General features: G+C 58.6%; 61 protein-coding genes and 1 tRNA gene (1 of these 62 cut by a window edge). 35 read left to right on the forward strand and 27 right to left on the reverse strand.

The features are described from left to right. Positions 1-104: 104 nt before the first annotated feature. The 3 genes from AC1DIS_RS13780 to AC1DIS_RS13790 form a co-directional block, all read right to left on the reverse strand. Positions 105-1430 (reverse strand): UDP-glucose dehydrogenase family protein, encoded by a 1326-nt coding sequence (locus AC1DIS_RS13780; RefSeq protein ID WP_064616865.1) that lies wholly within the window; start codon positions 1428-1430, stop codon positions 105-107. Between the two features lie 308 nt (positions 1431-1738). After that, complete coding sequence (locus AC1DIS_RS13785) at positions 1739-3964, reverse strand: polysaccharide biosynthesis tyrosine autokinase (RefSeq protein WP_230138968.1); 2226 nt, start codon at positions 3962-3964, stop codon at positions 1739-1741. 45 nt (positions 3965-4009) lie between these two features. Continuing rightward, positions 4010-4450 carry a low molecular weight protein-tyrosine-phosphatase gene (locus AC1DIS_RS13790; protein WP_172901207.1) on the reverse strand — a complete coding sequence of 147 codons (441 nt, stop codon included), beginning with the start codon at positions 4448-4450 and terminating at the stop codon, positions 4010-4012. A gap of 659 nt (positions 4451-5109) precedes the next feature. Between AC1DIS_RS13790 and galU the strand changes: the two genes are divergently transcribed. From galU to rfaH, 3 genes are read left to right on the forward strand one after another with little or no spacing between them, the layout of a single operon-like run. Further along, positions 5110-5943 carry a UTP--glucose-1-phosphate uridylyltransferase GalU gene (galU, locus tag AC1DIS_RS13795; RefSeq protein WP_018928284.1) on the forward strand — a complete coding sequence of 278 codons (834 nt, stop codon included), beginning with the start codon at positions 5110-5112 and terminating at the stop codon, positions 5941-5943. 49 nt (positions 5944-5992) lie between these two features. Then, a complete protein-coding gene (locus tag AC1DIS_RS13800) occupies positions 5993-6424 on the forward strand; it encodes a hypothetical protein (protein WP_018928285.1) in 432 nt (143 codons plus the stop codon). Next, entirely contained in the window at positions 6421-6927 is a 507-nt protein-coding gene (rfaH, locus tag AC1DIS_RS13805; protein WP_019581966.1) for a transcription/translation regulatory transformer protein RfaH, read from the forward strand. Before AC1DIS_RS13800 ends, rfaH begins: the two co-directional genes overlap by 4 nt. 69 nt (positions 6928-6996) lie before the next feature. Here rfaH and AC1DIS_RS13810 read toward each other — a convergent pair whose 3' ends face one another. Beyond that, the gene (locus AC1DIS_RS13810; RefSeq protein WP_477744334.1) at positions 6997-7833 is read right to left on the reverse strand and encodes an undecaprenyl-diphosphate phosphatase; all 837 of its coding nucleotides are present in this window, start codon (positions 7831-7833) and stop codon (positions 6997-6999) included. A 380-nt stretch (positions 7834-8213) separates the two neighbouring features. Between AC1DIS_RS13810 and AC1DIS_RS13815 the strand changes: the two genes are divergently transcribed. After that, positions 8214-8630: a hypothetical protein gene (locus AC1DIS_RS13815; RefSeq protein ID WP_111453690.1), complete on the forward strand. Its 417-nt coding sequence runs from the start codon at positions 8214-8216 to the stop codon at positions 8628-8630. Here the strand turns inward: AC1DIS_RS13815 and AC1DIS_RS13820 are convergent. The 5 genes from AC1DIS_RS13820 to AC1DIS_RS13840 all read right to left on the reverse strand — a co-directional run bounded on the left by AC1DIS_RS13820 (position 8624) and on the right by AC1DIS_RS13840 (position 13296). Beyond that, entirely contained in the window at positions 8624-9526 is a 903-nt protein-coding gene (locus AC1DIS_RS13820; RefSeq protein ID WP_230138966.1) for a universal stress protein, read from the reverse strand. The genes AC1DIS_RS13815 and AC1DIS_RS13820 overlap by 7 nt on opposite strands. Positions 9527-9715: 189 nt before the next feature. Continuing rightward, on the reverse strand, positions 9716-10315 hold the full coding sequence (locus AC1DIS_RS13825) for a serine protease family protein (RefSeq protein ID WP_305412809.1): 600 nt from the start codon (positions 10313-10315) through the stop codon (positions 9716-9718). 337 nt (positions 10316-10652) lie between these two features. Next, positions 10653-11873 (reverse strand): organoarsenical effux MFS transporter ArsJ, encoded by a 1221-nt coding sequence (gene arsJ, locus AC1DIS_RS13830; RefSeq protein WP_230138965.1) that lies wholly within the window; start codon positions 11871-11873, stop codon positions 10653-10655. 9 nt (positions 11874-11882) lie between these two features. Further along, complete coding sequence (locus tag AC1DIS_RS13835; RefSeq protein WP_018928292.1) at positions 11883-12887, reverse strand: ArsJ-associated glyceraldehyde-3-phosphate dehydrogenase; 1005 nt, start codon at positions 12885-12887, stop codon at positions 11883-11885. 43 nt (positions 12888-12930) lie between these two features. Then, complete coding sequence (locus AC1DIS_RS13840; protein ID WP_086945530.1) at positions 12931-13296, reverse strand: metalloregulator ArsR/SmtB family transcription factor; 366 nt, start codon at positions 13294-13296, stop codon at positions 12931-12933. A 222-nt stretch (positions 13297-13518) separates the two neighbouring features. Between AC1DIS_RS13840 and AC1DIS_RS13845 the strand changes: the two genes are divergently transcribed. The 16 genes from AC1DIS_RS13845 to AC1DIS_RS13920 all read left to right on the forward strand — a co-directional run bounded on the left by AC1DIS_RS13845 (position 13519) and on the right by AC1DIS_RS13920 (position 29868). Continuing rightward, complete coding sequence (locus tag AC1DIS_RS13845; RefSeq protein WP_007935506.1) at positions 13519-14190, forward strand: GntR family transcriptional regulator; 672 nt, start codon at positions 13519-13521, stop codon at positions 14188-14190. A 114-nt stretch (positions 14191-14304) separates the two neighbouring features. Next, positions 14305-15237 carry a 4-hydroxyproline epimerase gene (locus AC1DIS_RS13850; protein WP_138867118.1) on the forward strand — a complete coding sequence of 311 codons (933 nt, stop codon included), beginning with the start codon at positions 14305-14307 and terminating at the stop codon, positions 15235-15237. Then, complete coding sequence (locus tag AC1DIS_RS13855) at positions 15234-16349, forward strand: NAD(P)/FAD-dependent oxidoreductase (RefSeq protein WP_477744335.1); 1116 nt, start codon at positions 15234-15236, stop codon at positions 16347-16349. Before AC1DIS_RS13850 ends, AC1DIS_RS13855 begins: the two co-directional genes overlap by 4 nt. After that, the gene (locus AC1DIS_RS13860) at positions 16342-16578 is read left to right on the forward strand and encodes a (2Fe-2S)-binding protein (RefSeq protein WP_008074690.1); all 237 of its coding nucleotides are present in this window, start codon (positions 16342-16344) and stop codon (positions 16576-16578) included. Before AC1DIS_RS13855 ends, AC1DIS_RS13860 begins: the two co-directional genes overlap by 8 nt. Continuing rightward, positions 16575-17828, forward strand: coding sequence for an NAD(P)/FAD-dependent oxidoreductase (locus AC1DIS_RS13865; RefSeq protein ID WP_192351519.1), 1254 nt, complete (start codon positions 16575-16577; stop codon positions 17826-17828). The genes AC1DIS_RS13860 and AC1DIS_RS13865 overlap by 4 nt, the downstream gene beginning before the upstream one ends. Before the next feature lie 71 nt (positions 17829-17899). After that, positions 17900-18649 carry an AraC family transcriptional regulator gene (locus AC1DIS_RS13870; RefSeq protein ID WP_477780930.1) on the forward strand — a complete coding sequence of 250 codons (750 nt, stop codon included), beginning with the start codon at positions 17900-17902 and terminating at the stop codon, positions 18647-18649. Between the two features lie 450 nt (positions 18650-19099). Next, positions 19100-19459: a DUF6124 family protein gene (locus tag AC1DIS_RS13875; RefSeq protein ID WP_018928299.1), complete on the forward strand. Its 360-nt coding sequence runs from the start codon at positions 19100-19102 to the stop codon at positions 19457-19459. A gap of 426 nt (positions 19460-19885) precedes the next feature. Then, positions 19886-20704 carry an ABC transporter substrate-binding protein gene (locus AC1DIS_RS13880; protein WP_018928300.1) on the forward strand — a complete coding sequence of 273 codons (819 nt, stop codon included), beginning with the start codon at positions 19886-19888 and terminating at the stop codon, positions 20702-20704. Between the two features lie 10 nt (positions 20705-20714). After that, positions 20715-22493 (forward strand): cis-3-hydroxy-L-proline dehydratase, encoded by a 1779-nt coding sequence (gene lhpI, locus AC1DIS_RS13885; RefSeq protein ID WP_477744336.1) that lies wholly within the window; start codon positions 20715-20717, stop codon positions 22491-22493. Continuing rightward, positions 22486-23151: an amino acid ABC transporter permease gene (locus tag AC1DIS_RS13890; RefSeq protein WP_018928302.1), complete on the forward strand. Its 666-nt coding sequence runs from the start codon at positions 22486-22488 to the stop codon at positions 23149-23151. Before lhpI ends, AC1DIS_RS13890 begins: the two co-directional genes overlap by 8 nt. A 10-nt stretch (positions 23152-23161) precedes the next feature. Further along, complete coding sequence (locus tag AC1DIS_RS13895; RefSeq protein ID WP_477780931.1) at positions 23162-23812, forward strand: amino acid ABC transporter permease; 651 nt, start codon at positions 23162-23164, stop codon at positions 23810-23812. Further along, on the forward strand, positions 23805-24527 hold the full coding sequence (locus AC1DIS_RS13900; protein ID WP_477748839.1) for an amino acid ABC transporter ATP-binding protein: 723 nt from the start codon (positions 23805-23807) through the stop codon (positions 24525-24527). The genes AC1DIS_RS13895 and AC1DIS_RS13900 overlap by 8 nt, the downstream gene beginning before the upstream one ends. Before the next feature lie 25 nt (positions 24528-24552). Beyond that, positions 24553-25581, forward strand: a complete 1029-nt coding sequence (locus AC1DIS_RS13905) for a trans-3-hydroxy-L-proline dehydratase (RefSeq protein ID WP_096480776.1) — start codon at positions 24553-24555, stop codon at positions 25579-25581. Between the two features lie 113 nt (positions 25582-25694). Continuing rightward, complete coding sequence (locus AC1DIS_RS13910; protein WP_018928306.1) at positions 25695-26612, forward strand: dihydrodipicolinate synthase family protein; 918 nt, start codon at positions 25695-25697, stop codon at positions 26610-26612. 71 nt (positions 26613-26683) lie between these two features. Continuing rightward, positions 26684-28081, forward strand: a complete 1398-nt coding sequence (abaF, locus tag AC1DIS_RS13915; RefSeq protein ID WP_086945302.1) for a fosfomycin efflux MFS transporter AbaF — start codon at positions 26684-26686, stop codon at positions 28079-28081. Between the two features lie 206 nt (positions 28082-28287). Beyond that, positions 28288-29868 (forward strand): aldehyde dehydrogenase (NADP(+)), encoded by a 1581-nt coding sequence (locus AC1DIS_RS13920; protein ID WP_477744337.1) that lies wholly within the window; start codon positions 28288-28290, stop codon positions 29866-29868. Between the two features lie 53 nt (positions 29869-29921). Here the strand turns inward: AC1DIS_RS13920 and AC1DIS_RS13925 are convergent, their stop codons facing one another. After that, positions 29922-30929, reverse strand: a complete 1008-nt coding sequence (locus AC1DIS_RS13925; RefSeq protein ID WP_477745560.1) for an Ldh family oxidoreductase — start codon at positions 30927-30929, stop codon at positions 29922-29924. Between the two features lie 253 nt (positions 30930-31182). Here AC1DIS_RS13925 and AC1DIS_RS13930 point away from each other — a divergent pair, with 253 nt between their 5' ends. The 10 genes from AC1DIS_RS13930 to AC1DIS_RS13975 all read left to right on the forward strand — a co-directional run bounded on the left by AC1DIS_RS13930 (position 31183) and on the right by AC1DIS_RS13975 (position 38760). Then, positions 31183-31635, forward strand: a complete 453-nt coding sequence (locus AC1DIS_RS13930) for an Ohr family peroxiredoxin (RefSeq protein WP_019649553.1) — start codon at positions 31183-31185, stop codon at positions 31633-31635. A 147-nt stretch (positions 31636-31782) separates the two neighbouring features. Beyond that, the gene (locus tag AC1DIS_RS13935; RefSeq protein ID WP_192351466.1) at positions 31783-32244 is read left to right on the forward strand and encodes a MarR family winged helix-turn-helix transcriptional regulator; all 462 of its coding nucleotides are present in this window, start codon (positions 31783-31785) and stop codon (positions 32242-32244) included. A 264-nt stretch (positions 32245-32508) separates the two neighbouring features. Beyond that, positions 32509-33285 (forward strand): ABC transporter substrate-binding protein, encoded by a 777-nt coding sequence (locus tag AC1DIS_RS13940; RefSeq protein WP_477744339.1) that lies wholly within the window; start codon positions 32509-32511, stop codon positions 33283-33285. A gap of 91 nt (positions 33286-33376) precedes the next feature. Next, on the forward strand, positions 33377-34066 hold the full coding sequence (locus AC1DIS_RS13945; RefSeq protein WP_138867101.1) for an ABC transporter permease: 690 nt from the start codon (positions 33377-33379) through the stop codon (positions 34064-34066). Between the two features lie 14 nt (positions 34067-34080). Beyond that, positions 34081-34779, forward strand: coding sequence for an ABC transporter permease (locus AC1DIS_RS13950; RefSeq protein ID WP_477748840.1), 699 nt, complete (start codon positions 34081-34083; stop codon positions 34777-34779). A 9-nt stretch (positions 34780-34788) separates the two neighbouring features. Continuing rightward, entirely contained in the window at positions 34789-35901 is a 1113-nt protein-coding gene (locus AC1DIS_RS13955) for a succinylglutamate desuccinylase/aspartoacylase family protein (protein WP_192379299.1), read from the forward strand. Positions 35902-35919: 18 nt separating this feature from the next. Next, positions 35920-36684 carry an ABC transporter ATP-binding protein gene (locus AC1DIS_RS13960; protein ID WP_477744340.1) on the forward strand — a complete coding sequence of 255 codons (765 nt, stop codon included), beginning with the start codon at positions 35920-35922 and terminating at the stop codon, positions 36682-36684. A gap of 119 nt (positions 36685-36803) precedes the next feature. Further along, positions 36804-37712, forward strand: coding sequence for a MurR/RpiR family transcriptional regulator (locus AC1DIS_RS13965; protein ID WP_007940239.1), 909 nt, complete (start codon positions 36804-36806; stop codon positions 37710-37712). An 88-nt stretch (positions 37713-37800) separates the two neighbouring features. Beyond that, entirely contained in the window at positions 37801-38007 is a 207-nt protein-coding gene (locus AC1DIS_RS13970; RefSeq protein WP_086945286.1) for a hypothetical protein, read from the forward strand. Positions 38008-38133: 126 nt separating this feature from the next. Next, positions 38134-38760: a LysE family translocator gene (locus tag AC1DIS_RS13975; RefSeq protein WP_026331974.1), complete on the forward strand. Its 627-nt coding sequence runs from the start codon at positions 38134-38136 to the stop codon at positions 38758-38760. 163 nt (positions 38761-38923) lie between these two features. Here the strand turns inward: AC1DIS_RS13975 and AC1DIS_RS13980 are convergent, their stop codons facing one another. Then, positions 38924-39331, reverse strand: a complete 408-nt coding sequence (locus tag AC1DIS_RS13980) for a DUF3224 domain-containing protein (protein WP_477744341.1) — start codon at positions 39329-39331, stop codon at positions 38924-38926. A gap of 521 nt (positions 39332-39852) precedes the next feature. Between AC1DIS_RS13980 and AC1DIS_RS13985 the strand changes: the two genes are divergently transcribed. Further along, positions 39853-40215 (forward strand): DUF6124 family protein, encoded by a 363-nt coding sequence (locus AC1DIS_RS13985; RefSeq protein WP_477744342.1) that lies wholly within the window; start codon positions 39853-39855, stop codon positions 40213-40215. A 174-nt stretch (positions 40216-40389) separates the two neighbouring features. Next, positions 40390-40920: a YecR family lipoprotein gene (gene yecR / locus AC1DIS_RS13990; protein ID WP_477744343.1), complete on the forward strand. Its 531-nt coding sequence runs from the start codon at positions 40390-40392 to the stop codon at positions 40918-40920. 188 nt (positions 40921-41108) lie between these two features. On the opposite strand, the gene AC1DIS_RS13995 is transcribed toward yecR, so the two are convergent. The 9 genes from AC1DIS_RS13995 to thrS form a co-directional block, all read right to left on the reverse strand. Then, positions 41109-41185: transfer RNA gene (locus AC1DIS_RS13995), tRNA-Pro, on the reverse strand. 89 nt (positions 41186-41274) lie between these two features. Then, complete coding sequence (locus AC1DIS_RS14000; RefSeq protein ID WP_003179985.1) at positions 41275-41631, reverse strand: MerR family transcriptional regulator; 357 nt, start codon at positions 41629-41631, stop codon at positions 41275-41277. Then, positions 41612-41914 (reverse strand): integration host factor subunit alpha, encoded by a 303-nt coding sequence (gene ihfA / locus AC1DIS_RS14005; RefSeq protein WP_002553164.1) that lies wholly within the window; start codon positions 41912-41914, stop codon positions 41612-41614. Before ihfA ends, AC1DIS_RS14000 begins: the two co-directional genes overlap by 20 nt. A 3-nt stretch (positions 41915-41917) precedes the next feature. Then, the gene (gene pheT, locus AC1DIS_RS14010; protein ID WP_477748841.1) at positions 41918-44299 is read right to left on the reverse strand and encodes a phenylalanine--tRNA ligase subunit beta; all 2382 of its coding nucleotides are present in this window, start codon (positions 44297-44299) and stop codon (positions 41918-41920) included. Between the two features lie 26 nt (positions 44300-44325). Beyond that, positions 44326-45342 carry a phenylalanine--tRNA ligase subunit alpha gene (gene pheS / locus AC1DIS_RS14015; protein WP_007940232.1) on the reverse strand — a complete coding sequence of 339 codons (1017 nt, stop codon included), beginning with the start codon at positions 45340-45342 and terminating at the stop codon, positions 44326-44328. A 109-nt stretch (positions 45343-45451) separates the two neighbouring features. Then, positions 45452-45808: a 50S ribosomal protein L20 gene (gene rplT / locus AC1DIS_RS14020; protein ID WP_007905879.1), complete on the reverse strand. Its 357-nt coding sequence runs from the start codon at positions 45806-45808 to the stop codon at positions 45452-45454. 28 nt (positions 45809-45836) lie between these two features. Further along, a complete protein-coding gene (gene rpmI / locus AC1DIS_RS14025) occupies positions 45837-46031 on the reverse strand; it encodes a 50S ribosomal protein L35 (protein ID WP_002553160.1) in 195 nt (64 codons plus the stop codon). Between the two features lie 60 nt (positions 46032-46091). After that, entirely contained in the window at positions 46092-46643 is a 552-nt protein-coding gene (gene infC, locus AC1DIS_RS14030; protein ID WP_172435341.1) for a translation initiation factor IF-3, read from the reverse strand. Continuing rightward, the gene (gene thrS, locus AC1DIS_RS14035; RefSeq protein WP_007940231.1) at positions 46643-48565 is read right to left on the reverse strand and encodes a threonine--tRNA ligase; all 1923 of its coding nucleotides are present in this window, start codon (positions 48563-48565) and stop codon (positions 46643-46645) included. Before thrS ends, infC begins: the two co-directional genes overlap by 1 nt. Positions 48566-48938: 373 nt before the next feature. Between thrS and AC1DIS_RS14040 the strand changes: the two genes are divergently transcribed. Continuing rightward, positions 48939-49241: a hypothetical protein gene (locus AC1DIS_RS14040; protein WP_477780932.1), complete on the forward strand. Its 303-nt coding sequence runs from the start codon at positions 48939-48941 to the stop codon at positions 49239-49241. 290 nt (positions 49242-49531) lie between these two features. Then, positions 49532-49744 (forward strand): cold-shock protein, encoded by a 213-nt coding sequence (locus tag AC1DIS_RS14045; RefSeq protein ID WP_003179963.1) that lies wholly within the window; start codon positions 49532-49534, stop codon positions 49742-49744. A 65-nt stretch (positions 49745-49809) separates the two neighbouring features. Here AC1DIS_RS14045 and AC1DIS_RS14050 read toward each other — a convergent pair whose 3' ends face one another. After that, positions 49810-50127, reverse strand: coding sequence for an I78 family peptidase inhibitor (locus AC1DIS_RS14050; protein WP_018930278.1), 318 nt, complete (start codon positions 50125-50127; stop codon positions 49810-49812). Positions 50128-50294: 167 nt separating this feature from the next. Further along, positions 50295-50600: a hypothetical protein gene (locus tag AC1DIS_RS14055; RefSeq protein WP_018930280.1), complete on the reverse strand. Its 306-nt coding sequence runs from the start codon at positions 50598-50600 to the stop codon at positions 50295-50297. A 132-nt stretch (positions 50601-50732) separates the two neighbouring features. On the opposite strand from AC1DIS_RS14055, the gene AC1DIS_RS14060 reads away from it, so the two are divergent. Continuing rightward, positions 50733-50945 (forward strand): hypothetical protein, encoded by a 213-nt coding sequence (locus AC1DIS_RS14060; RefSeq protein WP_018930281.1) that lies wholly within the window; start codon positions 50733-50735, stop codon positions 50943-50945. Positions 50946-50983: 38 nt separating this feature from the next. On the opposite strand, the gene AC1DIS_RS14065 is transcribed toward AC1DIS_RS14060, so the two are convergent. The 5 genes in view from AC1DIS_RS14065 to AC1DIS_RS14085 are tightly spaced (at most 60 nt apart) and all read right to left on the reverse strand, a layout consistent with a single transcriptional unit that may run on beyond the window. Continuing rightward, the gene (locus AC1DIS_RS14065; protein WP_018930282.1) at positions 50984-52012 is read right to left on the reverse strand and encodes a nucleoside hydrolase; all 1029 of its coding nucleotides are present in this window, start codon (positions 52010-52012) and stop codon (positions 50984-50986) included. A 33-nt stretch (positions 52013-52045) separates the two neighbouring features. Then, positions 52046-52450 (reverse strand): D-ribose pyranase, encoded by a 405-nt coding sequence (gene rbsD / locus AC1DIS_RS14070; RefSeq protein WP_477744346.1) that lies wholly within the window; start codon positions 52448-52450, stop codon positions 52046-52048. Further along, on the reverse strand, positions 52447-53364 hold the full coding sequence (rbsK, locus tag AC1DIS_RS14075) for a ribokinase (protein ID WP_477744347.1): 918 nt from the start codon (positions 53362-53364) through the stop codon (positions 52447-52449). Before rbsK ends, rbsD begins: the two co-directional genes overlap by 4 nt. Before the next feature lie 60 nt (positions 53365-53424). After that, on the reverse strand, positions 53425-54444 hold the full coding sequence (locus AC1DIS_RS14080; protein WP_019649606.1) for a LacI family DNA-binding transcriptional regulator: 1020 nt from the start codon (positions 54442-54444) through the stop codon (positions 53425-53427). 3 nt (positions 54445-54447) lie between these two features. Continuing rightward, positions 54448-55405, reverse strand: the 3' portion of a protein-coding gene (locus AC1DIS_RS14085) for an ABC transporter permease (protein ID WP_007940220.1). It continues 20 nt past the right edge of the window; the window shows 958 of its 978 coding nt (coding positions 21-978); its start codon lies off the right edge, out of view; it ends in the stop codon at positions 54448-54450.

A 55405-nucleotide genomic window follows, 5' to 3' on the forward strand; every position in this document is an offset into this window, starting at 1 on the left:
GTCATATAGCAGCATATGGGTCCGGGTAGATGCTGGAACAGGGACATTATTGCGATGGGGTTTGTTTGAAGCGGAGGCCAAAGCCCCCACTTCAACTTGTAATATTACTGGCGGCCTATGGAGTAATATTTAATACCTTTATCTTTAAGCTTTTGAGGATCGAAAAGGTTTCTTCCATCAAATATTATAGGCTCGCTAAGTTGGCTTGCAATTTGATCCAGATCGGGTGCCTTGAAGGCTTGCCATTCAGTTATTATGATTAAGGCATCGCTTTCTTTTAAAGTTTCTTCTTTGGTTCCGCACAAACTCAAGTCATCACGATTATTGTAAATTCGCTGAGTTTCTTCCATCGCCTCCGGATCATACGCTCTCACCTTGGCGCCGTTTTTCCACAGTGCCTCCATCAGTACTCGACTGGGTGCTTCACGCATATCATCAGTATTGGGTTTAAAGCTCAACCCCCAAAGAGCGAATGTTTTTCCTGCGATATCCCCATTGTAGTGATTAATTATTTTCCTGAAAATTACACTCTTTTGCTCATTATTTCTTGCCTCTACGGACTTCAGAATTACTGCATCAAAGTCCAGTTGCTCGGATGTCTTAATGAGGGCTTGTACATCTTTAGGAAAACAAGAGCCACCATACCCGGATCCTGCATAGATGAAGTGGTAACCAATCCTGGGATCTGAACCTATGCCCTTTCGCACCATTTCGATATCAGCACCGAGCATTTCTGACAAGTTAGAAATCTCATTCATGAAGCTGATTTTTGTTGCAAGCATGCAGTTGGCTGCATATTTCGTCAGCTCAGCGCTGCGAACGTCCATGACAATTATTTTTTCGTGATTACGGTTGAAAGGAGCATAGAGGTCACGAATGACTTCTTCTGTACTCGCCTGTTCCGTACCAATAACTATCCGATCCGGACGCATGCAGTCCGATACTGCAGAACCTTCCTTTAAAAACTCTGGATTCGATGCAACGTCAAACGAAAGATCAGTGCGGCCGCGTTGAGCCAGTACGCTCGCAACTCGATCCCTCACTTTATCGGCTGTTCCAACAGGAACGGTAGACTTGTTAATGATAATGCAATTGCTTTCAATATTATTTGCTATCGTTTCGGCAACAGCCAGCACATATTTTAGATCCGCTGATCCGTCCTCATCAGGCGGTGTGCCTACCGCAATGAATTGAACCTTTCCATGCTTCACTGCTGATGCCGCGTCCGTCGTGAACTTCAACCTTCCGGCGGTGTAGTTCTCTTTGACTAAAACTTCCAGTCCAGGCTCATAGATTGGAATAATCCCCTGCTCCAGATTTCTTACTTTTTGCTCATCTACGTCCACACAAATTACATCGTGGCCAATCTCGGCTAGCACCGCCCCTTGAACAAGGCCTACGTAGCCAATTCCGAATACAGTGACTTTCATAATGATTACCTTGGTACAAATGTTGGTTTTTGGCTCACGCCACCCACTTGGAAACCCAAGGAATCCTGGATTCCTTGCTAGCCTTCAAGTCCGGCGGCAAGAATGGCCGGCGAGGAAGGACGTGGCATTAAGCACGCTACCGCCCCAGGATTTTTCGTCATCTTCCTCAGGACGTGGTGCTTTCATGAACTATCGGTTTGATCATGCCTATTGGCTAGTGATCCAGCGCAGCAATAAACGACAAAAACTCAAGAACAACAGCAATACCGTAAAAATCTGAACGGATGACGCGACCTGTTCAATACCCTTTAGTTTTTGTCGGAGGCGTAGGCATAGTGGTAATAACCATAATCACTGTAGCCATACTTGTTGGAAGCCTTTCTCTCCACGCCATTGAAAATCGCACCTTTAATGGCGACGCCGTTCTGGGTGAACCGGCGCACCGTCAACTCGATTTCTTTCGCTGGGTTCAGGCCATAGCGCGTCACGATCAGATTGGTCCCGGACAGACGCCCGACGATCGCCGCATCTGTCACTGCCAATAGTGGCGGTGTATCGAGAATCACCAGATCGTAAAGCTCACTCACCTGCTCCAATAGCGCACTGAAATTGGCATGCATCAGTAACTCGGAAGGATTGGGCGGAATCTGGCCTCGACTGACAAAATCGAAATTGTCGATTGCGGTCTTGTGGATGGCGGTGGCCACATCACAGCGTCGGGCCAGAACATCGGAGAGCCCATTGTCTGAAGAAACACCTAACACTTTGTGCAAATAGCCTTTGCGCATGTCGACATCGATCAATAATACCCGCAGCCCGGTCTGTGCTATCACCACCGCGAGGTTGACCGAGACAAACGTTTTACCCACCTGAGGGCTGGGCCCGGAAATCATCAGGCGGTTGTTGTCGGCCTCATGCATGGCGAAGTGCAGACTGGTACGCAAACTGCGCAATGCCTCGATTGCCAGATCGGTAGGATGAGTGACGGCCAGCAATGAAGTCCCATTGGAGCGCCCTCGTCCGCGGGAGACTTTATCTTCTTCGGCTTTCTGCAGAATGCTGTAGGGAATCGACGCATAGACCGGCAACCCAAGTTGCTCGATGGCTTCCGGACTCTCCAGCCCGCGGTTCAGTGCCTTGCGTACCAGCACCAGGGCCACTGCCAGGAAGCCGCCAAGAAGAGTGGCGATCAATACAATCAGGATTTTTTTCGGCTTGACCGGTTTGAGGAAGTTGACGTCCGCGGTGTCGATCAGGCGTACGTTACCGACAGTGCCCGCGCGCATCACATCCAGTTCCTGAGACTTATTCAGCAGCTGGGTGTAAATGGCCGTACCGACTTCTACATCCCGGGTAAGGCTCAGCAATTCTTGTTGGGTAGAGGGAAGGCTCTCTACTTTGGACGCCAAACTTTTCTGCTTGCTGCTCAACTCACCGATCTGGGTCAACAATGCGCGATAGGCAGGATGTTGACGGGTGAACTTGCGGTCCATCTCGGCTTGCTGCAACTTCAACTCGGAAATATTGGTATCGAGCCCGACTATCTGATCAAGAATGGCTTTGGTTTCGAGCGTGATGTCCACGGACTTGCTGCGCGTCTGGTACTCATTCAACGCATTTCCGGCTTTTTCCAGATCCTTCTTGACCTCAGGAAGTTGCTCTTTGAGAAACGCCAGGCTCTGCGCAGCCTCTGCTGAAGTGCGCTCTACGTTTTGCCGTACATATATAGCGGCGATTTCATTGAGTATTTTAATCGCCTGGTCCGGATCTGTGCTTTCCAGCGCCAGACCGATCATGCCCGACTCTTTTCCGCGCTCAACTACATCCAGGGCCTCTTGATAGTCGAGGATACTGGTCAGGCGGGAGTTACGGATAATGCGGAAGCGGGTACCAGGATTGGCGTGCAGTTCCTCTATTTGAAACGTTACGCCATTTTTTTCGAAAAGCTCTCCGGCCCGGCTGGCCGCCAATAGGTTGTCATCTTCATCCACCAACGTGAAATGACCATTTTCACCCGTGGTCAGGGTCAATTTCTTGCCCAGTTGCGAATCGGGGAGATCCAGTTTGAAGATCTTCAGCGACTCCCCTCCCCAGGCGAAACTGTTCAACCCCAACAAGGGTTCGGCTATTTCACCGGGATTATTATTCTGGAATCGACGCGCCAGGAACTCACCGAAAACCGGGAAATACTTCGGCTGTATGACAATATCAAGTTTCAAGTTATCGACAGTTTTACCAATCACGGAGCGGGACTGGATCAACTCGATTTCGGTGGCCGAAGGAGACTCCTTGCCCAGCATGCTGCCGATATCCGAGAAGCCCAATAAGTCGTTCTTCTTCGCTTCGACCTGCAACAGCGCATTCGCCTGAAATACCGGTGTCGCCAGCACTGCGTACGCGGCCCCTGCGACCATGAAGGCGCCGGTAACCGCGGCAATCAGCCATTTATGGTCGATGAGTGTTCCAAACAGGCCGAGAAGATCAATCTCGTCATTGTCGTCGTCCCGCACGTTGACTACCGGTGCTTGCTGCATAAGTCGGATTCTTTGCCTTGATTACGATTCAAAAAGGAGTGGCCATCAGCGTGCCAGACGCTGTGCCCATGCGTGTACGGCTTCTTCGATCAACGCATAAGCGTGCACAAAAGCAGGTTTGCCTTGACGGTAGGGGTCGCTGATCTCTCGATCGTCCTGCCATTTGCCCAACAACAACACTTTGCCCCGCGCTTCAGGGGCAATGTTGAGCACGCCACTGACATGTCGCCGCTCCATCACCAGAATCAAGTCCGCCTCACTGACGGCTTGAGAAGTGAGCTGAACGGCCTGGTGCTCATGGGGCAGATGACCATGCTCTGTGAGCACGGCGTGTGCTGTCGGCTCGATGGGCTTGCCCGTCAGGGCGGCAAGGCCGGCTGAACTGACCTGAATATCGGAATGGACGAGTGCCCCACGCAGCAAATGCTCCGCGGTGGGACTGCGGCATATATTGCCAACACAGACAATCAAAACCCTTTTAAGCAAGATGACCTTCCCCGTCTTGTCAACATTGGCGGTGACCTAGCACTTGCCGAACATAAGAGCTTTAAATTACGAATGAGCCCGGGCATTTATAACGACCAGGAACTGCGACTGAAACTTTCAAACAATCAATGCGTATTTATTACCATGACGCTTGAACGGCCCTCAACTTTTTATCCAGACAAAAAATAACATCGCACTCTGCAGAGTACAAAAATAACAGTTAGTGAATTTATTCAGACAATTTCTAACGGTTGTCGTTTTCTGGCGACTGTTCAATCTAAATTATACTGAAATAGCGAATGACTAATGTATAGCCGTTCCGCTACTGCATTGCCAGGGTGTCGAACATTTGGTTAGTAGTTGGGTAAGGGACGCCTTGGGCAATAACTCTATTTACAGCGGGTTACGTCACGAGCATGCCGTGGAACAACCGGGCATGCTCGCCGGCCAATCGGCTGCTCGATGTCTCCCCTGCCCGCGCCTGGCGAGAAGCATGGCGTGCAGACCATTCGCAGCCCCTGGCGCGTTGCGAACATTGTTCTTGAGTGACCGGGCCGCTTCGAGCCCGCACTCCCCAGCGTGACCGGTTCGGCCAGCCTGGATCGAATCTTTCCTACTGCCATCAGCTATTCCATCAGTCTACTTTCAAGGACGCTTCCATGATTCGTAAATGCCTGTTCCCCGCCGCCGGTTATGGGACCCGCTTTTTACCCGCCACCAAGGCCATGCCGAAGGAGATGCTGCCGATCGTCAGTAAGCCGCTGATCCAGTATGCCGTCGAGGAAGCGCGTGACGCCGGCCTGCAACACATGGCCATCGTCACCGGTCGCGGCAAGCGCGCGCTGGAGGATCATTTCGATACCAGCTACGAGCTGGAGCACCAGATTCGTGGCACCGATAAGGAAAAGTTCCTGCACGGCACTCGCGAGCTGATCGATACCTGCAGCTTTTCCTACACTCGTCAGGTGGAAATGAAAGGCCTGGGGCACGCCATTCTCAGCGGCCGCTCGTTGATCGGTGATGAGCCATTCGCCGTGGTGCTGGCCGACGACCTGTGCCTGAACCTGGAGGGGGATGGAGTTCTGGCGCAAATGCTCAAGCTTTATGAGCAGTTCCGCTGTTCGATCGTGGCGATCCAGGAAGTACCCCGCGAGCAAACTCAGAAGTACGGCGTGATTGCCGGCGAGTTGATTCGCGAGGGGATTTACCGGGTCAACAGCATGGTCGAAAAGCCCCGTCCGGAAGACGCTCCGTCCAACCTGGCGATCATCGGTCGATACATTCTGACCCCCGACATCTTCGACCTGATCGCTGACACCGAACCTGGCAAGGGCGGTGAAATCCAGATCACCGATGCGCTGATGAAGCAGGCCCAGAACGGCTGCGTGCTGGCTTACAAGTTCGAGGGTCGACGCTTCGACTGTGGCGGTGCCGAAGGTTATATCGAAGCCACCAACTTCTGCTTCGAGCATCTGCATCAAAACGCCCTGTGATGTTGCTGTCCCCCGATATGGTCTTTATCACCTTATGGACGAAGCCTCTATGAATACGTTGAGCGGTTTCAAGGCAGATGACAGTCGCCACCCGTATAGCGCTGACCTTAAGCACAACCTCGCGTACCGCATCGTGCGCGCCTATGCGTCGGAACTGATTTTCCCCCGCGTGCGAAAACCACCGGTACTGCTGGTGGAACGCATCGGCGCGTTCCCCTCATCCGGGGAGATCCGCCGCCAAGTCAAGGATGGTCCGGCGCTGCTGGCGAGCATCAAGCAGCGTTATGCCCGCGATGCCCTTGACCTCAACGAAAGCAGCGGGCTGAACCTGGTCTTTGCCGACTGGCGCTTCAGCTTGCGCCTCTCGGGCGAGGGTTGCGTAGCTTGCCTGACCGTGGAAAGTCGGGGCGACAGCTCGCTCCTGCAGCGCAAAACCGCCGAGCTGCTGGGGCAGATCGATGCAGGGAGGGCATTTGAATGAACGCGATTGCCGAACACGCCACCAAAGCCTGGTACCTGGTCCAGTGCAAGCCCAAACAAGATGAGCGCGCCGAAGAACATTTGCAGCGCCAAGGCTATGCATGCTTTCGCAAGACCTACAGACGTGAGCGCATGTTGCGCGGGCAACGTCGAGTGATCAGCGAGTCGCTGTTTCCGGGCTACCTGTTTATTCAACTGAGCCTTCAGGACAGCTGGGGTCCACTGCGCTCGACCCGCGGCGTTTCGCGGGTCGTCGGGTTTGGCGGTCAGCCATTGCCGATCCGCGATGCGCTGATCGACGAACTCCAGGAACCAGACAGCCAGGCGATCGTGACCACGCTGTTGAAACACGGAGATGCGGTGCGCATCACTGAAGGTCCGTTCTGCGATCTCGAAGCGGTGTTCCTGGCCATGGACGGTGAAGAACGGGTACTGCTGATGATGAATTTGCTGCAGCGTGAACAGCAAATCAGCCTGCCACTGGCGCGGGTCAACAAGCTTTAGACGCTTTTAGCTGCTTACACAAAAACGCCGCTCAACAACAAGCGGCGTTTTTTATCAACACAGGAAAACCTACGCCCCTTCCGAGAGGTGATTCCAGTCCACCCAACCCAAAAACCACGTCGCCAGAATCAGTAAACCGAAGGCGATCCGGTACCAGGCAAACACCGCATAACTATGGTTGGCGATGAACTTGAGCAACCCGCGCACGGCAATCATCGCAAAGACGAAAGCGGCGACAAATCCCAGGGCAAACACCGGCAAATCTGCGGCCTGGAACAGGTCGCGATATTTATAGCCCGAGTACACCGCGGCCCCCACCATTGTCGGCATCGCCAGGAAGAACGAAAACTCGGTGGCCGTCTTGCGTGACAGGCCAAACAGCAACCCGCCGATAATCGTCGATCCCGAACGCGAAGTGCCGGGAATCATCGCCAGGCATTGTGCACATCCGACTTTCAAGGCATCGGTCCAGCGCATCTCGTCCACGTGATCGACCACTACCACGTGCTCGAGCTGTTCAGCCCACAACATGATGATCCCGCCGATCACCAGCGCCACAGCCACGGTGATCGGGTTGAACAGATATTGATGGATTTTGTCGGCGAACATCACCCCCAGCACCACCGCCGGCAAGAAACCGATCAGCAAATTCAGAGTAAAACGTTGCGCATTACGCTGGGTCGGCAAACCCGTGGTGATGTCCAGAATCTTGCGACGGAACTCCCAGACGACCGCCAGAATAGCGCCCAACTGAATAATGATATTGAACGCCATGGCTCGCTCACCGCCAAAGTCGAGCAGGTCCGCGGCAATAATCTGATGGCCTGTACTGGAGATCGGCAAAAACTCTGTGAGTCCTTCAACCAGCCCTAGAATCGATACTTGCGTGGTGGTCCAGAAGTCCATTAATCCCCCGTTAACCCCTTTCGGCTGAAAGGTCTGTTGTTGGTTCCGAGCAGCTGTCGGGTCAACGGAGAATTAAAACGCATTACCTGCCGGCTTGAGGCAAACGTTATAAAACGTCCATGACCAGGGCTATGACCACCTCGACGGCCCTACCCGCCTGCTACGCTTTGCGTTCATGACTGGAGGAATAACCATGCCGGACGATCCTCCCCCCGCCCTGCTCGACGCCGGATGGGCGCCTGAAGAAGAAATTGACCCGGAAGACTGACACTTGTGTATCGCGAATCCATGGCTGCCACTCATCGTCAGCTCGTTGACGTTTTGAGTTTGGACGCGCGCAATGTCTACCCCAAAAATGATCGCCCAAGAGAACATTCCACATGGCAAAGATCATAGTGCTCGCTGGTGACTTCCCGCAGTGCGACGGGGAATATCACTCGGGTACCATCACGCTCAAAACGGCCCTTAAGCCACGATTGGGGAAAAGCTTCCCGGTCTCGGAATTTAAAGATCTAACGATCCAGAACACGGACTCCAACAAGAATATAAAGAGCGCCATCGGCCTGGGCATTGCGGGCGCGATGTTGTTGGGGCCGGTCGGTGCCATCGCTGGCTATCTGCTCGCGGGCAACAACACGGAAGTGACCTTCATGGCCACCCTGAAGGACGGTGGCAAGCTCCTGGCGGCAACCGATAGCGAGACCTTCGAGGACATCTCGGCACGTGCCCACAAAAAAAACCGCCCCGGTCGCCGAGGCGTCCCTCGCGAATCATTTAACAACGACTCCATTCACTGATCCGCTGCCCCCGTGACCGCGAAGATGTTGCAGGGCACTCTATACAGAACATGCTCCGTCGTACTGCCCACCCACTTGCCCAACCCCTTGCGATGCGCATTGCCCATGACGATCACATCGGCCCGGTGATGCGCTGCAAAGTCAGCCAGCGCTTTGCCGGGCGGGCCCGCAACGAAGTGTTGTCGCTCGGTGGGCACGCCAAAGTGGTCGGCCAATGCGATGAATGACTGATGCAGAGACTTGCGCACGTCACTGTTGAAGCCTGGCATCGTCACTGCACCCGCGCCTGCGTCGGCTATATGCGTCAGCGACAGATCATAGGCATGCAGCAAATGCAGTTCTGCGTTGCATTGCATGGCCAGTCCGTTCGCTGCCTGGATGATGCGGTCGTTGATGCCGGTGATCTGCGTATCGGGTTGCGACGGATCGACCGCCGCCACGATCACCCGCGGCAGCGGACACCTGACTTCGCTGACCAGATGCACAGGCACCGGACATTCGCGCAACAGGTGCCAATCCAGAGGTGTAACGAAAACACGCTTGAGTGCAGACTCGTGCTGCACGTCCTTGATCACCAGATCCGGTTGCATTTCTGCCACGTGCCGAAGGATTTCTTGCAACGCGCTGCGGGTTACAAGCACTTCGGTGCTTACCGTGACCCCGCGCCCGCGTATCAGATCTGCTTCATCCTTCAGCCACTTTTCGTTCTCTTGCTGACAGGCCTCACGAAACCGCGCACCGGCGCTCATCAACCCCAAAAGGTGAGAGTCTTCGATAAACACCGTGATGTGCAGCGCTGCGCCAGTGGCTTCGGCGATGGCGACAGCTCGTTCCAACGCCGGGGTGTGACGCATGGCTGGGCCGGCTATCAGAAAGAGTCGTTGATATTGGCTCATGTAACACCTCCAAACGTTCCGGGATATCTAACTCCCCCCAACGCTCTCGCCTGTCAAACCACCGACGATTGGCTATCGCCTCAACTAACGGGATCGACACTATCAATATACGCCTTGATTGAATAAGCGAGTGATAGACGCGCCACGTCACACCGAATCCGATGTTCCGGATTCGGTGATGACCCAACACTACTTCTGCGCGTATTTCGTGCCGTGCGAATCGTTAAGCTGTGCCTGCATCAGCCCCCACTCACGTTGAATGATCGAGTAAGGAATAAAGATACTGATCCGCTCAGCGCCCTTTACCCCAGGGTGAAAACTCACATCGTGAAGTGTGGTGGAGAAGAATCCGACATTAATACCGACAATGCTGCCGTCATTGGCGATAACCGGCCCACCCGACATCCCCTTGATCATCGGGGCATCATGGATCGAATAGCGTTCGCCGCTGCCTTCATCACTGTTGATGAAAGGCGCCGGATACACCTTGCCTTGCCCGCTGACCGTCGTCATATACGGACTCGTTCCCACGGCAGTGATGTGCTCACCCACGCGCGGCGCGCGCCATGACGGATAATGGCCGTCGGCCTTGTGCTTGATGAAGACCAGGTCGCAACCGGTGCTGCAGCTGTATATCACGTTGCGGATAAGGGGTGTGTGGCGGGTGGTGACGGCGTAGTCTTCGTTCCATTGCACGGCCGAGGCCGTGTACAGATAGGGCAAGGGAAACCCTGAGAAGACTGAGAAATATGAATCGTTGGCAGGTCCCGACAAGTCGGGTTTTACCATACCGTTGCATCCTGCAATACCAGCTCCTATTAAAAAGTAGGCCATGATTTTAATCATGATGTTCACCGACTTATAAGGAGATTTTAGTTTTTGTTGTGTCAGGTTTTAGTGATCGGGTTGTTGTAGTTGTTCCTCGCTGCCTGTTCTGGTGGGTAATGTATGGCCTAGGTTGTAAGCGTGTGTATGAATTAATTGCGCTAAGAACAATCGCTTTTCGTTACATATAAAAAACTTCAAATATTTGGCGCCTGAAAAATGTCACACGCACCAAAATAAATATAAATGGAAGTTGCACTTAATAAGTGTAAAACGCGTGAAACAGTACTTTTAGAGCGATTTAGAGCACGTTGGAATGCCGCGGCAACCTAACAGAAATCAGTGCCGCGAAAATAACAAATGCGCTGGATATCCATAAACACGCTTCCAGCCCGAAGACCTGAAAAACCCAACCGGAGAGCACGGTGCCGATCAGCCGTCCCATGGCGTTGGACATGTAGTAGAAGCCCACATCCAGCGATACGCCGTCTTCCTTGGCGTAGGACACGATCAGGTAGCTGTGCAGCGAGGAATTCACCGCGAACAACGCACCAAAGATCATCAGACCGCCCAACAGCACCCACTGTGGCGACAACCCGGTGTTCAGCCCCAGCGCGATTGCCGCCGGCAGGCCTGCCAAGGCAACCGCCCAAAGAAACGCGGCGCGGCCATCCGGGACATGCCCTCGTTGCTTGCCGGTGATCCGCGGCGCGAGCGATTGCACGATGCCGTAGCCAATCACCCAGGCCGCCAGGAATCCACCGACCTTCCAGAAGTCCCAGCCAAAAACGCTGCTCAAGTACACCGGTAAAGCCACCACGAACCAGACATCGCGGGCACCGAACAGGAACATCCGTGCCGCCGACAAGATGTTGATGGCCCGGCTCTTGGAGAGGATGTCACGGAACCTGGGCTTGGCTTTCGCCTTGCCCAGGTCCTTTTTCAACAGGATCAGGCTGCTGAGCCAGATCAGCGAAAGAACGCCTGCCATGGCCAGCAGCGCCCCTCTGAAACCGATCAGGGCGAGCAATGCCCCGCCGAGAAAGAAACCGACGCCCTTGAGGGCATTCTTCGAGCCGGTGAGGATGGCTATCCATTGATAAAGCGTGCCCTGTTGCCCGTCGGGCACCAGAAGCTTGATCGAGCTTTTGGCGCTCATCTTGTTCAGGTCTTTGGCGATCCCCGACAGTGCCTGCGCCCCCATCACCCAAGGAATCGTCAGCCAGGCCACCGGCACCGTCAGCATCAACAGCGCCACCACCTGCATCCCCAGCCCGATGTTCATGGTCCGGTTCAACCCCAGTCGCGCGCCGAGATAACCGCCCAGCAGGTTGGTGATCACGCCAAAGAGTTCGTAGAACAGAAACAACGCCGCGATTTGCAACGGGCTGTAGCCCAACCCGTGAAAGTGCAGCACCACCAACATGCGCAAGGCACCGTCGGTGAGGGTAAAAGCCCAGTAATTGCCCGTAACAAGCAGGTATTGCCGCACTGACGGCGCGAGGGCTGACAAGGCTTTCATCAACGCTCCTTAAACGGCCAGACCGACCATCCTGGCCAATTCGACGGTGCGGTTCGCGTACCCCCATTCGTTGTCGTACCAGGCATAGATTTTGACCTGGGTGCCGTTGATGACCATGGTCGACAGCGCATCGATGATCGATGAGCGCGGATCGGTGCGGTAGTCGATGGACACCAGCGGACGCTCCTCGAAACCGAGAATACCTTTGAGTTCGTTCTCGGACGCGTCCTTGAGAAACCGATTCACTTCGTCAACCGTGGTGACGCGATCGACCTCGAACACACAATCAGTCAGCGAAGCATTGGCCAACGGTACACGCACCGCGTGGCCATTCAGACGCCCGCGCAGCTCCGGGAAAATTTCCGCGATGGCGGTGGCCGAACCGGTGCTGGTCGGGATCAGGCTCATGCCCGAAGCCCGCGCACGGCGCAGATCCTTGTGGGGTTGGTCGAGAATGCTTTGGGTGTTGGTCAAGTCGTGAATGGTGGTGATCGAGCCGTGGCGAATGCCTAGCGCTTCATGGATCACCTTGACCACTGGCGCGAGGCAATTGGTGGTGCACGACGCCGCGGTAACGATGCGATGTTCCGCCGGATTGAACAGTTGATGGTTGACGCCCATGACGATGTTCAGCGCGCCCTCTTCTTTCACCGGAGCACTGACCACCACGCGCTTGACGCCCTGGTCGAGGTACGCCTGAAGCACCGCGACAGTCTTCATCTTGCCGCTGGCTTCAATCACCAGATCGCAGCCCGACCAATCGGTATCGGCAATCGCCTTGTTGGCGGAAACCTTGATGCGCTTGCCGTCGATGACAATGCAGTTACCTTCGGCGCTGGCTTGATCATTCCAGCGACCATGCACCGAATCGAAGTTCAGCAGGTGCGCATGCGTCGCCGCGTCGCCTGCGGGGTCGTTGATCTGCACGAACTCAAACTCCGGCCAGTGCCAGGCGGCGCGCATGGCGAGACGACCGATGCGGCCAAAACCATTGATGCCCACTTTGATAGTCATGTTGGTGTGCTCTGTATCTGTTGTCAGGGATAGGCTTTTGAAATTATCGAACCGGACAGCAGGCGGCTGCCCGTTCAGGGCGCTCACCCATGTCTTCAAGACGTTTGGCATCCGCGCTCAGCCAATGCTGGTTGGTTTCAAGCACGACAGTCAGCATTTGAAGCACCCAGTCAGGAAGGCTCGGGTGCAACCGGTAGTAAACCCATTGGCCTTGTCGACGGTCCGACAGCAATCCGCTGGTGCGCAACTGCGCCAGGTGCCTGGAGACTTTCGGCTGGCTCTCATCCAACGCACAGGTCAGCTCGCAGACACACAACTCTCCCTCGCGGGCGATGAGCAGCATCATGCGGACCCGGTTGTCGTCAGCCAGGCATTTGAAAACAGTGGTCGGCGTCAGAGAGTCAGCCATTTCGGGTCTCGGCGTTTGGGTTTCATACAGCAACACGGGCTTCGCGACACAGGCAAGCCTCATTAATATGCGTTTTGCCGAATATATGTTTTTCCGTATATACGGTAAAGCAGCAAATCTTCGACCAACACAACCAGCGTCCTGACGTTCGTGCGGTCCCGGGAAGATCAGCGAAAGGATTTCGTATACCCTATCGCTATCTCACTCCAAACGATCGCCGCCGTGAACCTACCCAAACTCAACGCTCCCGACCTTGGCAATACGCCTTCGACCTCGGAAATCATCACCCGTCATCTGCGCGACGCGATCGTCGCCGGGCATTTCGCCGAAGATGAGCCGATTCGCCAGGACGACATTGCCCGCCAGTTCAACGTCAGCAAGATTCCAGTGCGCGAGGCCCTCAAGCGGCTGGAAGCCGAAGGGCTGGTGATGTTCCAGCGCAATCGCGGGGCGATGGTCACGCGGGTTTCCGATGCCGAGCTGGCGCAGATGTTCGAAGTGCGCATGTTGCTGGAAGACAAAATACTGCGCCTGGCCATCCCCAACATGACCGAAGAAACCTTCGCCCGTGCCGAGCGTATCTGTCAGGAATTCATCGGCGAGGACGACGTGGGCCGCTGGGCCGAGCTCAACTGGGAGCTGCATGCCTGCCTCTACGAACCGGCACAACGGCCGTTTCTGGTCAGCCTGATTCGATCGGTCAACGACAAGCTGGAGCGCTACCTGCGCATGCAGATGAGCCTGTCGGCCGGCAAGGAACGGGCCGATCACGAGCATCGCGAAATACTCGCGGCCTGCCGTGCCGGCGATGTGGAGCTGGCGGTGAAGCTGCTGGACGAACACATTGCCGGGGTCTGCAAGACCCTGTTCGAGCACCTGCCCCACGCCCACTGACGGCTCAGGATGCTGTGCCGATTTCGTCATCGGCACAGGATAAATCCATCAAGCCGGCACCCCGCCGCACAGGCCACTCTTGCGTTCACTCATCTGAACGGACGTGGCCCTTCCATGAAACGCATCACCGTGATCGACTCCCACACCGGCGGCGAACCGACCCGTCTGGTGACCGCCGGCTTTCCTGACCTGGGCACCGGCAGCATGGCTGAACGGCGCAAGCGGCTGGCCGACCATCATGATCAATGGCGCGCGGCCTGTGTGCTGGAACCACGAGGCAGCGACGTGCTGGTGGGTGCCCTGCTCTGCACACCGGTAGACCCGAGCGCCTGTGCCGGAGTGATTTTCTTCAACAACACCGGTTACCTGGGCATGTGCGGCCACGGCACCATCGGCCTGGTGGCGTCGTTGGCGCATCTGGGCAAGATCGGCCCCGGTGTGCACCGCATCGAGACGCCGGTGGGGACGGTGCAGGCGACCCTGCACGAAGACCATTCGGTGAGCGTGCGCAATGTGCCGGCCTACCGTTACCGCAAGGCGTTGGTGTTGCAGGTGCCGGGCATCGGCCAGGTGGTCGGCGATATTGCCTGGGGCGGCAACTGGTTTTTCCTGATCGCCGAGCATGGCCTGCGGGTGGCCGGCGACAACCTTGACGCGCTGACTGCTTATACCTACGCCGTGCAACAAGCGCTGGAAGCCCAGGGCATTCGTGGCGAAGACGGCGGGTTGATCGACCATATCGAACTGTTCGCCGATGACGATCACGCCGACAGTCGCAACTTTGTCCTATGCCCCGGCAAGGCCTATGACCGCTCACCGTGCGGCACCGGCACCAGTGCCAAACTGGCGTGCCTGGCCGCCGACGACAAGTTGCAACCGGGGCAGATCTGGCGTCAGGCCAGTGTCATCGGCAGCGAGTTCGAAGGCTCTTACGAATGGCAAGGCGAGCGCATCGTGCCGACCATTCGTGGCCGTGCCTTTATCAGCGCTGAAGCCAGTTTGATCATCGAACAAGATGACCCGTTCGCCTGGGGCATTCGCCCATGAGCGAGGGCCTGGTGGCCGATGTAATCGTGATCGGCGCCGGCATCATCGGCGCCGCCTGCGCCCAGGCACTGGCCCGTCGTGGCTTGCAGGTGTTGGTGCTGGACGCCGGCCTGCACGGTGCGACGGCGGCAGGCATGGGCCACCTGCTGGTGCTCGATGACAACCCGGCCGAACTGGCCCTGAGCCAATATTCCCTGCAACGCTGGCGTGAACTGGCGCCGGACCTGCCCGACGGCTGCGCTTACCGCAACAACGGCACACTGTGGCTGGCGGCCAACGCCGAGGAAATGGCGGTCGCCCACAGCAAATACCTGAACCTGAAAGCCCAGGGCGTGGCGTGTGAACTGGTCAGCGCCAGCGCCTTGCGTCAGCGTGAACCGGAACTGCGCGAGGATCTGGAAGGCGGCTTGCTCATCAATGGCGACGGCATTCTGTATGCGCCGGCGACGGCCCGCTGGATGCTCGACACACCGAACATCCGTCAGCACCGGGCGCGGGTCAGCGCGGTCGATGGCAATCGCGTTTACCTCGATGACGGCCATTGGTTGCGGGCCGAAGCCGTGGTGTTGGCCAACGGCATTCAGGCCAGCGAACTGTGCCCGGAGTTACCCATCGAGCCGAAAAAAGGTCACCTGCTGATTACCGACCGCTACCCCGGCACCGTCACCCACACCTTGGTGGAGTTGGGTTACGTCACCAGCGCGCACAACGCCACCGGCCCATCGACCGCCTGCAATATTCAGCCGCGCCCCACCGGGCAATTGTTCATCGGTGCCTCGCGGCAATTCGGCACCACCGACCCACAGGTCGAAGGCTGGATGCTGGCGAAAATGCTCAAGCGTGCCGCCGAGTACATGCCAGGCCTGGCCCGGCTCAACGGCATCCGCGCCTGGACCGGTTTTCGCGCCGCCAGCCCCGACGGCCTGCCGCTGGTGGGCCAGCACCCACAGCAGCAGGGCTTGTGGCTGGCGGTCGGGCACGAAGGATTGGGCGTCACCACGGCCCCCGGCACGGCCGACTTGCTGGTGGCGCAGCTGTTCAACGAAACCCCGCCACTGACCGCGCAACCGTATCTGCCCCAGCGTTTCCTCGGAGAACCTGTCTATGCCTGAATTATTGCTGGACGGCCGCGCCTTGAAGGTGGCCGAGGGCACCAGCGTCGCCGCAGCCTTGGCGCTGGGCAGCGACGGATGCACACGCACTTCGGTCAGTGGCCAACGCCGCGCACCGCTGTGCGGCATGGGTATTTGCCAGGAATGCCGGGTGACCATCGACGGCCGGCGACGCCTGGCCTGCCAGACTCTGTGCCGTGACGGCATGCAGGTGCAGACATGCCCATGAACGAATACGCCGATCTGCTGATCATCGGTGCTGGCCCCGCTGGCATGGCCGCTGCTCTTGCCGCTGCCCCCAGTGGCGCACGCATCGTCATGCTCGACGACAATCCGCTGCCGGGCGGGCAAATCTGGCGTGACGGCCCTCAAGCCAATGTGCCCGATCAGGCCCGTCGCCTGCGTGAGCGATTGCATGCGTGCAGCAACATTCGCCGTCACGCCGCCACCCGGGTGATCGCCAGTCCCGGTCCGAAACAGCTGCTGGTCGAAAATGACGATGACGGCTGGCTGATCAGTTATCACCGATTGATTCTGTGCACCGGCGCCCGCGAGTTGCTGCTGCCCTTCCCCGGCTGGACGTTGCCCGGCGTGACCGGCGCTGGTGGCTTGCAGGCGCTGATCAAGGCGGGCCTGCCGGTGCAGGGTGAGCGCGTGGTGATCGCCGGCAGCGGCCCGTTGTTACTGGCGACTGCCGCCACCGCGAAAAAACACGGCGCGCAGATCCAGCGCATCGCCGAGCAAGCCTCGCGCACCGCCGTCGCCGGTTTCGCCGCACAACTGCCCCGCTGGCCTGGCAAATGGCTGCAATCGTTCAGCCTGTTCGACCGCCATTACCGCACCGCGACGCATGTGCTGGCCGCCCTTGGCACTGACCGACTGGAAGGTGTGCGCCTGCAACAGCAGGGCAAAATCGTCGAACTGGCCTGTGATCGGCTGGCCTGTGGTTTCGGCTTGATCCCGAACATTCAATTGGGCCAGGCACTGGGTTACGCCATCGAGGGTCAGGCGTTGGCCGTGGATGCCTGGCAGGCCAGTCGCGTCGATCATTATGCGGCGGGAGAATGCACCGGGTTTGGTGGCAGTGAACTGGCGTTGGTCGAAGGTGCCATTGCTGGGCACGCGGCGGTCGGTGACCTTGAAGCGGCACGCCAGTTGTGGCCACGTCGAGCGCGCTGGCAGGGTTTTGCCAAGGCACTGAATCAGGCCTTCGCCCTCGACCCACAACTCAAATCCCTGGCCCGCCCCGACACCTTGGTCTGCCGCTGTGAAGACGTGCCCTACGGCGCATTGACCGGGCACACCGACTGGCGTGAAGCCAAACTGGCCAGTCGCTGTGGCATGGGCGCCTGTCAGGGCCGGGTGTGTGGTGGCGCGGTGCAGCACCTGTTTGGCTGGCAACCCTCGGCGCCCCGTCCGCCCTTCAGCCCGGCCCGAATCGAGACCTTGATGTGCCTGGACGACACCCCGCCAGCCTGAAACCCCCTCGGGGGTTTCAGCCGCGCTGTCGAGCCTCTATGATCCCGGGGTCGCCCTCAGACCCCAGCGCCATGTACCCCTCGCTCAGCACCTTCAAACCCTGCGACCTGCCCACGCTGTTGAACAGCCTGCAGCCGATTGCGCCGCTGCTCGACACCCTGGCGGACGTGGTGTTTTTCATCAAGGACCGCGAAGCCCGCTATGCCTTCGTCAACCAGACCCTGGCCCGGCGTTGCGGTTTCAAACATCGCGAGGATCTGCTGGGGCTCACCGCCGAGATGGTCTTCCCGGAACGCTTCGGCCCGCTGTACACCGAACAGGATCGGCGGGTGCTGTCCAGCGGTCGCGAGATGGCCGACCAACTGGAACTGCACCTGTATTACGGCAACCAGCCGATCTGGTGCCTGACCCACAAACTCGCCTTGAAGGATGAACAGGGTCACATCGTGGGCCTGGCCGGGATCTCCCGCGACCTGCAATCGCCGCAGTCCAATCACCCCGCGTTCCAGAAACTCGCCGCCGTGGACGCGCACATCCGCAGCCACTTCGCCCGCCCCATCAGCCTCGCCGAACTGACCGCCATCGCCGGTTACTCCGTGGCGCAACTGGAGCGTCACTGCAAGCGGGTGTTCCAGCTCACGCCACGGCAGATGATCAACAAGGCGCGCCTGGATGAAGGTTCTCGGCTGTTGCTGCACAGCGACCTGCCGATCACCGAGATCGCCCTGCGCTGCGGTTACACCGACCACAGTGCGWTCAGCCGGCAGTTTCGTGCGTTGACCGGTTTGTCGCCGAGTCAGTATCGGGACACACAGCGTTAGGCCAGCAGGAAAGATCAAAAGATCGCAGCCTTCGGCAGCTCCTACATAGGAATGGTGAACCCCTGTAGGAGCTGCCGAAGGCTGCGATCTTTTGATCTTAAACGGTGATGTTTAAACGACACTTCCAGACACTCACCCAGGCTACACATCCTTGCGCCTCTGCCTACGACTACGCCAGAATCCGCCGGCTTGTGCGCCTTGATGCCGGGCTCTATCGTTTCCGGGTCGCTGACGAATCAGCGATCGGATTTGACCGTCCGAATAAATCAAGGCGCGCCAGCGTCCAAGACCTTTTCAGGCATTGCCTGATATATCGTGTCGCGGTGGCTGTGCGTGGGACACCTTCGGTGTGCCGGATTCCTTGATGTCCGGTCGGTCAACCCGCGTACAGCTGCCACCTTGTTCGTTTGACCGCGAACGGCGGTAGCTCCACTCATCAAGGAGCTTCACATGTTCAAACCAACGCCAAATCCTCCGGAAACCGACGACGTTTCCCCCTACGAATCCCTCGATTCGAAAAAGCTCCACGCAGCCGCCGACCGCGCCCTCGATCATTACCTCAAACCGCCCACCCCCAAAGACACCCAGCGCAAACCCAGCACCATTTACCATGTGGGTGCGAAGGTCGATAACGAAACCCTGCTGGTCAACGCCTGCGAATCCCTGGCGTCAGCCAGCATGATGCTCAGTGAGTTCGCCGGGTTGATGGACATGCCGCATCGCAACATCATGTTGGGGATTCAATCGGTGGTCATGCTCGGGGAGCTGGCCGTCAACCGGGTGCTGGATAATTTCGATCCACAAGACTGACACTGGATCTGAAGTGATTGGGCATCTGTGGCGAGGGAGCTTGCTCCCGCTCGGCTGCGCAGCAGTCGCAAAACCGGCATATGCGGTGTGCCAGAAAAATGCGGTTGCTGGATTTGGGGTCGCTTCGCAACCCAGCGGGAGCAAGCTCCCTCGCCACATGGGTGTGTCAGAGCACGGGGTGATCGCAGGGCGCCGATGTTCCCTAAAGGGGCGCCCCGCACAACCATTGCTCCCATCTGTAACACCCACCATCGCGGCCCCCGCCCCTCACGGCGTCACTCTGACGCACCGCAACACCTCTACTCCAAGGCCTGCCAACAAATTCACGCCCCGGCCTGGAAACGGGCACGTTGATTGCTATATTTAATATCGTATACGAAATCCCCAATACGATATCCAACAGCACTTCACATCAACGAGGCCTCTATGAAAAACCCCGCATTTGCCGTAGCCCTCAGCGCTGTTCTCAGTACCTCCTTCATTGCCACCGCCCAGGCCGACAAGCTCGACGACATCATCGGTTCGGGCAAGCTGCGCTGCGCCGTGACCCTGGACTTCCCGCCCATGGGTTTCCGCGATGCCGGTAACAATCCGGCCGGTTTCGACGTGGACTATTGCCATGACCTGGCGAAAATCCTCGGGGTCGAGGCCGAAGTGGTCGAGACGCCGTTCCCGGACCGTATTCCGGCGCTGGTCTCCGGGCGGGCCGATGTGATCGTCGCCTCCACTTCCGACACCCTCGAACGGGCCAAGACCGTCGGCCTCACCGTGCCCTACTTCGCCTTCCAGATGGTGGTGCTGACCCGCGACGACACCGGCATCAACAGCTTCGATGACCTCAAGGGCAAACCCGTGGGTAACACCAGCGGCACCTATGAGGCCATCGCGCTAGAGAAAGACGTGAAGAACTGGGGCACCGGCACCTTCCGCGCCTATCAGTCGCAGAACGACACCCTACTGGCGGTTGCCCAAGGCCATATCGACGCCACCGTGGTCACCAACACCGTGGCCGCCGCCACCCTCAAATCGGGCAAATACAAAAACCTGAAAGTCGCCGGTAACGCGCCGTACGTGATCGACTACGTCTCCCTCGGCGCCAAGCGTAACGAGTATGGCCTGCTCAACTACCTCAACCTGTTCGTCAACCAACAGGTGCGCACCGGTCGTTACAAAGAGCTGTTCGTCAAATGGGTCGGCACTGAAATCCCGCCGACCAACCTGACCGTGCCACAGGTCTACTACTGAGGTGTCCGGCATGCCTAGGCCCACTTCTCTGACCGGTCGCAGCCTGGTCGCGGGCGCCGCCGAGGGCGCCCTGCTGTTCGCCGATATCGGCTTGAGTTTCTGGGGCGGGGTCGATCCGTTTAGCGGCGAGATCATTGACCGTCACCATCCGCTCAGCGGCGAATACCTGGCCGGCCGCGTGCTGGCCATCCCCAGCGGTCGCGGCTCGTGCACCGGCAGTAGCGTGTTGATGGAACTGATCAGCAACGGCCACGCACCGGCCGCATTGGTGCTGGCCGAACCCGATGAGATCCTGACCTTGGGCGTGCTCGTGGCGCAGACCATTTTCGAGCGTTCCCTGCCGGTGCTGTGCATCGGCCGGGAGGCCTTCGCCGCGTTGCGCGGCAAGACCTTCGCTCGGGTCGACGGCGCCTCGGTAACCGTGTTCGAACACCTGCCGGGCGATGCCTGGCAGGCACTCGACAGCCCATTGCAAACGCAAGACCCAAGCGCCCCGCTCGAACTCACCGAACACGACCGGGCGCTGCTCGACGGCCAACATGGCAAGGCTGCACAAGTGGCCATGCAGATTGTTCTGCGCATGGCCGAACTGCAAGGTGCCCGCCGCCTGGTGGATGTCACCCAGGCGCATATCGACGGCTGCATCTACACCGGACCTGCGAGCCTGCGCTTTGCCGAACAACTGGTGCAATGGGGCGCCAACGTGCGGGTGCCCACCACCCTCAATTCGATTTCCGTGGACCAGCGCCGCTGGCGCGAATTGGGCATCGACCCGGCGCTTGGCGAACCGGCCAGCGCCTTGGGCGATGCCTATATGGCGATGGGTGCGCAACTCAGTTTCACCTGTGCGCCCTACCTGCTCGACAGCGCACCCAAGGCGGGCGAGCAGATCGTCTGGGCCGAATCCAACGCGGTGGTCTACGCCAACAGCGTGCTGGGGGCACGCACCCTGAAGTACCCGGACTACCTGGATATCTGCATCGCCCTGACCGGCCGCGCCCCGTTGATCGGCTGCCACCTGGACGCACAACGCAAGGCCCGACTGCAGGTCGAGGTGCCCGCCCTGGGTGAACTGGACGATGCCTTCTACCCGCTGCTCGGTTACCACATCGGCGCGTTGGCGGGCAGCCGGATTCCACTGGTGCGCGGGTTGGAAAACCGCAAGCCGAGCCTGGACGACCTCAAGGCGTTCGGCGCGGCGTTTGCCACCACCTCCGCCGCCCCGTTATTCCATATCGCCGGGATCACCCCGGAAGCTATCGACCCGGCGCAGGTGCTGGAGGGAGATGTAACCCTACCCGTGGAAACAATCCGCCTGAAGGATCTATTGGTCAGTTGGCGCGAACTCAACAGTGCCCGCGACAGCCGGGTGGATGTGGTCTCGCTGGGTAACCCGCATTTCTCCCTCAGCGAGTTCGCTCACCTGGCGCGACTGTGCCTGGGTCGGCACAAACACCCCGACGTGGTCCTCGCCATTACTTGCGGCCGCGCCGTGCTGGAGCAGGCTCGCGAAGCCGGGCATATCGCCGTGATCGAAGCCTTCGGCGCGACCCTGGTCACCGATACTTGCTGGTGCATGCTCGGCGAACCGGTGATCCCGCCGGGCGCAACAACCTTGATGACCAACTCCGGCAAATACGCCCATTACGCACCCGGCCTGGTGGGCCGCAAGGTGCATTTCGCCAGCCTGGCTGAATGTGTCGATACCGCTTGCAGTGCCACGGCCAGCGGTCGTCTGCCGGCCTGGCTGCAAACCGCCGCCCCTCTGGAGACTCTCGCGCATGTTTGATTACACCTTCCAATGGCGCGCCACCCTGCGCGCCCTGCCGGATATGCTCGCCGGCGCCTGGGTCACCTTCGAGACCGCCGCGCTGTCGATGATTTTCGGCGTGCTGATCGCCCTGGCCCTGACGGTGATGCGCGAAAGCAAAACCCCGCTGCTGCGCGGTATCGGCAACGGCTGGGTATCGATCGCGCGCAACACCCCGTCGCTGTTCCAGATCTACGTCCTCTACTTCGGCCTCGGCTCGCTGGGCTTGCACGTCAGCTCATGGTTCGCCCTGCTCGCCGGGATCACCTTCAACAATGCCGGGTATCTGGCGGAGAACTTTCGCGGCGGCCTCAAGGCCGTACCCGACACCCAAGTGCGCGCCGCGCGTTCGCTGGGCATGAGTGCCTTCCAGGCCTACCGCATGATCATCGTCCCGCAGCTGTTGCGGATCGTCTTCTACCCGCTGACCAATCAGATGGTCTGGGCGGTGCTGATGACGTCGCTGGGGGTGATCGTCGGGCTGAACAATGACCTGACCGGGGTGACCCAGGACTACAACGTCAAAACGTTCCGCACCTTCGAATACTTCGCTATCGCCGCCGCGCTGTATTACCTGATTGCCAAGGCGATCGTCGCGTCAGCCCGGCTGATGGCCTGGCGGTTGTTCCGTTACTGAGGGCTTGACCATGTTTTCCACCAGTTTTTCCTGGAATGACCTGCTGTTCCTGCTCGACGGCGCCTGGGTCACCCTGCAACTGACGTTCTGGTCGATCATCCTCGGCTCCTTCGCCGGGCTGTTGTTTGGCCTGCTGCGAGCGCTGTTGCCACGCGCCAGCCTGCCCCTGGCCTGGGTRCTGGACGTGTTTCGCAGCGTGCCGCTGTTGATCCAGTTCGTGCTGTTCAACTCGCTCAAAAGCATCGTCGGCTTGAAMATCAGTGCCTTCAGCGTCGGCTGCATTGTGCTGGGGGTCTACACCGCCGCGTACTTCACCGAGATCGTGCGCAGCGGCGTGCTGTCGGTGCCGTTCACCTTGCGGCGGGCCAGTCGTTCGCTGGGCCTGAGCTTTTTGCAGGACCTGCGCTGGATCGTCCTGCCAATGGCCACCCGCGTGGCCTTCCCCGGCTGGCTGAACCTGGTGCTCGGTGTGATGAAAGACACCGCGCTGGTGATGTGGATCGGCATCGTCGAACTGCTGCGCGCCTCGCAAACCATCGTCACCCGCATTCAGGAACCGTTGCTGGTGCTGTGCGTCGCGGGCCTTATCTATTACGTCATGAGCCTGGTGGTTGCACGCCTGGGCGCTCGTCTGGAAAGAAGGTGGCAAGAAAATGATTGAGATCGACAACGTACATAAATCCTTCGGCGATCTGGCCGTGGTCAAGGGTGTCAGCCTGACGGTGGACAAGGGCGAAGTGGTGTCGATCATCGGCGGCTCGGGCTCCGGCAAATCGACCCTGCTGATGTGCATCAACGGCCTGGAGCCGATCCAGAAAGGCAACATCCGCGTCGATGGCGTCGAGGTTCATCACAGCGCCACCGACCTCAACCGCCTGCGGCAGAAAATCGGCATCGTGTTCCAGCAATGGAATGCCTTCCCGCACCTGACCGTGCTGGAAAACGTGATGCTGGCACCGCGCAAGGTTTTGGGCAAAAGCAAGTGCGACGCCGAGGCGCTGGCGGTGCAGCAACTGACCCACGTGGGCCTTGGCGACAAGCTCAAGACCCTCCCCGGCAAGTTGTCCGGAGGCCAGCAGCAACGCATGGCCATCGCCCGCGCCCTGGCCATGTCACCGGACTACATGCTGTTCGACGAAGCCACCTCGGCCCTCGACCCGCAACTGGTCGGCGAGGTGCTGGACACCATGCGCATGCTCGCCGAAGACGGCATGACCATGGTGCTGGTGACCCACGAAATCCGCTTTGCCCGCGATGTGTCCGACCGTGTGGCGTTCTTTCGCAATGGCCTGGTGCACGAGATCGGCTCGCCGGATCAGGTGATTGGCAATCCGATACATGCGGAAACGGCGGCGTTTCTCAAATCAGTGAAGTAACGACCGGCGATAAAAGGAGTCAGCCATGCGTTCATCGAAAGTCATTCATGTGGTCAGTTGCCACGCCGAAGGCGAAGTCGGCGATGTGATCGTCGGCGGTGTCGCCCCACCGCCCGGCGCCACCGTGTGGGAGCAATCGCGCTGGATCGCCAAGGATGAAACCCTGCGCAATTTCGTCCTCAACGAACCCCGTGGTGGCGTGTTCCGCCACGTCAACCTGCTGGTGCCGGCCAAGGACCCTCGGGCGCAAATGGCCTGGATCATCATGGAACCGGCCGACACACCACCGATGTCCGGCTCCAACTCGCTGTGCGTCGCCACGGTGCTGCTCGACAGCGGCATCCTGCCGATGACCGAACCGCAAACCCGGCTGGTGCTCGAAGCGCCCGGCGGCTTGATCGAGGCCGTGGCCGATTGCCGCGACGGCAAGGTCGAACGGGTGGAAATCAAGAACGTGCCCTCCTTCGCTGATCGCCTCGACGCCTGGATCGAAGTCGAAGGCCTCGGCTCGTTACAGGTCGACACCGCGTACGGTGGCGACAGTTTTGTCATCGCCGACGCCAAACGCCTGGGCTTTTCCATCCGCCCTGACGAGGCGGCCGAGCTGGTCGAGGTCGGGTTGAAAATCACCCGCGCGGCCAATGAACAACTAGGCTTCGTCCATCCGCTGAACCCCGAGTGGTCGCATATTTCCTTCTGCCAGATTGCCGCGCCCATCGTGGTTGAAAATGGCATCGCCACCGGGGCCAACGCCGTGGTGATTCAACCCGGCAAGATCGACCGCTCGCCCACCGGTACTGGTTGTTCGGCGCGTATGGCAGTGTTGCAGGCCAAGGGATTGATGCAGGTTGGCGAGCGCTTTATCGGCCGTTCGATCCTCGGTTCCGAATTCCATTGCCGCATCGATTCGATGACCGAAGTGGCCGGCCGCCCGGCGATCTACCCGTGCATTTCCGGCCGGGCCTGGATCACCGGCACCCACCAATTGCTGCTCGACCCCAGCGATCCCTGGCCACAGGGCTATCGCCTGTCAGACACCTGGCCCGGCGCCTGAAACTCCCCCAGACCAACGGCTATAAAAAACCCTGATTGATTGAAAAAACCACTGGCCGAGTATCGGCATTTAAAATATCGTATACGAAATACAAAAACGAACCGGAGGCAACAATGAGCAAGCGCATTAACTGGAGTGGCGTCTTCCCCGCGGTGACCACTCAATTCAACGATGACTTCTCCATCAACCTGGAAAAAACCCACCAGGTGATTTCCAACGTGATCCGTGACGGCGTATCGGGCCTGGTGGTGTGTGGTTCGGTGGGGGAAAACACCTCATTGACCGCCGAAGAAAAAATCGCCGTGACCGAAGTTGCGGTCGACGCTTCCCGCGGCCGCGTGCCGGTGATTTGCGGTGTGGCCGAGTTCACCAGTGTGCAAGCGGCCAAGGTGGCCAACGCGGTGCGCAGGGTCGGTGTCGACGGCGTGATGCTGATGCCGGCGCTGGTCTACGGTTCCAAGCCGTTCGAGACCGCCGAGCATTACCGCTACGTGGCGAAGAACGCCGACGTACCGTTGATGGTTTACAACAACCCGCCGATCTACAAAAACGACGTCACCCCGGACATCCTGATTTCCCTGGCCGACTGCGACAACGTGGTGTGCTTCAAGGATTCCTCCGGCGATACCCGCCGTTTCATCGACGTGCGCAATGAAGTCGGCGACCGTTTCGTGCTGTTCGCAGGTCTCGATGACGTGGTGCTGGAAAGCATCGCGGTGGGTGCCGAAGGCTGGGTCTCGGGCATGTCCAACGTGTTCCCGAAAGAAGGCGAGACCATCTTCCGCCTGGCCAAGGCCGGTCGCTTCGCCGAAGCCATGCCGATCTACGAATGGCTGATGCCGATCCTGCACCTCGATGCCCGTGCCGACCTGGTGCAGTGCATCAAACTCTGCGAAGCCATCGCCGGTCGCGGCAGCGCCCTGACCCGTCCGCCACGCCTGGCACTGCCGCAAGCGGATCGGGAGTTCGTCGAACAGATCATGGCCAAGGCCATGGCCAACCGTCCGGAGCTGCCGGACGTCGGTCTCTGAGTGATTGCCGGGCGGACCCTTGCGGGTCCGGCCCGGCTACCTGTTTTCGCGCCTCTACAGGAAACGTCAGCATGTCCAATCCTCACAGCACCTCCAGCGCAACCACACCCTCGGGACTCAAACGCGTGGTGGCCGCCGCCATGGCCGGCACTGTCGCCGAGTGGTATGAATTCTTTCTCTACGGCACCGCTTCGGCATTGGTCTTCGGCCAGCTGTTCTTCCGCCAGACCGACAGTCCGATCGACGGCATCATCGCCGCCTTCGCCCTGTACGCCGTCGGCTTCCTCGCCCGTCCGTTGGGCGGTCTGGTGTTCGGTCACTACGGTGACAAATTCGGCCGCAAGCGCCTGCTGCAACTGAGCCTGGTGGTGGTTGGCATCACCACGTTCCTGATGGGTTGCCTGCCCGGCTTCGACAGCATCGGCTATGCCGCGCCGGTGTTATTGGTGCTGCTACGGCTGATCCAGGGCTTTGCCTTCGGTGGCGAATGGGGTGGCGCGATTCTGCTGGTGTCCGAACACTGCCCGGACAATCGCCGGGGCTTCTGGGCCAGTTGGCCGCAAGCCGGGGTGCCGGCCGGTAACCTGGTGGCGACCGTCGCCCTGCTGCTGTTGTCGTCAAACCTGTCGGAGCAACAATTCCTCGCCTGGGGCTGGCGCGTGGCGTTCTGGTTCTCGGCGGTGGTGGTGCTGATCGGCTACTGGATTCGCACCAGCGTCGATGACGCGCCGATTTTCAAGGAGGCCCAGGCCCGGCAAGCGCAGACCAAACAGCAACAACTGGGCGTGGTGGAAGTGTTGCGCCATCACTGGCGCGCGGTGCTGGTGGGGATCGGCGCGCGGTTTGCCGAGAACATCCTCTATTACACCGTGGTCACCTTTTCGATCACCTACCTGAAACTGGTGGTGCACAAGGACACCTCAGAGATTCTGTTGCTGATGTTCGGCGCACACCTGCTGCACTTTTTCCTGATCCCGTTGATGGGCTATCTGTCGGATATCGTCGGGCGCAAACCGGTGTACCTGATCGGCGCGGTGCTCACTGCGTTCTGGGGCTTCATCGGCTTCCCGATGATGGACACCGGCAACAATTGGCTGATCATCGGCGCCATCACCCTGGGCCTGGCCATCGAGTCGATGACCTATGCGCCCTACTCGGCGCTGATGGCCGAAATGTTCCCGACCCACGTGCGCTACACCGCCCTTTCGCTGTGCTACCAGGTGGCGCCGATCTTCGCCGGATCCCTCGCGCCGCTGATCGCCATCACCCTGCTCAACAAGTACCACAGCTCGACACCGATCGCCTGGTACCTGGTGGGCGCCGCGCTGATCTCCATCGTGGCCGTCGGCCTGACCCGGGAAACCCGTGGCAAGTCATTGCACCAGGTGGATGCCGAATCCGCTGCGCGTATTGCTGCGCTGGATAACGCCGTGCCGGCCGCTGCGCGCCGGGGTGATTCGCTGGCCTGAACCTGACACACCCCACACCCTGTGGCGAGGGAGCTTGCTCCCGCTCGAGTGCGCAGCACTCGCAAAATAGGCAATGGTTGCCACTATTTTGGGGCCGCTACGCAGCCCAACGCGAGCAAGCTCGCTCGCCACAAAACAGCGCACGACTCCATACCCTTGATTGACCTACAAGGGGCCTGCCCCACCTTTTTCGACAGGAGTTTTCCATGCCCGAGATCATCCGCCACAACTACATCGGCGGTGCCCGCAGCGCCGCTGGCAACATCGCGATGCAGAGCCATGACGCCAGCACCGGCGCAGTACTGCCCTATTCGTTCATGCAAGCCACCGCCGAGGAAGTGTACGCCGCAGCCCAAGCCGCCGCTGCCGCTTACCCCGCCTTTCGTAACTTGCCGGCGACGCGCCGTGCAGAATTTCTCGAGGCCATCGCCGCGCAACTGGATGCCCTGGATGACGAATTCGTCGCCCTGGTCACCCGCGAAACTGCCCTGCCGACCGCACGCATCCAGGGTGAACGCAGCCGTACCAGCGGCCAGATGCGCCTGTTCGCCCAGGTGCTGCGCCGGGGCGATTTCTATGGGGCGCGTATCGACCGCGCGTTGCCCGAACGTCAGCCTCTGCCACGGGTCGATCTGCGCCAATACCGGATCGGCGTCGGCCCGGTGGCCGTGTTCGGTGCCAGTAACTTCCCGCTGGCCTTTTCTACCGCTGGCGGTGATACCGCGGCGGCTCTGGCCGCCGGTTGCCCGGTGGTGTTCAAGGCCCACAGCGGACACATGGCGACCGCTGAACGCGTGGCCGACGCAATCATCCGCGCCGCCGAGCAAACCGACATGCCTGAAGGCGTGTTCAACATGATCTACGGCGCGGGCGTCGGTGAAACGCTGGTCAAGCATCCGGCGATCCAGGCCGTCGGTTTCACCGGCTCGCTCAAAGGCGGTCGCGCCCTCTGCGACATGGCCGCCGCACGGCCACAACCGATCCCCGTATTCGCCGAAATGAGCAGCATCAACCCGGTGCTGCTATTGCCTGAAGCCCTGCGCGCACGGGGTGAAAAAATCGCCGGTGAACTGGTGGCGTCGGTGGTCCAGGGTTGCGGTCAGTTCTGTACCAATCCGGGGTTGGTGATCGGTATCCGCTCACCGCAGTTCAGCGCGTTCACCGCTCGGCTCAGTGCCTTGATGGCCGAACAGCCGGCGCAAACCATGCTCAACGCCGGCACCCTCGCCAGCTACGAAAAAGGTGTGCAGGCGTTAGTCGACCATCCAGGGATAAGCCATCTGGCAGGCCAGGACCAGCACGGTAATCAAGCCCGGCCGCAACTGTTCAAGGCCGACGTCAGCCTGCTGCTCAAGGGTGATCCGCTGTTGCAGGAAGAAGTGTTCGGCCCGACCACCCTCGTCGTCGAAGTGGCCGATAAAGCCGAGTTACAACAAGCGCTGAACAGTTTGCACGGTCAACTCACCGCCACTTTGATTGGCGAAGAGCAGGACCTGAAGGAACACGCCGATCTGCTGGTGCTGCTGGAACAAAAGGTCGGCCGGGTACTGTTCAATGGCTACCCCACCGGCGTTGAAGTGTGCGATGCGATGGTGCATGGCGGTCCTTACCCGGCGACCTCCGACGCCCGTGGCACGTCGGTCGGCAGCCTGGCCATCGAGCGTTTCCTGCGCCCGGTGTGCTACCAGAACTGCCCGGATGCCTTGCTGCCCGACGCCCTGAAAAACGCCAACCCGCTGGGCATTGCCCGCCTGGTCGATGGCGCCAGCCACCGCGAACCGGTCTGACAACACGACCTCCTGTGGGGTGAGCCTGCTCGCTCCCACAGGAGATCTGATTATCAAGGCAGCAGTGCTTTCAGATCGTTGTACAGCGCCTCGGGAATCTGCACGCCTTCCACCACACTGCGTGCCCGCGCCGCATAACGCCGTTGCGACGGCAAGCGCGCCCCCTGCCCTTCAATCCCCTGAAACAACACCTCGGCCCGGGCCAAGTGCTCTTCAGTAGCCGCTCCCAGAAAACGTCGCGGATCCAGCGCGATGATCAACTCGCCATGGTACGGCGATGACTTGCTGCCCGCGTCGTAAGCCAGTGACTCGGCGCTGGTCAGGTCACCGATCAAAGGCCCGGCAATCAACTCCACCATCGCCGCCAGCGCCGAGCCCTTGTGCCCACCGAACGTCAGCATCGCGCCGCTATCGAGCACCACGTTGGCATCGGTGCTCGGCCGCCCCTCAGCGTCCACGCCCCAGCCCTCGGGAATCGCCTTGCCGGCACGCCGATGCAACTCGATATCGCCACGGGCAATCGCACTGGTGGCGAAGTCGAACACAAACGGATCCTGCCCCACGCGTGGCCAGCCAAAGGCAATGGGATTGGTGCCGAACACCGGCACCCGTCCCCCGGCCGGCGCCACCCAGGCATGGCTCGGATTACACGCCAGCGCCACCAGCCCGGCGGCGGTCAACTGCTCGATCTCCACCCACAGCGCCGAGAAATGCACACAACGATTGATCGCCAGCGCCGCAATCCCGTTGGCCCGGGTTTTCTCTTCCAGTAACGGCAGCCCCGCCTGGAACGCCAACTGCGAAAAACCACCCCCGGCATCCACCCGCACAATCGACGGTGCCTGGTCGATCACCCGTGGCTCGGCGTCGGCCGACACCTTGCCGGCCCGCAGGGAATTCACGCAGCCCAGAATCCGGTACAAACCGTGGGACGCACAGCCATCGCGCTCGCCAGCGATCACCGTCGCCGCCACCGCTTGCGCATGGGCCAGGTTAAAACCGTTGTGCAACAGGATCGATTCGGCCAATTCACGGGCTTCGATCAGGGTCAGTCGAATCATGGTCATCTCCTTGGATAGACCGGTCAGACTGGTCCAGTCCAAGGCTCACGGCTTGATCGCTTTAGGTCGGGTTGATGACGAATTCGGCACATCGCTGAAACAGTCGGACGGCGTATTGCCCGGCCACTCGTCGGGCGACGCAACCCGACTGATTGACAGCGATGGGTGCCTGCGCAATTATTATTACATCGCATGCGATATAAACGTATGCGACACACAAATCACATCATTCGAAACGTTGAGGATCCACCCCATGAGCAAGATCGAAAAAGTCCTGATGACCGGCAAGACTCACACCACCGCCAGCGCCGCTGGCAACACGTCGCGTGGTCATAACGGCAGCCTCGACATTACGCTGTCGTCGCCTGGAAGCGCGAAACCGGCGCACGTGTTCACCGCCATTCAGCCACACCCGACCGCCGAGCAACTGTTCGCCGGTGCATGGTCGGCCTGTTACACCGCCGCTGTCGGGCTGGTGGCCAATGACATGAACGTGGTGCTGCCGTCTGATTTGTCGGTCGACATCGAAGTCGATCTGGGCCAGACCGGTGCGGCCTACTTCCTTCAGGCTCGATTGACGCTCCGCGTGCCGGGTCTGACGCACGACGTTGCGACGACACTGGCGCACACCGCCGATCAGATTTGCCCGTACTCGAAGGCGACGCGCGGCAATATCGACGTGGCCCTGAACGTCCTCACGGTTTAACGCACCGCGATTGGCATTTTTTTCTGCAAATACATCGCATGCGCTTTAAGCGCATGCGAATAACAAGGCCAAAACCATTCCGATAAAATCGTACACGAGGTATATTTTGCCTTTGCGAGCCTTCTACTTTGGCCAACGAGGAAGCACATGAAACGCACTGACAAGACCGTCCCCGCTGATCTGAAGCTCTCCGACTTCCTGTGTTTTGCGGTCTATTCCACGAACCTGGCCTTCGGCAAGGCCTACAAGCCGATACTCGAGCACTTGGGGCTCACCTATACGCAATACATCACCATCGTTGCGCTATGGGAGGAAGACCACCAAACCGTGGGCAGCCTGGGCGAGAAGTTGTTTCTCGAATCGAACACGCTCACACCGATCCTGAAAAAACTGGAAGCGATGGGCTATCTGCAGAGGCAACGTGATCCCGAGGACGAACGGCAGGTGCGGATCAGCCTGACGAAAAGCGGTCGACAGCTACGCGAAGACCGCCCCGAGAAGGGCCTTTCCCACGCAACGGGTCTGGAACCGGAAGAGTTCGCACAGTTGCAGAACGCGATCGTGAAACTGCGCAACAACCTCATCAAATCGACGAAAGCCGAGGGATGAGCAAAACAAATACCTTGATACCGGAATGAAAAAACGGGCGCCCTGATCGGCGCCCGTTTTTTATTCAAAGGCTCGCTGGCAGGGCTGCGGTTACTGCCCATGAGTACTCCGCTTGTCGCCCCGTTTTGATATGTTTATTTTCATACAGTTGATTTGTGAAATATTTTATGTCATTTATAGCCTCGCAAATCATCAGGACAATCCACCTCGCCAGACCGGACGGCAGCCCCGTATCACCAACGCCCCATCCAAGGAGTCAACAATATGAACAAGACAGAACTTCTAGGTGCTCTGGCACTGTGCGCCGCAAGCTTGCTGGCACACGCCGACGAGGACAGCCTGCGTATCGGCATCGAAGCCGCCTACCCGCCCTTCTCCTTCAAGACGCCGGAGGGCAATGTCAGTGGTTTCGATTACGACATCGGCAACGCGCTGTGTGCAGAGATGAAGGTCAAATGCGAGTGGGTCATCCAGGAATTCGACGGCATGATCCCGTCGCTCAAAGTGCGCAAGATCGACGCCGTGCTGTCGTCGATGTCGATCACTGAAGACCGCATGAAGTCGGTCGACTTCAGCAAAAAGTACTACCACACGCCGGGCAAGTTCGCGATGAAGAGCGGCAGCGTGGTCAACGACCCGCTGGTCGATCTCAAAGGCAAGAAAGTCGGCGTACAACGCGCCTCGACCTACGACCGTTTCGCCACTGAGCAACTGGCGCAAGCCGGCGTCGAGGTGGTCCGCTACGGCTCACAAAATGAAGCCTTCCTCGATCTGGCATCAGGTCGCCTGGACGCCACCCTCGCCGACATCGTCAACACCGATGAGAGCTTCATCAAAACCCCCATAGGTAAAGGTTTCGCTCTGGTGGGGCCGGACATCAACGACCCGAAATACTTCGGCAGAGGCGCCGGGATCGCGGTGCGTAAAGGCGACAGTGCGAACGTTGCACGCCTGAGCGCAGCGATTGACGCCATCCGCGCCAATGGCAAGTACCAGCAAGTGATGGCCAAGTACTTCGCCTTCGATATCTACGGCGAATAAGCCGTTACCCGAAACCCTGGCGCCGGCGTTTGCGGGTGCCACTTCTGGCTTGTCTCGCGCGCCTCCCGGCGCTCGCTTGAGGAACTTCATCATGCTTCACGGCTACGGATCGAGCATTCTCGATGGCGCCTGGCTGACCATTCATCTGGCCCTGACTTCCATGACCATGGCGATTGCCCTGGGTCTGATCGGCGCCGCCTTTCGTCTGTCACCGTTCAAATGGCTGGCGGTGCTGGGCGAAGGCTATACCACCCTGATTCGCGGTATTCCCGACCTGGTGCTGATCCTGCTGATTTTCTACGGCGGCCAGGACCTGGTGAACCGCATTGCCCTCGCGCTCGGTTACACCCGCTACATCGACATCAACCCCTTTATCGCCGGCGTCTGCACCATGGGCTTCATTTTCGGTGCCTATCTCTCGGAAACCTTTCGCGGCGCCTTTATGGCGATCCCTAAAGGTCAGGCAGAAGCCGGTGTGGCTTATGGCATGAGCGGCGCTCAGGTGTTCTGGCGGATTCTGGTGCCGCAGATGATTCGTTTCGCCATTCCGGGGTTCACCAACAACTGGTTGGTGCTGACCAAATCCACCGCGCTGATCTCGGTGATCGGGTTGCAGGACATGATGTTCAAAGCCAAAAACGCAGCGGACGCCACCCATGAGCCGTTCACGTTTTTCCTCGCGGTGGCCGCGCTCTACTTGCTGCTGACCAGTGTGTCATTGCTGGTGCTGCGCTATCTGGAAAAACACTACTCGGTCGGCGTCAAAGCCGCCGAACTGTGACGGGGAGCACAGCCATGATTCTCGACTACAACCTGATCTGGGAAAACCTGCCGCTGTACCTCAATGGCGCCTTGTTGACCCTCAAAGTTCTACTGATTTCCCTGGCCGTTGGCCTGGTGCTGGCGATTCCTTTAGCGCTGATGCGCGTCTCCCGATCGCCGTTGATCAGCTTCCCGGCCTGGCTCTACACCTATATGATTCGCGGCACCCCGATGCTGGTGCAATTGTTCCTGATCTATTACGGCTTGGCGCAGTTCGAAGCGGTACGCCAAAGCGTGCTCTGGCCTTACCTGTCCAGCGCAACCTTTTGTGCCTGCCTGGCCTTCGCGATCAATACCAGTGCCTATAGCGCGGAACTGCTGGCCGGCAGTTTGAAGGCTACGGCCCACGGCGAGATCGAAGCCGCCAAGGCCATGGGCATGTCGCGCTTTACCTTGTACCGCCGCGTGCTCCTGCCGTCGGCCTTGCGCCGGGCACTGCCGCAATACAGCAACGAAGTGCTGATGATGCTGCAGACCACCAGCCTGGCGTCGATCGTCACCCTGGTCGACATCACCGGAGCCGCTCGTACGGTCAGTTCGCGGTTCTATCTGCCATTCGAGGCGTTCATCACCGCCGGCCTTATCTACCTGGCCCTGACCTTCATCCTGGTTCGTCTGTTCAAGCTGGCCGAGCGCCGCTGGCTGGCGTATCTGGCACCGCGCAAGCACTAAGGAGCTGTTATGGAGCACATTGAATACCTGTTGCCGTGGGGGGCCTCGGGCACAGAACGACGGCTGTCGCTGTTTCGTTTTGGCAGCGGGCCACGCAAGGCCTACATCCAGGCCTCCCTGCATGCCGACGAGTTGCCAGGGATGCGCGTGGCGGTTGAACTTAAGCAGCGTCTGCGCGTGCTGGAAGAACAAGGTCGCCTGAATGGGGTCGTCGAGTTGGTGCCGATGGCCAACCCGATTGGCATCGCCCAGATGTTCCAGGCCACCCATCAAGGCCGTTTTGAGTTCTCCAGCGGGAAGAACTTCAATCGTGATTTTCCAGAGCTGGCCGAAGCTGTGGCGGCGCTGGTGAAAGGTCAACTGGGCACCCACGCCGACGTCAACACCGGGTTGATCCGCCGCGCCATGGCCGATGTTCTCGCCGACATGCCACCGCCGACCTCGGAACTCGATGGCCTGCGCCGCCTGTTGCTTTCACATGCCTGTGACGCCGATGTGGTGCTGGACCTGCACTGCGATTTCGAGTCGATCATGCTGCTTTACGCCATGCCGCAACACTGGCCGCGCCTGCGCTCATTGGCCGCTCGACTGGGTGCCGGCGCCGCATTGCTGGCCGAGGATGCGGGCGGCAGTGCCTTTGATGAAGCCTGCGCGATTCCCTGGTTGCGTCTGGCCGAACTCTTTCCTGAAGCCGATATTTCTTTGGCCTGTGTGGCGACCACCATTGAACTGCGCGGCATGGCCGATACCGAACGCGAGCCCTGCATCGACAGCGCGCAGGCCATTCTCGGCTATCTCGCCGAGCAAGGCCTGATCAGCGGTGACTGGCCCGCCGCGCCACCGACCGAGTGTGAAGCGACGCCATTCGCCGGCGCGCAGTACGCCTATGCGCCGCACCCCGGCGTGGTGAGTTTTCTGCAACCGCTGGGTGCCCGGGTCAGGGTCGGCGACCCGCTGTTCGAAGTGATTGATCCGCTGACCGATCGCCACAGCATCGTGCGCGCCAGCACCGACGGCATCCTCTATGCCCGTGAACGTCTGCGCTTTGCCCAGCCCGGTTTGTGGCTGGCCAAAGTGGCCGGTACTCGCCCTATTCGCCAAGGCCGCTTGCTCAGCGACTGATTCCAGAGAGTTGAAACCATGTACAAACTTGAAATTCAGGATCTTCACAAAAGCTACGGCACCCACGAAGTGCTCAAGGGCGTGTCCCTGGAGGCGAAGGCCGGTGATGTGATCAGCATCATCGGCTCCAGCGGTTCCGGCAAAAGCACCTTCCTGCGTTGCATCAACCTGCTGGAGCAGCCCAACGCCGGCAACATTGTGCTCAATGGCGAACCGCTCAAGCTGGTGACCAACAAACTCGGCGGGCTCAAGGCTGCCGAGCCCAAACAGCTACAACGCATGCGTTCGCGACTGTCGATGGTGTTTCAGCATTTCAACCTCTGGTCGCACATGAGCGCCCTTGAAAACGTCATGGAGGCCCCGGTGCATGTGCTGGGCATCAACAAGAAACAGGCGCGGGAAAAGGCCGAGCATTACCTGAACAAAGTCGGCGTGGCGCACCGCATGGACGCCTGGCCGGCGCATATGTCGGGTGGTGAGCAGCAGCGGGTAGCGATTGCCCGGGCACTGGCCATGGAGCCGGAAGTGATGCTGTTCGATGAACCGACCTCAGCCCTCGACCCCGAGCTGGTCGGCGAGGTGCTGAAAGTCATGCAGGACCTCGCACTCGAAGGCCGCACCATGGTGGTCGTGACCCACGAAATGGGCTTTGCCCGCGAGGTCTCGAACCAGCTGGTGTTCCTGCACAAGGGCCTGGTCGAAGAGCGCGGCAATCCGCGTGAAGTGCTGGTCAATCCGCAGTCCGAGCGGCTTCGGCAGTTTCTGGCCGGCAGCTTGAAATAACCACCGGCTCGCTCACCGCTCCCTGGCTTGGCGATGCACAACGAGGTTTGGCATGCGATACACTCCTGCCAACCTCGAACCAAGCCTTCTCCAACCCTTCAGGAACTGTAGAGCCGGACATGCCGACCCCTTCGAAAGACACCACGGTCTATGCCGCGCCGGTGATGCGTAAACTGGCGGAAATCGTTTCCGATCTACAGCCTTCACTGCGCAAGGTGGCGGATTTTATCCTGCGTCACCCGCTAAGGGCCGCGACGCTGACCATCGAAGAAATGGCCCATGAAACCTCCACCTCGCCGGCCGCGGTCAATCGTCTGGCCAAGGCACTGAACCTGGGTGGCTACACCGGCATGAAGGCCGAGCTGGTCGCGACGTTGCAGCAGATGGTGTCGCCGGTCGACAAACTGCGCAACGAACTGGCGCATCGTCCTGGCGGTGCATTTGGCCTGCATGAGCAAATCCAGAGCGCCACCAGCAACCTCGCCACGGCAGCCACCAACAACCACGCCGACACCTTTGAAGCCTTCGTCACCCGCCTGATCGAAGCGCGCAAAATTTACATCCTGGGCTTTGGCAACAGCGTCTACTTCGCCGGCCTCGCCGCCTCGACCCTGATGCCCTTCTGTGCCGACGCCACCGCCATCAGCATGGAGGGCGGCAACGAAAATGCCGCTTACCGCCTGGCTGCCATCACCGATCAGGATGTGTTGCTGGCGATCTCCCTGCCGCGCTATTCCCTCGACACCCTGCAACTCGCACGCTTCGCCAATGAGCGCGGCGCCTCGGTGCTGGCGATCACCGACTCACCCGCATCGCCGCTCACCAGCATTGCCGAACACGTGCTGTTTGCCCCCGCCGACCATCCGGTAATGACCAGCTCCAACATCGCCGTACTCGCCTTGATTGAAGGTTTGGTGGCGGGTGTGATGGCGCGTAATAAAGAAGCGGTCAAGCTGGCGACCGAGCTGACTGAAAGCGTGATGTCTTATTTGCATATTCCTGCCAGCAGCAAATCGTCGAAGAAGTGATATCTGACGAGGGGTAATTGTCCCTTGTGGCCGATACTCTTGGGCTAGAAACTGAAGGCAAGTACTGCCCTGCAGATAGGTTATCTCAATGCTGAAGAAACAGCTGGAAAGCAAAGTAGCGACTGCTGCTGAAATTGAGCGCTCCATCCAGGCCCTGAACAAAATGGCAGAACGCCTTTGGGGGGATGGCCGGGAAGCTGAGGCGAAGGCCCTCCTTGATGCCTTGGACGCACTAAACCGGGCGCTTGACCGGATCAGGATTGGAGAAAGTCGAAGGATTGCGACTCTGCATTAAGACGCACGAGTCAATCGGCGGTTGAAGTTACTCTCCAATGCAGTGGCTTTGACTTTGCAGCCTGGTACGGGCACATTCTGGCGCTACGTGAGGATGGATGCCTCGGTGAGGCTTAAGGAGAATGCCGTGTTTCCGATCAATATCTGGCTTGCCTATACTGCCGCGTGCTTGCTATTGGTGCTCGCACCAGGCCCGGACAATCTGCTGGCCGTAGGCCGAGGACTCAGCCAGGGCAAGATCGCCGCTATCGTGTCGGGGATGGCATCCGGGGCGGGAATTCTCTTTCATGTGGCAACCGCTTCGCTAGGACTGACTTTGCTGATGCAGACGTCCGCCGTTGCCTTCTGGGTCGTCAAGCTTATCGGTGCCGGTTATTTGCTTTGGCTTGGCATAAAAGTCCTACGCTCCCGTAGCCTGATCAGCTTCCAGCCAGCGACTCGGCAATCACTGCCGAGCATTTTCCTCACGGGATTACTCTCGGCAGCACTCAATCCGAAGCCTGGGTTTTTCGTCCTTGCGTTCATCCCGCAGTTCGTCGACCCACAACGCGGCTCAGTGAGCGTGCAGATGCTGGTGTACGGCATATGGTTCGCCGCACTTACGGCAGTGGGATTCGCGCTTATGGGCGTATTTGCCACTGTACTGTCCCGATTTTTGCGTCAGAGCCCACGGCTGGTAAATGGCCTGAACGTAGGGGCAGGACTCACCTTCGTCGCTTCGGGAGTATCGATAGCGGCGCTCAGCCAAAAATAGGATCAATGTCTTGGTGCTGCGGGGCTGGAATTCCAGCCTCGCTGGGTTTCTGTGATTATGAGGCTGACGACTTTAAGGCTGATCTTTCGTAAGCAATGGGATGGACACCCCCCACCCATAATCGCATCGCTGTGCCAGAGTGGATGCGTCCAGCCAATACACTTTAGCTGTCAGGTTCAAACGAATATTCAAATGACACTTGTGCCGGCTCACCATGACCAGCAACGTAGTTACCATTACCGCTAAGATTGACTAGATCCCCCGTGCCTGCCCCCTTCACGACACTCCAAGTGCTGCGTGCCTTTCCCTCCGAAAATGATCCCGAATGCCGAACAACAAATGTTCCGCTCTTACCTGCTACCACACCACAAATCCGCTCAAAACCAACAAAGCTAGCTGTGCCGTCGACGCTATAAGACATGAGGTATTCGACGCTACTTGTTCCCTCGATGGCGCCAGAATAGGACTGCGTGACTTTGGCGTGTGAGAGTTTCGGAGTGTCCTCAAGTTCTTGAGACGGCTTCTCGTCCCAGCCAGTAATCTGAAACGTGCAGCTAACAGTCATTTTCATGGGGATTTAGCTCTTTCGTCGTAGTAAGGGAATGTGGTGGTCTGATGTGCCGGGAACACCGTTCTGCCTAATGATACCCGTTGCCACCTATGCGGCGGCAGTTGCTGAATATTACCAGCCTGGTGCGTAGGCAGGCCGTAGCTCTGTATATCCGCTCGCCTTACCCTGGATGTTTAGCTGCGTGTTTAAGTACACCCGGTGTTACTTCATCGAGGCTACAACGCCTTGCGTCGTTGCCTACGCCTGCGCCAGAATCCGCCGGCTTGTGCGCTTTGGCTGCGGCTTTTATCGTTTCCCGGTCACTGAAAAACAGTGATCGGGTTTGGTAGCCCGTACATGAGATTTGCACAGCATCACCATTCGCGGCGTTTTGTCGTCTCGGTTTTATGGTGGTCATGCACAGGGCACCTTCGGGTGCGCCGGCCTCCTCATGTCCCGGTCTACCAACCTGCGCATGGCCGCCACCCCGTTTGGTAGCGAGGGTGGATGGCTCCTTACTTATGGCATGAGGAGTTTCATCTATGTTCAAACCTACACCCAATCCGCCGATCACAGACCCGACATCTCCGTACGAATCCCTCGATTCCAAAAAGCTACACGAAGCCGCCGAGCGCGCCCTCGACCACTACCTAAACCCGGCTGCTCAGATCATGGCCTCCACAAACGAACCCGAGCCTATGTACTTCGCCAACCCGAAGTACAACACCGAATCCCTGCTGGCCAACGCCAGCGAAACACTCGGCTCGGCCACCCTCATGCTCAACAATTTCGCAGCGTTGCTGGAGACCTCACGTCGCAAGACCCTGCTGGGCATCGCCCAAGTGGTCATGCTCGGTGAACTGGCGGTGAACCAGGCACTGGATCACGTCGAATTGAAGGAGTAATCGTCGTGCCCTGTGGCGAGGGTGCATACAATCGCCACAGAAACGGCACAAAGGCAGATTGAATAAATAGCCTCTGTTTATCGTTGAAGACTACAGAATGCTCGGCCTCCGCCTACAGTACAGTAATGAACCGCGGAGTTTGCGGACTGCTCTAAAGATGAACGGAGTCCATATATGACCTTCTCAGCATCGCCCCCTGTTGCCCGCAAGTTATCAGTAGCTCTCGCCCTCGCATTGTCAGCAACCCTCGCGGGTTGCGCCACTAACAAGGACTTTTACGCCAAAGGGGGAAGCCGAGCTGATGGCGTCGTTGATATGGCATATGACTTCCAGCAGTTTGAGACCCCTGTGGTTCGAGTCGAGCAAGCCCAGAGCATTGCTAAATCAAAATGCGCGTTGTGGGGTTACTCCGATGCAGAGGCCTTTGGAGGAAAAACCCAGCACTGCAACCAGATGAATGGCTACGGTACCTGCATTGCAGGTCAGATAGTTGTCCAATACCAATGCTTGGGTAACCTCAACACCTCTAGCTCTTCCACTACACCGGCCGCCACCGCGCCCGTTGCCGACACTGCAGCAACTTCTGCTCCGGGCGGGCCGCTCAGCAAAGATCAGTGGAAGCTGCAGCAAATTCAGCAGTTGAATAAATCTGCACCGTCGTATGAGGAGTACCAAAAGCGGTACCGGGTGATCATGGAGCAATAACCCCCCGAGCCCTTCTGGCCCGGAAACCCAGAAGGAGCGCATATGTACTCCACGCATCACAGATCGAGGGCAGCGCCAATGTCTAGTCCTGAGACAGGTGTTAACCTGATTCAGGACGGGACAGGGGCAAAAACACTTAAAAACAAAAAGGGGTCGCGAGATAAAATCTCGCGACCCCTTGAATTATATGGTCGGGACGGAGTGATTCGAACACTCGACCCCTAGCACCCCATGCTAGTGCGCTACCGGACTGCGCTACGCCCCGACTAGGCGTTGACTCTGTCCCTCATCTCGAGGAACGCTCAAGAATATATCGCAAGCTTTTGAAAACTGGAAGTATTTAAAAGCAGGAATTTATTTCTTGAGGACCACCAGAACATCTTCCAGCTCGGCGATCATCTGGCGGATCATTTGTTTGTATTGGGTGGTGTCGTCTTTGGCTTCATCGCCGGACAAACGCAAGCGTGCGCCGCCGATGGTGAACCCCTGATCGTAAAGAAGCGCGCGGATCTGCCGGATCATCAGCACATCCTGGCGCTGATAATACCGGCGGTTTCCGCGGCGTTTGACGGGGTTGAGTTGAGGAAACTCCTGCTCCCAGTAGCGCAGCACGTGTGGTTTTACCGCACACAGCTCGCTGACTTCACCAATGGTGAAGTAGCGTTTGCCCGGGATGACGGGTAGTTCGTCGTTATGACTTGGTTCCAGCATAAGCCTCAACTCGGGCCTTCAACTTCTGCCCTGGACGAAAGGTGACCACACGGCGAGCCGTGATCGGGATTTCTTCTCCCGTTTTCGGATTGCGGCCAGGCCGCTGGCGTTTGTCCCGAAGGTCGAAATTGCCGAAACCGGACAATTTGACTTGTTCGTTGTCTTCGAGCGCGTGCCTGATTTCTTCGAAAAACAGTTCGACCAATTCCTTGGCCTCCCGCTTGTTCAGGCCCAGCTCTTCGTACAGACGTTCCGCCATCTCAGCTTTCGTCAAAGCCCCCATACGTCACTTCCTTAACGTGGCGTTCAACCTTTGTTCGAGCGAGGTGAGGATGTTTTGCGTTGCGGTATTCACCTCATCGTCATTAAGAGTGCGCGATGGATGCTGCCAGGTCAAGCCGACCGCAAGGCTTTTTCTATCAGGATCAATGCCTTTACCCTGATACACGTCAAATAGCCTGAGGTCCGTGAGCCATTCGCCTGCATTTTCACGGATTACATCCAGCACAGCAGTGGCCGGCACGTCCGTGGCCGCAATCAATGCCAAGTCACGACGCACTTCAGGAAAGCGCGACAACTCGCTGTATTTTGGCATTTTGCCCAAAGCCACTTCGGCCAGAACCAGCTCGAAAACGAAGACCGGACGGTCGAGACCGAGGGTTTTCGACAATTCAGGGTGGATAGCACCGACATAGCCGACCAGGCGACCATCACGCTCGACGCGCGCGGTTTGACCCGGGTGCAACGCAGGGTGTTTACCCGGCACAAACGTGAACGCATCCAGTGCACCGGCGAAGCCCAGCACCGCTTCCACATCGGCTTTGACGTCGAAGAAATCCACGACATCGCGACCTTGCGCCCAGCCTTCCGGCAGACGGCTACCGCACACCACACCAGCCAGCATCGGCTCTTGCTTCAGGCCTTCCAGCTGACCAACGAAACGCAGACCGCTTTCGAACAGGCGGACGCGATCCTGCTGGCGGTTCAGGTTGTGCTGAAGCGCCTTGACCAGGCCCGGCCACAGGGACGAACGCATGGCAGCCATGTCGTTGGAAATCGGGTTGGCCAGCAGTAGCGGCTCGACACCCGGATTAAACAACTCGAACTGTTTCGAATCGATGAAGCTGTAGGTGATCGCTTCCTGATAACCACGGGCCACCAGCAGACGACGCAGCTCAGGCAGATCGCTACGCGCTTCAGCCTTGGCTTGTGGTGCCAGACGGGCTTGCGGGTAGCGAACCGGCAGACGGTTGTAGCCGTACAGACGGGCCAGCTCTTCGATCAGGTCGACTTCCAGGCTGATGTCGAAACGGAAGCTTGGCACTTCAACGCGCCACTGCCCTGCCCCATCGGCAGTAATGGTCAGGCCCAAAGCGCTGAGCAGACGCTCGACTTCGGCCGAATCCATTTCCATGCCCAGCATCTGGGTGATGCGTTGGGCACGCAGGGTGATCGGTGCGATCGACGGCAGATGCTGCTCGCTGACGGTTTCGACGATCGGGCCGGCTTCGCCACCGGTGATGTCCAGCAGCAGGCCAGTAGCGCGCTCCATGGCTTCACGGGCCAGCTTCCAGTCCACGCCACGCTCGTAGCGGTGCGAAGCGTCGGTGTGCAGGCCGTAGGAACGCGCCTTGCCAGCGACGGCAATCTGGTCGAAGAACGCGCTTTCCAGGAAAATATCGCGGGTGGTCGCGGTGTTGACGCCGCTGTGCTCGCCCCCCATGACGCCGGCGATAGCCAAGGCACGGGTGTGGTCGGCGATCACCAGCGTATCGCTACGCAGGCTGACTTCCTGACCGTCGAGCAGCACCAGCTTCTCGCCATCTTCAGCCATGCGCACGCGGATGCCGCCATTGATTTCGGCGAGATCGAATGCGTGCAGCGGTTGGCCCAGTTCCAGCATCACGTAGTTGGTGATGTCGACGGCGGCGTCGATGCTACGCACGTCGGCGCGACGCAGGCGCTCGACCATCCACAGTGGCGTAGGCTTGGACAGGTCAACGTTACGGATCACGCGACCCAGATAACGCGGGCAAGCGTTCGGCGCCAACACTTCGATCGAACGCACTTCGTCGTGCACGGCAGGAACGCTGGCAATGGCCGGGCGCACCACCGGGGCAGCATAAAGCGCACCAACTTCGCGGGCCAGACCGGCCAGAGACAGGCAGTCACCGCGGTTCGGGGTCAGGTCGACCTCGATGCTGGCGTCTTCCAGGTTCAGGTATTCACGAATGTCCTGACCGACCGGCGCATCGGCCGGCAATTCCATCAAGCCGTCGTTGCCTTCGCCAATTTGCAGCTCAGCCTGGGAGCACAGCATGCCGTTGGATTCAACGCCACGCAGCTTGGCTTTCTTGATTTTGAAATCGCCTGGCAGTTCGGCACCGATCATGGCGAACGGGATCTTCAGGCCCGGGCGCACGTTTGGCGCACCGCACACAACCTGGAAGGTCTCCGCGCCACTGCTGACCTGGCAAACGCGCAGCTTGTCGGCGTCCGGGTGTTGCTCGGTGCTCAGCACCTCGCCCACCACCACACCACTGAATTCACCGGCGGCCGGCGTAACGCTATCGACCTCAAGACCGGCCATCGACAGACGAGCAACCAGCTCGTCGCGATTTACCTGCGGGCTTACCCAGCCACGCAGCCATTGTTCACTGAATTTCATCCTGCTCTCCTAAGAATTCGTTACGACTAGCGAAATTGCGCGAGGAACCGCAAGTCGTTGTCGAAGAACAGACGCAAGTCGTTCACGCCGTAACGCAGCATGGCCAGACGCTCAACGCCCATGCCGAAGGCAAAGCCCGAAAACTCTTCCGGGTCGATCCCGGACATACGCAGCACGTTCGGGTGAACCATGCCGCAGCCCATGACTTCCAGCCAGCCAGTCTGCTTGCAGACACGGCAGCCTTTACCGCTGCACATCACGCATTCCATGTCGACTTCAGCGGATGGCTCGGTGAACGGGAAATACGAAGGGCGGAAACGCACGGCAAGTTCTTTTTCGAAGAACACGCGCAGGAACTCTTCGATGGTCCCTTTCAGGTCGGCGAAGTTGATATCGCGGTCGACCAGCAGGCCTTCGACCTGGTGGAACATCGGCGAGTGGGTGATATCGGAGTCGCTGCGGTACACACGGCCTGGGCAGACGATGCGGATCGGCGGCTGTTTCGATTCCATGGTGCGGACCTGTACCGGCGAGGTATGGGTGCGCAGCAACATGTTGGCATTGAAATAGAAGGTGTCATGCATCGACCGGGCCGGGTGATGGCCTGGGATGTTGAGCGCTTCGAAGTTGTGGTAATCGTCTTCGACCTCAGGGCCTTCGGCGATGCCGTAGCCAATGTGGGTGAAGAACTGCTCGATACGTTCCAGAGTCCGGGTAACCGGATGCAGACCGCCTGAGGTCTGGCCGCGGCCAGGCAGGGTCACGTCAATGGATTCGGCGGCGAGCTTGGCCGCAAGATCGGCCTCCTCGAACAACGCCTTGCGCGCATTGAGAACCTCTGTGACACGCTCCTTGGCAACGTTGATCAGCGCACCGACTTGCGGACGCTCTTCTGCCGGCAAATTCCCCAGGGTCTTCATCACCTGAGTCAATTCACCCTTTTTGCCAAGGTAGTGAACCCGGATTTGCTCCAGGGCATTGATATCTTCAGCGCTTTGCACAGCCTCTAGTGCTTGAGAGACGAGCGCATCCAGGTTTTCCATGTACAGACTCCAGATACAAAATAGGGGAAGAGCTTGAAGGCTCTTCCCCTATTTATGACGTTTAACACCTGGCCCCACAGAGGTGAGACCGGGTGACTGTCGGGGGTACTTAAGCCAAGGTGGCTTTAGCTTTCTCGACAATCGCAGCAAACGCCGCTTTTTCGTTCACTGCCAGATCAGCCAGAACCTTACGGTCGATCTCGATGGACGCTTTTTTCAGGCCGGCGATGAAACGGCTGTAGGACAGACCGTTGATACGTGCACCAGCGTTGATACGAGCGATCCACAGAGCGCGGAACTGACGTTTTTTCTGACGACGGTCACGGTAGGCGTATTGGCCTGCCTTGATTACCGCTTGCTTGGCAACACGGAATACGCGCGAGCGAGCGCCGTAGTAGCCTTTAGCAAGTTTCAGAATTTTTTTGTGACGTTTACGGGCAATGACGCCACGCTTTACACGAGCCATGAGTTACTTCCTCTATTCTTGACTAAAATTAACGAAGGCGCAGCATGCGCTCGACTTTTGCCACGTCAGACGGATGCAGCAAGCTGCTACCGCGCAGTTGACGCTTACGCTTGGTCGACATTTTAGTCAGGATGTGGCTCTTGAAAGCGTGCTTGTGCTTGATACCGTTAGCAGTTTTCAAAAACCGCTTAGCAGCACCACTTTTCGTTTTCATTTTTGGCATGTTCGGATACTCCGCATTCAGTTGATAAACATAATCAGAAGGCCTGCCGTGCCCTGTTGATTACTTCTTCTTTTTCGGGGCGATGACCATGATCAGCTGGCGTCCTTCCATCTTAGGATGCTGTTCGACCGAACCGTACTCGAGCAAGTCACCTTCAACTCGCTTGAGGAGTTCCATCCCCAGCTCCTGGTGGGCCATCTCACGGCCGCGGAATCGCAAGGATACCTTGGCCCTGTCCCCGTCACTCAGGAAACGTACCAGGTTGCGCAGTTTTACCTGGTAATCCCCTTCCTCCGTCCCTGGACGAAACTTGATTTCTTTAACCTGAATCTGCTTCTGGTTTTTCTTGGCCGCGGCAATCTGCTTCTTCTTTTCGAAGATCGATTTGCCGTAGTCCATCAGTTTGCAAACAGGGGGTACTGCATCGGCGGAAATTTCCACCAAATCCAGTTTGGCCTCTTCAGCCTTAAGAAGCGCGTCTTCAATTGACACAATCCCAAGCTGTTCACCTTCAGCCCCAATTAACCGAACCTCGCGTGCCGAGATATTCTCGTTGATCGGGGCTTTCGGTGCAGCTCGTTTATCTTGTCTCATTTCACGCTTAATAATAATTACTCCGAATCTGGGCGACCACGCCGGGAAACCGCTTGCGCGAGAAACTCAGCGAACTGGGCGACGGGCATCGAGCCCAGGTCAGCACCTTCACGAGTACGCACAGCGACAGTCTGCATCTCGACTTCCCGATCTCCGATAACCAAGAGATAGGGAACCTTGAGCAAAGTATGCTCGCGGATTTTAAAGCCGATCTTTTCATTTCTCAAGTCAGACTTGGCACGAAATCCGCTTTCGTTGAGAGTTTTTTCAACCTCGGCGGCAAAATCGGCTTGTTTATCAGTGATATTCATAATCACTGCCTGGGTCGGCGCCAGCCACGCGGGGAATGCACCCTCGTAGTGCTCGATCAGAATTCCGACGAAGCGCTCGAAGGAACCCAGGATCGCCCGGTGCAACATCACCGGGTGCTTGCGACTGTTGTCTTCGGAGACGTATTCGGCTCCCAGACGGACAGGCAGGTTAAAATCGAGYTGAAGGGTACCACACTGCCAGACACGGCCGAGGCAATCTTTCAGCGAGAACTCGATCTTCGGACCGTAGAACGCACCCTCGCCCGGCTGCAGATCGTACGGCAGGCCCGCACTATCAAGGGCTGCGGCCAATGCCGCTTCGGCGCGATCCCACAACTCGTCGGAACCGACGCGTTTTTCCGGACGAGTGGACAGTTTCATTTCGACTTCTTTAAAGCCGAAGTCGGCATAGACGTCCATGGTCAGCTTGATGAACGCGGCGGATTCGGCCTGCATCTGCTCTTCAGTACAGAAGATGTGAGCATCGTCCTGAGTGAAGGCGCGAACACGCATGATGCCGTGCAGTGCACCCGACGGCTCGTTACGGTGGCAGGCACCGAACTCGGCCAAACGCATCGGCAGCTCGCGGTAGCTTTTCAGGCCCTGATTGAACACCTGCACGTGGCACGGGCAGTTCATCGGCTTGATGGCGTAGTCGCGGTTTTCCGACTGCGTGGTGAACATGTTGTCGGCGTAGTTGGCCCAGTGCCCGGATTTCTCCCACAGGCTGCGGTCAACGACTTGTGGAGTCTTGATCTCCAGGTAACCGTTGTCGCGCTGAACCTTGCGCATGTACTGCTCGAGCACCTGGTACAGCGTCCAGCCGTTCGGGTGCCAGAACACCATGCCCGGCGACTCTTCCTGGGTGTGGAACAGGCCCAGACGCTTGCCGATCTTGCGGTGATCGCGCTTTTCAGCTTCTTCGATGCGCTGGATGTAAGCCGCCAGCTGCTTCTTGTCCGCCCATGCGGTGCCGTAGACGCGCTGTAATTGCTCGTTCTTGGCATCGCCACGCCAGTAGGCGCCGGACAGCTTGGTCAGCTTGAAGGATTTCAGGAAGCGCGTGTTCGGCACGTGCGGACCGCGGCACATGTCGACGTATTCTTCGTGATAGTACAGACCCATGGCCTGCTCGTTCGGCATGTCTTCGACCAGACGCAGTTTGTAGTCTTCGCCGCGAGCCTTGAACACTTCGATCACTTCGGCGCGCGGAGTGACTTTCTTGATCACGTCGTAATCTTTCTCGATCAGCTGCTGCATGCGCTGTTCGATGGCGGCCAGGTCGTCAGGCGTGAAAGGACGCTCGAAGGCGATATCGTAATAGAAGCCTTCTTCGATGACCGGACCGATGACCATCTTGGCCGTCGGGTACAGCTGCTTGACCGCGTGGCCAACCAGGTGGGCGCAAGAGTGGCGAATGATCTCCAGCCCCTCTTCATCCTTTGGCGTAATGATTTGCAGCGAAGAATCGCTGTCGATGATGTCGCTGGCGTCGACCAGCTTGCCATTGACCTTGCCGGCTACGGTGGCCTTGGCCAGGCCTGCACCGATGGATGCGGCGACCTCGGCTACGGAAACCGGGTGATCGAATGAACGTTGACTGCCGTCGGGAAGAGTAATAGTTGGCATGGCGCCTCCTCTCCTAGTGGTGACCCCTACCAAAGGTCACGTGGGTTGGGATGAGCCAGTACAAGATCCGATCCAGGCCATTCAATGACGAACGCCTGCCTTACAGCGGCAGGAGCCTTGCGGCCAACCGGAAAACCGAACCAGAGTGACTGGGATTCAAATCAGGGTTATTCGCGCATTTGCCGCTGCCGGGACGGAAGGTCATCCGGAGCCTGCAAACACCCGAGCCAGGCATGCTAGCACAGATGAACGGTCATCGATGCACCGAGGTTTTCTGCTGGGGCAAATCAGGCTTTTTTGTGCCAGAGTGCTGAACTTGAACCCCGTGTCACCCATCAGATAAAAGACATTGACCCGAAAGGAGCATCTCAGCATGCGTCTGAATCGTTTATTCGCAGTAGTCGCCCCCCTCGTCCTGTTGCTGCCGTTGGCCGCCCATGCCGACTGGCCAAAGGGTGAGCGCGAGAAGTACATGGCTCAGTGCACACAGGCGGCTTCCCCTCAGATTGGCGCTGCTGCGRCAAAATCCCACTGCGCTTGTGGCGCCGACGCGATCAAATCCTACCCGGCCAGCGATATTCAGTCGCTGATGGACAACAAGGCCACCCCGGAACTGCAACAAAAGGCACTGGGCGAGATCGCCAAATGCAAGGCCAATGCACCGGCGAAAAAGTGAGGAAAAAGTCCTTTTGACTCGGCCCAACGCTGATAAAAAATGATGGATTTCAGCTTTTTCGTACGATTTATGCAGGTTTTACAGCTTTTTTTATTGTCTTTACTTTCGGCTGAAAGCCTTTTAAAACGGGGCTTTCAGCCATACAGAGCAACAAAGAGAACGCGACTGTAGGGCAAACAGCACGTCCGGGGGGCTCCCAAAGCGAACATTTCGACTATGATACTCCGGTGTGCCCAGTTGGCCTGAGCAGCACAGTACTACTGAAAATATATGTTTCTTGGAGATACACCATGTCTAATCGCCAAACCGGCACCGTTAAATGGTTCAACGATGAAAAAGGCTTCGGCTTCATCACTCCTCAAGGTGGCGGTGACGACCTGTTCGTACACTTCAAAGCTATCGAAAGCGACGGTTTCAAAAGCCTGAAAGAAGGCCAAACCGTTTCCTTCGTGGCTGAGAAAGGCCAAAAGGGTATGCAAGCTGCACAAGTTCGCCCAGAGTAATTTTCTGGCGCACTAAAAAAACCCCGTCCATGTGACGGGGTTTTTTATGGGTGAAACAAAAACAATCAGCCGCAGTTGACGCGGGTGACCACCAGATTGCTGTCGGTGCTCAGGTTCAGGCGATCGGAGCGGTACTCCAGAGTCACCATGTCATCAGGCTTGAGAAACCGGGCATTCTGCGCGCCTGCACGGGTACGCGCCTGCTCCAGCAATTCGGGCGAAGCCTTTTTGCCAATGGTGAATTCGGCAGCCTTTGCTTCACAACGGCTGTGGCCGGTATCGGTCGCCACAGGGTCCTTTGCCGACTCGGTGGACGTACTGCTGCAACCGGCCAGCAGAGTGGCGGCCAACAACGTACCCAATGATGCGAGCTTCCAAGGCATGAAGCCTCCTTTCTTTCAAAAATTAAGCAGAGATCGTGCGACCGCCATTTTGGTGTTTGGTTTCAAGGCGGGCGCTATCGCCCTGCCCTCGATCTGGRCGAGTGGCGAGTTTGCCTGAGCATCGCCCTGGCGTTCATCCCGCAATCGTCACTGAATATGAACAGCGTTCAATAGACGTCGATGTAGTCGTACGGCGGATTCGGCCAGTTGTCTTTCAGCGCGTTGAAGATCTGCATGACCCACACCTCATCGCTGGCTGCGACCCGTCCGACATAACCCGAGCCCTTGGCCCATGTTTCCAGGCGAAACCGCAGCCCGTCGATATCAGTACCACCCACGACACCCGACGAAATGTAAGCGATGCCGCCCTTGGTGACCCGCAACTGAGTGTGCTCATCGTCGCTGGCAGAAGCCAGTAGCTGACGCACTGCTTCGAGGGTCAAGCCGTCAGGAGTGTTCAAATCGATCTGCACAGCACAATCCTTGAAAATTCGTCAAAGACCAAGTGTCGCATAGCCCTCTCCTGATGCCTAAGTCGGAGTGCCAAACGTCCTGCAAAATGGTTAACTCGACACTCAGACTTTCCCGACTTCACGAGCGCCATCATGACCACCGTAAGCATCGACGCCAATATCACAATCAAGTGGCCACAGGGCCACAGCTCTTACAGCCCGGGCAGTCCGGAAGAGCTGGCAATCATTGGTATCGATTTGCTGGTCAAGGAATTGGGGACACAGGCCGCCCAGACCTTCATAACCCAGGTTCTCGAGAAGTACTCCGACGACTATAAGGGCATGAGTGCAACGGATACCGAGTAGCGGAAAACCCCGCAGGCTGGCACCTGCGGGTCTATGGATTACTTCAAGCGAGCCAGGCGCTGGGTCAGCAGATCGAAGAAGCCCTGGGCGTCGCCATTTTCAACCCAGAAGGCATTCTTCGGTGCCTTCAGGCCGTCATACCAGTCGACAACGGTCTGACCGAAGGTCGGCCCTTCTCGACTGTCGACCACCACGTTTACCGAGCGACCGGTAAACAGTTCCGGCTTGAGCAGGTAAGCGATGACCGTGGCGTCATGCACCGGGCCACCCGGAATGCCGTAGTGCTCCATGTCACCTTTGACGTATTCGTTGAGAATATCGCCCACCAGCTTGCTGGCATTGTTGTCCAATGCGGCGATTTGCTGCAGGCGCGCTTCACTGGTGAGGATCTTGTGGGTCACGTCCAGCGGCAGATAGGTCAGTTTGACGCCACTCTTCAGCACCACTTCCGCCGCCTGCGGGTCAGCGAACAGATTGAACTCGGCCACCGGGGTGATGTTGCCACCATTGAAGTGCGCACCGCCCATGATCACCACTTCCTTGATGCCCTCAACGATTTCAGGCTCCTGGATCAGCGCCAAGGCCAGGTTGGTCTGCGGGCCGAGCATGGCGATGGTGATGCTATGGGGTTTGGCGGCCTTCAGGGTATCGATCAGATAGTTGACTGCATTGCCTTCGGCCAGGCCTTTCTTCGGCTCATGCACGGTGACACCGGACAGACCTTCCTTGCCGTGGATGTTTTCGGCATAGATCGGCGTGCGCATCAGCGGTTTCGGCGCCCCCGCGTACACCGGCACCTCCTCACGCCCTGCCCATTCACGGGCCAGACGCGCATTACGCGAGGTCTTGTCCAGACGCACGTTGCCAGCGACGGTGGTCAGCGCACGAATGTTCAACTCTTCCGGCGAGGCCAGGGCAAACAGCAAGGCGACCACGTCGTCGGCACCTGGATCGGTGTCGATGATCAAGTCGATCTTTTCCGCCGCGTAGGCGCTTGTTGCGGTAATCAGGGACAAAAGCAGCAGACTCCGAAGCAGGTGATGCAGTTTCTGAGCGTAGCGATGCATAGCGCACTCCTTGTGCGTGGGAAGAACGGAAAGTTAGAACGTTACGCCAGCCACTAAAATGATGTTGCAGTACGGCTGACATTCGCCTGTACGAACAATCGCCCTCGCTTGTCGGCTGAGCGCCTTGAATTGTTCATGACTGATCAGCTCGCGCCGGCCAAGCGCACCTTCGGCATTCAGTTCATCCAGCACGCTTAAGGCCGACGGTTTTTTATCGAGAATTTCATGGGCCAGCACATGGCTTTCGACCTGCATTTCGCTGAGCACAACCTTCAAGGTACTGATGAAATCCGGAATGCCATGGGTCAAGGCCAGGTCAATCAACTCGACGCCGGGTGGTACTGGCAAGCCCGCATCGCCGATCACAACGGTGTCGCCATGACCCAGGGATGCGATCAGCCGCGACAACGCGACGTTGAGCAAAGGTGTCTTTTTCATGGTGCTTTAAACGCCTGTACGTCGGACAAGGTAGGAATCGAAGGTTGCGCGCCAGCCCGGGTGACCGACAGCGCAGCGGCGACCTGACCGAAACGGATCGCCTCGGCCTCGCTTTTGCCGGCCGCCAGGGCCGCTGCGAAACCACCGACAAACGTGTCGCCGGCCGCGGTGGTATCGACTGCTTTCACTTTCGGTGCCGGGAAATGCTCGAAGGTGATGCCATTGGCGAACAGCGATCCCTGAGCGCCAAGGGTGATGATCACCTTACCGGCGCCCATGGCGATCAAGCGGGTCGCGGCGGCTTCGGCAGTGCTCAGGGAATCCACCGGCAAACCGCTCAAGGCCGACGCTTCGCTTTCGTTGGGGATCAGGTAATCGATGGCCGCATACCAATCCGCCGGCAGCGGGCGACTGGCCGGCGCCGGATTGAGGATCACGGTCTTGCCCAGCTCACGACCGCGTTTCAAAGCATGGCCGACCGTGGCATCCGGCACTTCCAGCTGGCAGATGATGACATCCGCCTTCTGCAATACGTTGTCGAAACGGTCGATCACCTCAGGGGTCAGCGCGCCGTTGGCACCGGCAACAATCACGATCGCGTTCTGACTGTTGTCATCGACCACGATCAACGCCACGCCGCTGGAATCCTCGACCGTAGTGACGGCCTGGCAATCGATCCGCTCGGCCAACAGCGCTCCGCGCAGCGCTTCGCCATAAGCATCGCTGCCGACACAACCGACCATCGACACCTGCGCTCCCAGCCGCGCCGCGGCCACGGCCTGGTTCGCACCCTTGCCTCCGGAAACCGTGGCAAATGACTGGCCGATCAACGTTTCACCACCATGGGGCAGCCGTGGCGCCCGGGTCACCAGGTCCATGTTCAGGCTGCCTATTACCACTACTTTTGCTGGCATACATCTTTACTCATCAATTCGATTTCAGCGGTGCTTTTTTTGTTTAGCGGTGCTTTCGGCTCAGCGATATTGGGCAAACACACCGGCCAGCGGCGCGGTCGATTCCCGCAGGACAATACTGGGCGTCACGATGCGCTGATCGGTCGCCAGATCCGGCGCGGCGATCCGACGCAGCAACACCTCGGCCGCCATCTCGCCAAGTTGCAGGATTGACTGGCCCACGGTGGTCAACGCCGGATAGACGTAACGGCTCATCTGGATATCGTCGAAACCAATCACCGACAGCTCGGTGGGCACACGAATATTGCGTTCGGCAGCGGCGCGCAACACACCGATGCCGATCATGTCGTTGCCGGCGAAGATCGCGCTGGGCGGATTCTTTTCCAGCAGGATTGCGGCGGCGTTGTAACCGCCGGTGCTGGTGAAGTCGCTTTCCAGCATGCGCTCACGCGGCACCTCGACGCCCGCCTCTTTCAACGCCCGGCAATAACCGGCCAGACGCATCTGCGCCACGCTGGTACTCGCCGGGCCGCCAATCGTGGCGATGTCCCGATGCCCCAACTCCAGTAAGTGCCGGGTCGCCAGATAGGCACCGTATTCGTGATCGATGCGCACCAGGTCCGCGTCGACGCCCTCGAGGTCACGGTCGACGATCACCATCGGCGTACGCACACCCGTCAGGCCTTCGGCCAGGCTGCTGTCACCACCGGCAGACGCTACGATCAAGCCGTCGATGCGCTTTTCCAGCAGCACGCGAAGGTAGCTGCGCTGCTTGTCCAGGTTGTCATCGGAATTGCAGAGAATGACGCAATAGCCATTGCGCTCGCAGTAATCCTCGATGCCACGGGCCAGCTCGGCGAAGTACGGGTTGAGGCTGTTGGGCACCAGCAGGCCGATGGTCGCGGTGGTTTTCGCCTTCAACGAGCGAGCCACGGCGCTGGGCACGTAGTCGAGGCTTTTGATTGCCGCCTCGACCTTGATCCGCACTTCCTCACTGACTGGCCGCGTCTTGTTTACCACATGGGAAACCGTGGTGTAGGAAATGCCCGCGAGTGCCGCTACATCCTTGATCGTTGCCATGACTCAGGTCCGCCGGCTTGCGCGCTGACTGCGATAGGTATCGAGCACCACCGCCACCACGATAACCGCACCGGTAATGATGCGTTTGGTTGGCTCGGTCGCGCCGATCTGCGCCAGACCGGCCGCCAGCACGGAGATGATCAGTACACCGAAGAACGTGCTGATCACCGAACCGCGCCCGCCCATCAGGCTGGTGCCGCCGATCACCACCGCAGCGATCACTTGCAGTTCCAGACCGGAGCCGGCATTCGGGTCCGCCGCTTCCAGGCGAGAAATCTGAAACAGTGCAGCAATACCGGCCAGCAATCCCATCAGACTGAAGACCAGAATCTTGTAGGGCTTCGGATTGATCCCCGCCAGACGTACCGCCTCTTCATTGGTGCCGATGCCGATCAGGTAACGACCGAACACCGTACGCGTCAGCACAGCCTGGGCGATGAAGATAATCAGCAAGGCAATGATGAACGACGGCGAGATGCCGAATGCGATCGGGTTGGACAGCCAGGCGAAGGCGTCACCGATATAAGCGGTGCGCGAACCGGTCATCTGGTATGCCAGGCCCCGCGCCATTTCCAGCACACCGAGGGACACGATGAACGACGGAATCCGCCAGGCCACGGTAATCGAACCGGTGATGGTGCCCGCCAGTGCCGCGGCACCCATTCCCAGCAACGCCGCCGGCAGCACGCTCCAGCCCCAGCCGAGAATCGCCACGCTGACTGTCGACGCCGCCAGCGCCAGCACCGAACCCACCGACAAATCGATTCCGCCGATAATCAATACGAAGGTCATGCCGACCGCCAGCACCATCAGATCGGGAATCTGGTTGGCCAGGGTGCTGAAGGTGTCGTAAGACAGGAAATGGCTGCTCAACACAGAGAACAGCGCGACCATCGCCAGCAAGGCACCGGCCAGGCCCAGGTAAGTGCCGAGGCCGTAAAAATTGCCACTACGTTTGCCG

This window comes from Pseudomonas sp. 05N433, from assembly GCF_056396925.1.

Excerpts from the sequence above, each read along its gene's own strand:
- AC1DIS_RS13780 (WP_064616865.1), bottom strand. The coding sequence starts at position 1,430 with ATGAAAGTCACTGTATTCGGAATTGGCTACGTAGGCCTTGTTCAAGGG.
- AC1DIS_RS13785 (WP_230138968.1), bottom strand. The coding sequence starts at position 3,964 with ATGCAGCAAGCACCGGTAGTCAACGTGCGGGACGACGACAATGACGAG.
- galU (WP_018928284.1), top strand. The coding sequence starts at position 5,110 with ATGATTCGTAAATGCCTGTTCCCCGCCGCCGGTTATGGGACCCGCTTT.
- AC1DIS_RS13800 (WP_018928285.1), top strand. The coding sequence starts at position 5,993 with ATGAATACGTTGAGCGGTTTCAAGGCAGATGACAGTCGCCACCCGTAT.
- rfaH (WP_019581966.1), top strand. The coding sequence starts at position 6,421 with ATGAACGCGATTGCCGAACACGCCACCAAAGCCTGGTACCTGGTCCAG.
- AC1DIS_RS13810 (WP_477744334.1), bottom strand. The coding sequence starts at position 7,833 with ATGGACTTCTGGACCACCACGCAAGTATCGATTCTAGGGCTGGTTGAA.
- AC1DIS_RS13815 (WP_111453690.1), top strand. The coding sequence starts at position 8,214 with ATGGCAAAGATCATAGTGCTCGCTGGTGACTTCCCGCAGTGCGACGGG.
- AC1DIS_RS13820 (WP_230138966.1), bottom strand. The coding sequence starts at position 9,526 with ATGAGCCAATATCAACGACTCTTTCTGATAGCCGGCCCAGCCATGCGT.
- AC1DIS_RS13825 (WP_305412809.1), bottom strand. The coding sequence starts at position 10,315 with ATGGTAAAACCCGACTTGTCGGGACCTGCCAACGATTCATATTTCTCA.
- arsJ (WP_230138965.1), bottom strand. The coding sequence starts at position 11,873 with ATGAAAGCCTTGTCAGCCCTCGCGCCGTCAGTGCGGCAATACCTGCTT.
- AC1DIS_RS13835 (WP_018928292.1), bottom strand. The coding sequence starts at position 12,887 with ATGACTATCAAAGTGGGCATCAATGGTTTTGGCCGCATCGGTCGTCTC.
- AC1DIS_RS13840 (WP_086945530.1), bottom strand. The coding sequence starts at position 13,296 with ATGGCTGACTCTCTGACGCCGACCACTGTTTTCAAATGCCTGGCTGAC.
- AC1DIS_RS13850 (WP_138867118.1), top strand. The coding sequence starts at position 14,305 with ATGAAACGCATCACCGTGATCGACTCCCACACCGGCGGCGAACCGACC.
- AC1DIS_RS13855 (WP_477744335.1), top strand. The coding sequence starts at position 15,234 with ATGAGCGAGGGCCTGGTGGCCGATGTAATCGTGATCGGCGCCGGCATC.
- AC1DIS_RS13860 (WP_008074690.1), top strand. The coding sequence starts at position 16,342 with ATGCCTGAATTATTGCTGGACGGCCGCGCCTTGAAGGTGGCCGAGGGC.
- AC1DIS_RS13865 (WP_192351519.1), top strand. The coding sequence starts at position 16,575 with ATGAACGAATACGCCGATCTGCTGATCATCGGTGCTGGCCCCGCTGGC.
- AC1DIS_RS13875 (WP_018928299.1), top strand. The coding sequence starts at position 19,100 with ATGTTCAAACCAACGCCAAATCCTCCGGAAACCGACGACGTTTCCCCC.
- AC1DIS_RS13880 (WP_018928300.1), top strand. The coding sequence starts at position 19,886 with ATGAAAAACCCCGCATTTGCCGTAGCCCTCAGCGCTGTTCTCAGTACC.
- lhpI (WP_477744336.1), top strand. The coding sequence starts at position 20,715 with ATGCCTAGGCCCACTTCTCTGACCGGTCGCAGCCTGGTCGCGGGCGCC.
- AC1DIS_RS13890 (WP_018928302.1), top strand. The coding sequence starts at position 22,486 with ATGTTTGATTACACCTTCCAATGGCGCGCCACCCTGCGCGCCCTGCCG.
- AC1DIS_RS13900 (WP_477748839.1), top strand. The coding sequence starts at position 23,805 with ATGATTGAGATCGACAACGTACATAAATCCTTCGGCGATCTGGCCGTG.
- AC1DIS_RS13905 (WP_096480776.1), top strand. The coding sequence starts at position 24,553 with ATGCGTTCATCGAAAGTCATTCATGTGGTCAGTTGCCACGCCGAAGGC.
- AC1DIS_RS13910 (WP_018928306.1), top strand. The coding sequence starts at position 25,695 with ATGAGCAAGCGCATTAACTGGAGTGGCGTCTTCCCCGCGGTGACCACT.
- abaF (WP_086945302.1), top strand. The coding sequence starts at position 26,684 with ATGTCCAATCCTCACAGCACCTCCAGCGCAACCACACCCTCGGGACTC.
- AC1DIS_RS13920 (WP_477744337.1), top strand. The coding sequence starts at position 28,288 with ATGCCCGAGATCATCCGCCACAACTACATCGGCGGTGCCCGCAGCGCC.
- AC1DIS_RS13925 (WP_477745560.1), bottom strand. The coding sequence starts at position 30,929 with ATGATTCGACTGACCCTGATCGAAGCCCGTGAATTGGCCGAATCGATC.
- AC1DIS_RS13930 (WP_019649553.1), top strand. The coding sequence starts at position 31,183 with ATGAGCAAGATCGAAAAAGTCCTGATGACCGGCAAGACTCACACCACC.
- AC1DIS_RS13935 (WP_192351466.1), top strand. The coding sequence starts at position 31,783 with ATGAAACGCACTGACAAGACCGTCCCCGCTGATCTGAAGCTCTCCGAC.
- AC1DIS_RS13940 (WP_477744339.1), top strand. The coding sequence starts at position 32,509 with ATGAACAAGACAGAACTTCTAGGTGCTCTGGCACTGTGCGCCGCAAGC.
- AC1DIS_RS13945 (WP_138867101.1), top strand. The coding sequence starts at position 33,377 with ATGCTTCACGGCTACGGATCGAGCATTCTCGATGGCGCCTGGCTGACC.
- AC1DIS_RS13950 (WP_477748840.1), top strand. The coding sequence starts at position 34,081 with ATGATTCTCGACTACAACCTGATCTGGGAAAACCTGCCGCTGTACCTC.
- AC1DIS_RS13955 (WP_192379299.1), top strand. The coding sequence starts at position 34,789 with ATGGAGCACATTGAATACCTGTTGCCGTGGGGGGCCTCGGGCACAGAA.
- AC1DIS_RS13960 (WP_477744340.1), top strand. The coding sequence starts at position 35,920 with ATGTACAAACTTGAAATTCAGGATCTTCACAAAAGCTACGGCACCCAC.
- AC1DIS_RS13965 (WP_007940239.1), top strand. The coding sequence starts at position 36,804 with ATGCCGACCCCTTCGAAAGACACCACGGTCTATGCCGCGCCGGTGATG.
- AC1DIS_RS13970 (WP_086945286.1), top strand. The coding sequence starts at position 37,801 with ATGCTGAAGAAACAGCTGGAAAGCAAAGTAGCGACTGCTGCTGAAATT.
- AC1DIS_RS13980 (WP_477744341.1), bottom strand. The coding sequence starts at position 39,331 with ATGAAAATGACTGTTAGCTGCACGTTTCAGATTACTGGCTGGGACGAG.
- AC1DIS_RS13985 (WP_477744342.1), top strand. The coding sequence starts at position 39,853 with ATGTTCAAACCTACACCCAATCCGCCGATCACAGACCCGACATCTCCG.
- yecR (WP_477744343.1), top strand. The coding sequence starts at position 40,390 with ATGACCTTCTCAGCATCGCCCCCTGTTGCCCGCAAGTTATCAGTAGCT.
- AC1DIS_RS14000 (WP_003179985.1), bottom strand. The coding sequence starts at position 41,631 with ATGCTGGAACCAAGTCATAACGACGAACTACCCGTCATCCCGGGCAAA.
- ihfA (WP_002553164.1), bottom strand. The coding sequence starts at position 41,914 with ATGGGGGCTTTGACGAAAGCTGAGATGGCGGAACGTCTGTACGAAGAG.
- pheT (WP_477748841.1), bottom strand. The coding sequence starts at position 44,299 with ATGAAATTCAGTGAACAATGGCTGCGTGGCTGGGTAAGCCCGCAGGTA.
- pheS (WP_007940232.1), bottom strand. The coding sequence starts at position 45,342 with ATGGAAAACCTGGATGCGCTCGTCTCTCAAGCACTAGAGGCTGTGCAA.
- rplT (WP_007905879.1), bottom strand. The coding sequence starts at position 45,808 with ATGGCTCGTGTAAAGCGTGGCGTCATTGCCCGTAAACGTCACAAAAAA.
- rpmI (WP_002553160.1), bottom strand. The coding sequence starts at position 46,031 with ATGCCAAAAATGAAAACGAAAAGTGGTGCTGCTAAGCGGTTTTTGAAA.
- AC1DIS_RS14045 (WP_003179963.1), top strand. The coding sequence starts at position 49,532 with ATGTCTAATCGCCAAACCGGCACCGTTAAATGGTTCAACGATGAAAAA.
- AC1DIS_RS14050 (WP_018930278.1), bottom strand. The coding sequence starts at position 50,127 with ATGCCTTGGAAGCTCGCATCATTGGGTACGTTGTTGGCCGCCACTCTG.
- AC1DIS_RS14060 (WP_018930281.1), top strand. The coding sequence starts at position 50,733 with ATGACCACCGTAAGCATCGACGCCAATATCACAATCAAGTGGCCACAG.
- AC1DIS_RS14065 (WP_018930282.1), bottom strand. The coding sequence starts at position 52,012 with ATGCATCGCTACGCTCAGAAACTGCATCACCTGCTTCGGAGTCTGCTG.
- rbsD (WP_477744346.1), bottom strand. The coding sequence starts at position 52,450 with ATGAAAAAGACACCTTTGCTCAACGTCGCGTTGTCGCGGCTGATCGCA.
- rbsK (WP_477744347.1), bottom strand. The coding sequence starts at position 53,364 with ATGCCAGCAAAAGTAGTGGTAATAGGCAGCCTGAACATGGACCTGGTG.
- AC1DIS_RS14080 (WP_019649606.1), bottom strand. The coding sequence starts at position 54,444 with ATGGCAACGATCAAGGATGTAGCGGCACTCGCGGGCATTTCCTACACC.